Origin of the sequence: Leifsonia sp. 115AMFTsu3.1 (genome assembly GCF_004362795.1) — a bacterium.
In the GTDB taxonomy this organism is placed as follows: Bacteria; Actinomycetota; Actinomycetes; order Actinomycetales; family Microbacteriaceae; genus Leifsonia.
The window spans coordinates 69930-123337 of sequence record NZ_SNYB01000002.1; the positions used below are offsets into that span (position 1 = coordinate 69930).

At 71.0% G+C, this 53408-nt stretch carries 66 protein-coding genes (2 of these 66 cut by a window edge); 42 read left to right on the top strand and 24 right to left on the bottom strand.

What is annotated here, in order from left to right:
* Window positions 1–117 carry the beginning of a sugar ABC transporter permease gene (locus AXZ95_RS11245; protein WP_018192718.1) on the bottom strand. It extends 852 nt beyond the left edge of the window, so 117 of the gene's 969 nt are visible here — the first part of the coding sequence; its start codon is at window positions 115–117; its stop codon lies beyond the left edge, outside the window.
* Window positions 118–593: 476 nt separating this feature from the next.
* Here AXZ95_RS11245 and AXZ95_RS11250 point away from each other — a divergent pair, with 476 nt between their 5' ends.
* The 9 genes from AXZ95_RS11250 (at window position 594) to AXZ95_RS11290 (ending at window position 9045) form a co-directional block, all read left to right on the top strand.
* A complete protein-coding gene (locus AXZ95_RS11250; protein ID WP_018192717.1) occupies window positions 594–1628 on the top strand; it encodes a LacI family DNA-binding transcriptional regulator in 1035 nt (344 codons plus the stop codon).
* Between the two features lie 469 nt (window positions 1629–2097).
* Window positions 2098–3273, top strand: coding sequence for a BadF/BadG/BcrA/BcrD ATPase family protein (locus AXZ95_RS11255; protein WP_133638888.1), 1176 nt, complete (start codon window positions 2098–2100; stop codon window positions 3271–3273).
* Window positions 3270–4529 carry a 6-phospho-beta-glucosidase gene (locus AXZ95_RS11260; protein WP_018192715.1) on the top strand — a complete coding sequence of 420 codons (1260 nt, stop codon included), beginning with the start codon at window positions 3270–3272 and terminating at the stop codon, window positions 4527–4529. The genes AXZ95_RS11255 and AXZ95_RS11260 overlap by 4 nt, the downstream gene beginning before the upstream one ends.
* Window positions 4526–6076 carry an FAD-dependent oxidoreductase gene (locus AXZ95_RS11265; protein WP_018192714.1) on the top strand — a complete coding sequence of 517 codons (1551 nt, stop codon included), beginning with the start codon at window positions 4526–4528 and terminating at the stop codon, window positions 6074–6076. Before AXZ95_RS11260 ends, AXZ95_RS11265 begins: the two co-directional genes overlap by 4 nt.
* 74 nt (window positions 6077–6150) lie before the next feature.
* Window positions 6151–6468 carry a hypothetical protein gene (locus AXZ95_RS11270; protein ID WP_018192713.1) on the top strand — a complete coding sequence of 106 codons (318 nt, stop codon included), beginning with the start codon at window positions 6151–6153 and terminating at the stop codon, window positions 6466–6468.
* Window positions 6469–6533: 65 nt separating this feature from the next.
* Entirely contained in the window at window positions 6534–7025 is a 492-nt protein-coding gene (locus AXZ95_RS11275; RefSeq protein ID WP_231374521.1) for a hypothetical protein, read from the top strand.
* On the top strand, window positions 7006–7455 hold the full coding sequence (locus AXZ95_RS11280; protein WP_018192711.1) for a DUF6098 family protein: 450 nt from the start codon (window positions 7006–7008) through the stop codon (window positions 7453–7455). The genes AXZ95_RS11275 and AXZ95_RS11280 overlap by 20 nt, the downstream gene beginning before the upstream one ends.
* Window positions 7448–8083 (top strand): hypothetical protein, encoded by a 636-nt coding sequence (locus tag AXZ95_RS11285; RefSeq protein WP_018192710.1) that lies wholly within the window; start codon window positions 7448–7450, stop codon window positions 8081–8083. Before AXZ95_RS11280 ends, AXZ95_RS11285 begins: the two co-directional genes overlap by 8 nt.
* Window positions 8080–9045 carry a glycosyltransferase gene (locus AXZ95_RS11290; RefSeq protein WP_018192709.1) on the top strand — a complete coding sequence of 322 codons (966 nt, stop codon included), beginning with the start codon at window positions 8080–8082 and terminating at the stop codon, window positions 9043–9045. Before AXZ95_RS11285 ends, AXZ95_RS11290 begins: the two co-directional genes overlap by 4 nt.
* Before the next feature lie 5 nt (window positions 9046–9050).
* Here AXZ95_RS11290 and AXZ95_RS11295 read toward each other — a convergent pair whose 3' ends face one another.
* From AXZ95_RS11295 to AXZ95_RS11325, 6 genes are all read right to left on the bottom strand, one after another.
* Window positions 9051–9926 (bottom strand): hypothetical protein, encoded by an 876-nt coding sequence (locus AXZ95_RS11295; protein WP_018192708.1) that lies wholly within the window; start codon window positions 9924–9926, stop codon window positions 9051–9053.
* Window positions 9927–9948: 22 nt separating this feature from the next.
* On the bottom strand, window positions 9949–10212 hold the full coding sequence (locus tag AXZ95_RS11300; protein ID WP_018192707.1) for a Rho termination factor N-terminal domain-containing protein: 264 nt from the start codon (window positions 10210–10212) through the stop codon (window positions 9949–9951).
* A 61-nt stretch (window positions 10213–10273) separates the two neighbouring features.
* Window positions 10274–10927: a hypothetical protein gene (locus AXZ95_RS19795; protein ID WP_231371182.1), complete on the bottom strand. Its 654-nt coding sequence runs from the start codon at window positions 10925–10927 to the stop codon at window positions 10274–10276.
* A gap of 97 nt (window positions 10928–11024) precedes the next feature.
* Window positions 11025–12548, bottom strand: coding sequence for an FAD-dependent oxidoreductase (locus AXZ95_RS11315; RefSeq protein WP_018192704.1), 1524 nt, complete (start codon window positions 12546–12548; stop codon window positions 11025–11027).
* Window positions 12549–12593: 45 nt separating this feature from the next.
* Window positions 12594–12875, bottom strand: coding sequence for a hypothetical protein (locus AXZ95_RS11320; protein WP_018192703.1), 282 nt, complete (start codon window positions 12873–12875; stop codon window positions 12594–12596).
* Between the two features lie 81 nt (window positions 12876–12956).
* A complete protein-coding gene (locus AXZ95_RS11325) occupies window positions 12957–13295 on the bottom strand; it encodes a hypothetical protein (protein ID WP_018192702.1) in 339 nt (112 codons plus the stop codon).
* Window positions 13296–13382: 87 nt separating this feature from the next.
* Between AXZ95_RS11325 and AXZ95_RS11330 the strand changes: the two genes are divergently transcribed.
* The 4 genes from AXZ95_RS11330 to AXZ95_RS11345 all read left to right on the top strand — a co-directional run bounded on the left by AXZ95_RS11330 (window position 13383) and on the right by AXZ95_RS11345 (window position 16692).
* Window positions 13383–13994, top strand: a complete 612-nt coding sequence (locus AXZ95_RS11330; RefSeq protein WP_018192701.1) for an NAD(P)H-dependent oxidoreductase — start codon at window positions 13383–13385, stop codon at window positions 13992–13994.
* 22 nt (window positions 13995–14016) lie between these two features.
* On the top strand, window positions 14017–14808 hold the full coding sequence (locus AXZ95_RS11335; protein WP_018192700.1) for a putative protein N(5)-glutamine methyltransferase: 792 nt from the start codon (window positions 14017–14019) through the stop codon (window positions 14806–14808).
* A gap of 54 nt (window positions 14809–14862) precedes the next feature.
* Window positions 14863–15678: a tryptophan-rich sensory protein gene (locus AXZ95_RS11340; protein WP_018192699.1), complete on the top strand. Its 816-nt coding sequence runs from the start codon at window positions 14863–14865 to the stop codon at window positions 15676–15678.
* A 90-nt stretch (window positions 15679–15768) separates the two neighbouring features.
* Window positions 15769–16692 (top strand): AEC family transporter, encoded by a 924-nt coding sequence (locus AXZ95_RS11345; protein ID WP_018192698.1) that lies wholly within the window; start codon window positions 15769–15771, stop codon window positions 16690–16692.
* Between the two features lie 31 nt (window positions 16693–16723).
* On the opposite strand, the gene AXZ95_RS11350 is transcribed toward AXZ95_RS11345, so the two are convergent.
* Window positions 16724–17239 carry a tetratricopeptide repeat protein gene (locus tag AXZ95_RS11350; protein ID WP_018192697.1) on the bottom strand — a complete coding sequence of 172 codons (516 nt, stop codon included), beginning with the start codon at window positions 17237–17239 and terminating at the stop codon, window positions 16724–16726.
* Between the two features lie 9 nt (window positions 17240–17248).
* A complete protein-coding gene (locus tag AXZ95_RS11355; RefSeq protein WP_231374520.1) occupies window positions 17249–17782 on the bottom strand; it encodes a TOPRIM nucleotidyl transferase/hydrolase domain-containing protein in 534 nt (177 codons plus the stop codon).
* Window positions 17783–17847: 65 nt separating this feature from the next.
* Here AXZ95_RS11355 and AXZ95_RS11360 point away from each other — a divergent pair, with 65 nt between their 5' ends.
* Entirely contained in the window at window positions 17848–18138 is a 291-nt protein-coding gene (locus tag AXZ95_RS11360) for a hypothetical protein (RefSeq protein WP_018192695.1), read from the top strand.
* 1 nt (window position 18139) lies between these two features.
* Here AXZ95_RS11360 and AXZ95_RS11365 read toward each other — a convergent pair whose 3' ends face one another.
* On the bottom strand, window positions 18140–18673 hold the full coding sequence (locus AXZ95_RS11365; RefSeq protein ID WP_018192694.1) for a hypothetical protein: 534 nt from the start codon (window positions 18671–18673) through the stop codon (window positions 18140–18142).
* A 35-nt stretch (window positions 18674–18708) separates the two neighbouring features.
* Window positions 18709–18978: a hypothetical protein gene (locus tag AXZ95_RS11370; RefSeq protein ID WP_018192693.1), complete on the bottom strand. Its 270-nt coding sequence runs from the start codon at window positions 18976–18978 to the stop codon at window positions 18709–18711.
* 84 nt (window positions 18979–19062) lie between these two features.
* On the opposite strand from AXZ95_RS11370, the gene AXZ95_RS11375 reads away from it, so the two are divergent.
* Window positions 19063–19992 carry an aldo/keto reductase gene (locus tag AXZ95_RS11375; protein WP_018192692.1) on the top strand — a complete coding sequence of 310 codons (930 nt, stop codon included), beginning with the start codon at window positions 19063–19065 and terminating at the stop codon, window positions 19990–19992.
* 174 nt (window positions 19993–20166) lie between these two features.
* The gene (locus AXZ95_RS11380) at window positions 20167–21375 is read left to right on the top strand and encodes a GAF domain-containing protein (protein WP_018192691.1); all 1209 of its coding nucleotides are present in this window, start codon (window positions 20167–20169) and stop codon (window positions 21373–21375) included.
* A gap of 9 nt (window positions 21376–21384) precedes the next feature.
* Here AXZ95_RS11380 and AXZ95_RS11385 read toward each other — a convergent pair whose 3' ends face one another.
* The gene (locus tag AXZ95_RS11385; protein WP_018192690.1) at window positions 21385–22293 is read right to left on the bottom strand and encodes a 5'-3' exonuclease; all 909 of its coding nucleotides are present in this window, start codon (window positions 22291–22293) and stop codon (window positions 21385–21387) included.
* Between the two features lie 88 nt (window positions 22294–22381).
* Here AXZ95_RS11385 and AXZ95_RS11390 point away from each other — a divergent pair, with 88 nt between their 5' ends.
* Window positions 22382–22831 (top strand): SRPBCC family protein, encoded by a 450-nt coding sequence (locus AXZ95_RS11390; protein WP_018192689.1) that lies wholly within the window; start codon window positions 22382–22384, stop codon window positions 22829–22831.
* Here AXZ95_RS11390 and AXZ95_RS11395 read toward each other — a convergent pair.
* Entirely contained in the window at window positions 22828–23187 is a 360-nt protein-coding gene (locus AXZ95_RS11395; protein WP_018192688.1) for a nuclear transport factor 2 family protein, read from the bottom strand. The genes AXZ95_RS11390 and AXZ95_RS11395 overlap by 4 nt on opposite strands.
* 46 nt (window positions 23188–23233) lie before the next feature.
* Between AXZ95_RS11395 and AXZ95_RS11400 the strand changes: the two genes are divergently transcribed.
* The 5 genes from AXZ95_RS11400 to AXZ95_RS11420 all read left to right on the top strand — a co-directional run bounded on the left by AXZ95_RS11400 (window position 23234) and on the right by AXZ95_RS11420 (window position 26553).
* Window positions 23234–23638, top strand: a complete 405-nt coding sequence (locus AXZ95_RS11400) for an NUDIX domain-containing protein (protein ID WP_018192687.1) — start codon at window positions 23234–23236, stop codon at window positions 23636–23638.
* Between the two features lie 73 nt (window positions 23639–23711).
* Window positions 23712–24926, top strand: coding sequence for a prolyl oligopeptidase family serine peptidase (locus AXZ95_RS11405; RefSeq protein WP_018192686.1), 1215 nt, complete (start codon window positions 23712–23714; stop codon window positions 24924–24926).
* 53 nt (window positions 24927–24979) lie between these two features.
* A complete protein-coding gene (locus tag AXZ95_RS11410) occupies window positions 24980–25345 on the top strand; it encodes a VOC family protein (protein ID WP_018192685.1) in 366 nt (121 codons plus the stop codon).
* A 1-nt stretch (window position 25346) separates the two neighbouring features.
* Window positions 25347–26201 (top strand): SDR family oxidoreductase, encoded by an 855-nt coding sequence (locus AXZ95_RS11415; protein ID WP_018192684.1) that lies wholly within the window; start codon window positions 25347–25349, stop codon window positions 26199–26201.
* Between the two features lie 79 nt (window positions 26202–26280).
* The gene (locus AXZ95_RS11420; RefSeq protein WP_018192683.1) at window positions 26281–26553 is read left to right on the top strand and encodes a DUF4190 domain-containing protein; all 273 of its coding nucleotides are present in this window, start codon (window positions 26281–26283) and stop codon (window positions 26551–26553) included.
* 60 nt (window positions 26554–26613) lie between these two features.
* Here the strand turns inward: AXZ95_RS11420 and AXZ95_RS11425 are convergent, their stop codons facing one another.
* Genes AXZ95_RS11425 through AXZ95_RS11435 form a run of 3 tightly spaced genes read right to left on the bottom strand, consistent with a single transcriptional unit; the run spans window position 26614 to window position 30793 of the window.
* Entirely contained in the window at window positions 26614–28302 is a 1689-nt protein-coding gene (locus AXZ95_RS11425) for an alkaline phosphatase family protein (protein WP_018192682.1), read from the bottom strand.
* A gap of 59 nt (window positions 28303–28361) precedes the next feature.
* On the bottom strand, window positions 28362–29591 hold the full coding sequence (gene efeB / locus AXZ95_RS11430) for an iron uptake transporter deferrochelatase/peroxidase subunit (RefSeq protein ID WP_018192681.1): 1230 nt from the start codon (window positions 29589–29591) through the stop codon (window positions 28362–28364).
* Complete coding sequence (locus tag AXZ95_RS11435; protein WP_018192680.1) at window positions 29588–30793, bottom strand: EfeM/EfeO family lipoprotein; 1206 nt, start codon at window positions 30791–30793, stop codon at window positions 29588–29590. Before AXZ95_RS11435 ends, efeB begins: the two co-directional genes overlap by 4 nt.
* Before the next feature lie 227 nt (window positions 30794–31020).
* On the opposite strand from AXZ95_RS11435, the gene AXZ95_RS11440 reads away from it, so the two are divergent.
* A complete protein-coding gene (locus AXZ95_RS11440; RefSeq protein WP_018192679.1) occupies window positions 31021–31239 on the top strand; it encodes a hypothetical protein in 219 nt (72 codons plus the stop codon).
* Here the strand turns inward: AXZ95_RS11440 and AXZ95_RS11445 are convergent.
* From AXZ95_RS11445 to AXZ95_RS11455, 3 genes are all read right to left on the bottom strand, one after another.
* Window positions 31236–31832, bottom strand: a complete 597-nt coding sequence (locus AXZ95_RS11445; RefSeq protein WP_018192678.1) for a PIN domain-containing protein — start codon at window positions 31830–31832, stop codon at window positions 31236–31238. The two genes, AXZ95_RS11440 and AXZ95_RS11445, sit on opposite strands and share 4 nt — an antisense overlap.
* Window position 31833: 1 nt before the next feature.
* On the bottom strand, window positions 31834–32298 hold the full coding sequence (locus AXZ95_RS11450) for a helix-turn-helix domain-containing protein (protein WP_133638890.1): 465 nt from the start codon (window positions 32296–32298) through the stop codon (window positions 31834–31836).
* Between the two features lie 67 nt (window positions 32299–32365).
* On the bottom strand, window positions 32366–33013 hold the full coding sequence (locus AXZ95_RS11455; protein ID WP_018192676.1) for a response regulator: 648 nt from the start codon (window positions 33011–33013) through the stop codon (window positions 32366–32368).
* Between the two features lie 258 nt (window positions 33014–33271).
* Here AXZ95_RS11455 and AXZ95_RS11460 point away from each other — a divergent pair, with 258 nt between their 5' ends.
* From AXZ95_RS11460 to AXZ95_RS11515, 12 genes are all read left to right on the top strand, one after another.
* Window positions 33272–36229: a PAS domain S-box protein gene (locus AXZ95_RS11460; protein ID WP_018192675.1), complete on the top strand. Its 2958-nt coding sequence runs from the start codon at window positions 33272–33274 to the stop codon at window positions 36227–36229.
* Window positions 36230–36389: 160 nt separating this feature from the next.
* Window positions 36390–36695 carry a hypothetical protein gene (locus tag AXZ95_RS11465; protein WP_018192674.1) on the top strand — a complete coding sequence of 102 codons (306 nt, stop codon included), beginning with the start codon at window positions 36390–36392 and terminating at the stop codon, window positions 36693–36695.
* 58 nt (window positions 36696–36753) lie between these two features.
* Entirely contained in the window at window positions 36754–37203 is a 450-nt protein-coding gene (locus tag AXZ95_RS11470; protein ID WP_231374518.1) for a hypothetical protein, read from the top strand.
* Window positions 37200–38432 (top strand): divalent metal cation transporter, encoded by a 1233-nt coding sequence (locus tag AXZ95_RS11475; protein ID WP_018192672.1) that lies wholly within the window; start codon window positions 37200–37202, stop codon window positions 38430–38432. Before AXZ95_RS11470 ends, AXZ95_RS11475 begins: the two co-directional genes overlap by 4 nt.
* Window positions 38429–38833: a hypothetical protein gene (locus AXZ95_RS11480; protein ID WP_018192671.1), complete on the top strand. Its 405-nt coding sequence runs from the start codon at window positions 38429–38431 to the stop codon at window positions 38831–38833. The genes AXZ95_RS11475 and AXZ95_RS11480 overlap by 4 nt, the downstream gene beginning before the upstream one ends.
* Window positions 38820–39164: a PRC-barrel domain-containing protein gene (locus tag AXZ95_RS11485; protein WP_018192670.1), complete on the top strand. Its 345-nt coding sequence runs from the start codon at window positions 38820–38822 to the stop codon at window positions 39162–39164. The genes AXZ95_RS11480 and AXZ95_RS11485 overlap by 14 nt, the downstream gene beginning before the upstream one ends.
* 10 nt (window positions 39165–39174) lie before the next feature.
* The gene (locus tag AXZ95_RS11490; protein ID WP_018192669.1) at window positions 39175–40152 is read left to right on the top strand and encodes a glycosyltransferase family 2 protein; all 978 of its coding nucleotides are present in this window, start codon (window positions 39175–39177) and stop codon (window positions 40150–40152) included.
* Between the two features lie 146 nt (window positions 40153–40298).
* Window positions 40299–41306 (top strand): iron-containing redox enzyme family protein, encoded by a 1008-nt coding sequence (locus AXZ95_RS11495; RefSeq protein WP_018192668.1) that lies wholly within the window; start codon window positions 40299–40301, stop codon window positions 41304–41306.
* A complete protein-coding gene (locus tag AXZ95_RS11500) occupies window positions 41303–41509 on the top strand; it encodes a CDGSH iron-sulfur domain-containing protein (RefSeq protein ID WP_018192667.1) in 207 nt (68 codons plus the stop codon). The genes AXZ95_RS11495 and AXZ95_RS11500 overlap by 4 nt, the downstream gene beginning before the upstream one ends.
* A gap of 161 nt (window positions 41510–41670) precedes the next feature.
* Window positions 41671–42150, top strand: coding sequence for a CinA family protein (locus AXZ95_RS11505; RefSeq protein WP_018192665.1), 480 nt, complete (start codon window positions 41671–41673; stop codon window positions 42148–42150).
* Window positions 42147–42683, top strand: coding sequence for a DUF6328 family protein (locus AXZ95_RS11510; RefSeq protein ID WP_018192664.1), 537 nt, complete (start codon window positions 42147–42149; stop codon window positions 42681–42683). The genes AXZ95_RS11505 and AXZ95_RS11510 overlap by 4 nt, the downstream gene beginning before the upstream one ends.
* 75 nt (window positions 42684–42758) lie before the next feature.
* The gene (locus AXZ95_RS11515; RefSeq protein WP_018192663.1) at window positions 42759–43094 is read left to right on the top strand and encodes an Lsr2 family protein; all 336 of its coding nucleotides are present in this window, start codon (window positions 42759–42761) and stop codon (window positions 43092–43094) included.
* 55 nt (window positions 43095–43149) lie between these two features.
* Here the strand turns inward: AXZ95_RS11515 and AXZ95_RS11520 are convergent, their stop codons facing one another.
* The 4 genes from AXZ95_RS11520 to AXZ95_RS11530 all read right to left on the bottom strand — a co-directional run bounded on the left by AXZ95_RS11520 (window position 43150) and on the right by AXZ95_RS11530 (window position 45824).
* On the bottom strand, window positions 43150–44046 hold the full coding sequence (locus AXZ95_RS11520; RefSeq protein WP_018192662.1) for a glucose 1-dehydrogenase: 897 nt from the start codon (window positions 44044–44046) through the stop codon (window positions 43150–43152).
* A 196-nt stretch (window positions 44047–44242) separates the two neighbouring features.
* On the bottom strand, window positions 44243–45181 hold the full coding sequence (locus AXZ95_RS11525) for a helix-turn-helix domain-containing protein (protein ID WP_018192661.1): 939 nt from the start codon (window positions 45179–45181) through the stop codon (window positions 44243–44245).
* A gap of 65 nt (window positions 45182–45246) precedes the next feature.
* A complete protein-coding gene (locus tag AXZ95_RS19620; RefSeq protein WP_018192660.1) occupies window positions 45247–45420 on the bottom strand; it encodes a hypothetical protein in 174 nt (57 codons plus the stop codon).
* A 2-nt stretch (window positions 45421–45422) separates the two neighbouring features.
* Window positions 45423–45824, bottom strand: a complete 402-nt coding sequence (locus tag AXZ95_RS11530) for a ChaB family protein (protein ID WP_018192659.1) — start codon at window positions 45822–45824, stop codon at window positions 45423–45425.
* A gap of 127 nt (window positions 45825–45951) precedes the next feature.
* On the opposite strand from AXZ95_RS11530, the gene AXZ95_RS11535 reads away from it, so the two are divergent.
* The 5 genes from AXZ95_RS11535 to AXZ95_RS11555 all read left to right on the top strand — a co-directional run bounded on the left by AXZ95_RS11535 (window position 45952) and on the right by AXZ95_RS11555 (window position 51184).
* On the top strand, window positions 45952–46725 hold the full coding sequence (locus tag AXZ95_RS11535; RefSeq protein WP_018192658.1) for an alpha/beta hydrolase: 774 nt from the start codon (window positions 45952–45954) through the stop codon (window positions 46723–46725).
* Window positions 46722–47432: an acetyltransferase and hydrolase with the alpha/beta hydrolase fold protein gene (locus tag AXZ95_RS11540; RefSeq protein WP_043742536.1), complete on the top strand. Its 711-nt coding sequence runs from the start codon at window positions 46722–46724 to the stop codon at window positions 47430–47432. The genes AXZ95_RS11535 and AXZ95_RS11540 overlap by 4 nt, the downstream gene beginning before the upstream one ends.
* A 109-nt stretch (window positions 47433–47541) precedes the next feature.
* Window positions 47542–47898 (top strand): META domain-containing protein, encoded by a 357-nt coding sequence (locus AXZ95_RS11545; protein ID WP_018192656.1) that lies wholly within the window; start codon window positions 47542–47544, stop codon window positions 47896–47898.
* 180 nt (window positions 47899–48078) lie between these two features.
* On the top strand, window positions 48079–49512 hold the full coding sequence (locus tag AXZ95_RS11550; protein WP_018192655.1) for a glutamate decarboxylase: 1434 nt from the start codon (window positions 48079–48081) through the stop codon (window positions 49510–49512).
* A gap of 58 nt (window positions 49513–49570) precedes the next feature.
* Window positions 49571–51184, top strand: a complete 1614-nt coding sequence (locus AXZ95_RS11555; RefSeq protein WP_018192654.1) for an amino acid permease — start codon at window positions 49571–49573, stop codon at window positions 51182–51184.
* 4 nt (window positions 51185–51188) lie between these two features.
* On the opposite strand, the gene AXZ95_RS11560 is transcribed toward AXZ95_RS11555, so the two are convergent.
* Window positions 51189–52094 carry an SDR family oxidoreductase gene (locus AXZ95_RS11560; protein WP_018192653.1) on the bottom strand — a complete coding sequence of 302 codons (906 nt, stop codon included), beginning with the start codon at window positions 52092–52094 and terminating at the stop codon, window positions 51189–51191.
* Between the two features lie 106 nt (window positions 52095–52200).
* Here AXZ95_RS11560 and AXZ95_RS11565 point away from each other — a divergent pair, with 106 nt between their 5' ends.
* The gene (locus tag AXZ95_RS11565; protein WP_018192652.1) at window positions 52201–52764 is read left to right on the top strand and encodes a helix-turn-helix domain-containing protein; all 564 of its coding nucleotides are present in this window, start codon (window positions 52201–52203) and stop codon (window positions 52762–52764) included.
* Between the two features lie 98 nt (window positions 52765–52862).
* Window positions 52863–53408: the 5' portion of a PrsW family glutamic-type intramembrane protease gene (locus AXZ95_RS11570; RefSeq protein ID WP_018192651.1), read on the top strand. It continues 426 nt past the right edge of the window; the window shows 546 of its 972 coding nt (coding positions 1–546); the start codon lies at window positions 52863–52865; its stop codon lies beyond the right edge, outside the window.

Consider the following 53408-nt stretch of genomic DNA (forward strand, 5'->3'; position numbering starts at 1 on the left):
GATGAAGAGGTAACCCGCGATCGCCTCGCGCCTGTTGTACTTGGTGCCCTTCTTCTTGGCGGGCTTGTCGTCGCCCGTCCGGGTCTTGCCGCGTGACGTATCGGAGAGGACGGCCATCACCGGCTCCTCTTCCCTGCGCCATCGAGCTCGGTGATCTTCATCGCCACCCTTTCGATCCGTCCTCCGCCTTCGTCGGCGTGGTGTGGCATCGTTACCACATAGCAGCGACTATAAGTCCTCCCGAGCGTGCCTGCAACCGGAGCCCAGCCCATTCCCGGGCAGGGGCGGACTCATCTCGGGATGCGGACCCGTCTCGGCTATGTGGGCGGTGCCGGCGGGGGAACTGCCTGTGTGCCGGGCACGGTACACCCGGTTGGACCGGTCGTCACCGGTCCGGGATGCGCTCAGCGGCGGCTCTGTCGCCGCGCGATCGCCCCTCCTCCGCGCCGCGGTTCCGTACGGGTGGGGCGCGCATCCCGCAGCCGCGGAGGCAGCGTGACGCATCCGTGACGGCACGGCAGCGGGCCGCCGCGTCGGCCATTAGGGTGGATTCGCCGGGCGTCCGGCGCTCCGGCGCCCGTGGAAAGGGTTCGATGATCGAGAACGACGCCGACGGCACGCAGCGGCGCGCGACGCTGAAAGATGTCGCGCTGGCCGCCGGGGTGTCGCAGTCGACCACATCCCGTGCCCTGAGCGGCGAAGGCTACGTCGCCGCCGGGGTCCGCGAGCGGGTGCTCGCCGCCGCCGAATCGCTCGGGTACGTGCCGCACGCCATGGCCCGCAGCCTGCGCAAGCAGGACAGCCGCACGATCGGCGTGCTCGTCTCCGACCTGCGCAACGCCTTCTATGCGGATCTCGCCGCCGGCATCGCCGCCCGGGCCCGCCGCGAGGGCTACACGATGATGCTCGTCGACGACCAGGGCTCCACCGAGGCCGAGATGGATGCGGCGCGCGCGTTCGTCGCGACCCGCGTCGCCGGAGTGATCGTCACGCCGCTCTCGGGTGACGTCTCCAATTACCTGATGCGCCAGCACATCCCCGTCATCGAAGCCGACCGTCAGTTCTCGGCCGGCCGCTGCGACGCGGTCATCATCGACAACGCGGGCGTGGCGAAGCGGATGACGGACCACCTGATCGACCTCGGTCACCGCCGCATCGCCCTCTTCATCGACGAGACGACGTGGACGACCGGTGGCGAGCGCGCCGCCGGCTACCGCAGCTCGCTGGAGGGGTCGGGCATCCCCGCCGATCCGTCCCTCGTGATCTCGACCGGATGGGATGCGGACGGCGCCCGCAAGTCGGCGATCGACATCCTGGCCCGCCGGGACCACCCGACCGCGATCTTCGCCGCCAACAACCTGCTCGCGGAGGGCGTGTGGCGGGCGACCAACGATCTCGGCCTCCGCATCCCCGAGGACGTCAGTGTCGTCTCCTTCGACGACTCCGAGTGGATGAGCATGGTCAGCCCGGGCATCACGGCGGTGGCTCAGGATGCGGTGTCGCTGGGCGAGACCGCCCTCGACCGCCTGCTGGGGCGGCTGCAGGACCCCGCCGCCGAACCGCAGACCATCGTGCTCGAGGCGCAGGTGCTGCCCCGCGGCTCCACCGCGGCTCCGCGCGCGCTGTAGCGGCGCCCCGCGTCGCGTCGCCAACGCACATTTGGCGCACATGTGCTCTTTGGCGGCTCGATAACGCACATTTGGCGCAAATCTCGTGTCCGTTCGCCGAGTCGACAACCAATGTTGGGCCTCGGGAGCCAGGCGGGCGGGCACATTCGGCGCACATCTCGTGTCGGTTCGCCGGGTCGACGGCGCACATTCGGCACGAATGTGCGTTTTGCGCGCCGCATTCCGCACATTCGGCACGAATGTCGAGCTTGGCGGGACCGGCGGGCGGGCACATTTGGCGCACATCTCGTGTCGGTTCGCCGGGTCGACGGCGCACATTCGGCACGAATGTCGAGCTTGGCGGGACGGGCAGGCCGGCACATTTGGCGCAAATCTCGGTTCTGGCGGGGTGATAACGGAGATTTGGCGCAAATGTCGTGGCGGGACGGGCGGACGGGCAGGGTGGAAACGATCCCATATTTGCGGCAGGATGGGCGCGGCGAAAGGATCGACGCTGACGAACACGCACCACGCACCCGAGGTCGGGCTGTCCGTCGCCATCGACGGCGGCAACTCGAAGACGGAGGTCGTCGTGCTCCAGGGCGGTCCGGAAGGCCTCATCGAACGCTCCCGCGGCATCGGCCCGGGAAGCGGAGCCGGACCGCAGGCGGTCGTCGCCGCCGTCACAGTCGTCCTCCGCGATCTCGGCATCGCACCCGCCGACGTCACGCGCGTCTCGGCCGCCGTGGCGGGACTCGACTTCCCGGGCGACGAAGACGGCCACCGCGCCGCGCTGGCCGAGCTGTTCCGACGCGCGGCGGTCGACGTCGTCGGCGACGCGGTCGCGGTGCTGGATGCGGGCGCCGGGCTCGGCCACGCTGTCGCCGTCGTCTGCGGTGCGGGCCTGAACGCCGTCGCGCGCGGACCGCACGGACTCGCGACCGTCCCCGCCCTCGGCTGGCCGAGCGGCGACTGGGGCGGGGGCGACGAACTGGGCCGTGAGGCGGTCCGCGCAGCCGCGCGCGCCGAGGACGGCCGCGGGCCAACCACGTCGCTGCTGCCGCTGGTCCTCGCCGAGACGCGAGCCGCCGACACGGTCGCCCTCGCCCGAGCGATCCGCGACGGGTCCGTGTCGATGCGGCAGGTCGGATCCCTCGCCTCGGTCGTCGCCCGAGCCGCAGCCGAGGGGGACGCGGTCGCATCCGACCTCATCGCGCGGGCGGCCGCCGAAGCGGTGGCGCTGGCCTCCGTCGTGGCGCGCCGTGCGTGGGCAGCCGATCCGGCCTCCGCCGAGGATGCGGACGCGCCGGATGCCGTCGTCCCGCCCGGCACCTCCGTCGTCCCGCCCCGTACCGCCGCCGTCCTCGCCTGCACCCCCGTCGTCCCGCCCCGTACCGCCGCCGTCCTCGCCGGCACCCCCGTCGTCCCGCCCGGCACCCCCGTCGTCCCGCCCGGCACCCCCGCCGTCCTTGCCGGCGGAACGTTCTCCGACCCCGGCTTCCGGGACGCCGTCTCCGCGGGCCTCCGCCGCCTCGGCTTCGACCCGCGCCCGCTGGAGTTCCGCCCGGTCGACGGCCTCGTCCGCGCCCTCCGCGAGGCACCGACGCCGGCCTCACCGGACGCCCACAACCACCCCCACCCGAACCAGGAAAGGACCCCGCGATGAAGGTCACGGTCATCGGCGCAGGCTCCACCTACACTCCCGAGCTGGTCTCGGGGCTGTGGAACGAGCGCGAGCGTCTCACGGTCGACGAACTCTGGCTGATGGATGTGGACAGCCCGCGCCTGGAGATCGTCGGCGGCATGGTCCGCCGCATGCTCGCCCGCCAGGGCGCCGACGTCCCGGTCACCCTGACGACCGACCGCGCAGCCGCCATCGAGGGGTCGGATGCCGTGCTCATCCAGTTGCGCGTCGGCGGTCAGAGCGCGCGGCTGCAGGACGAGCTGTTCCCCCTCGCCTGCGGCTGCGTCGGCCAGGAGACGACGGGCGCGGGCGGTCTCGCGAAGGCGCTGCGCACCGTCCCCGTCGTTCTGGACATCGCCCGCGAGGCTCGGGAGCGCGCCAACCCGGGCGCCTGGATCGTCGACTTCACGAATCCCGTCGGCATCAACACCCGCGCGCTGCTCGACGACGGCCACCGCGCGATCGGGCTGTGCAACTTCGCGATCGGCGTCCAGCGGTGGATCGCACGCGAGCACGGCGTGGAGCCGCACCGCGTCGAGGTGGACCCGGTCGGCCTCAACCACCTGTCGTGGGTGCGGCACATTCGGGTGGACGGCGTGGATGTTCTGCCCGGCATGATCGCGGAGCGATCGGACGAGCTGGGCCGCCGCGGAGGCGTTCCGGGCGAGCTCATCCGCGACCTCGGCGTGCTGCCCTCGTACTACCTGAAGTACTACTACGCACATGACGCCACCGTCGGCGAGATGGTCGCGGGCACGCCCCGGGCGACCGTTGTCGCGGACGTGGAGCGCGAGCTCCTCGCCCTGTACGCGGACCCGACGGTCGACACCAAGCCCCCGCAGCTGGAGGCCCGCGGCGGCGCCTTCTACAGCGAGGCGGCGACGGCGCTGCTCGCGTCGCTGGTGGCCGGCACCGGCGACAACCACGTAGTGAACGTCCGCAACAACGGGCTGATCCCCGGTCTCGCGGACGACGACGTGGTCGAGACCCTGTGCCGAGTGGATGCGTCGGGCGCGACCCCGCTGCCGCAAGAGCCGGTCGCGCCGGAGCTGCTCGGGCTCATCCAGCACGTCAGCGCGTACGAGCGGCTGGCGGCACGCGCCGCGGTGACCGGCGACCGCCAGCTGGTGCGGAAGGCGCTGCTGGCGCATCCCCTCGTCGGCCAGTGGGATCTGGTGACGGCACTCGAGAAGGGCATCTTCGAGACGGGCGGCCGGCTCCTCCCGCAGTTCGCATGAGCGCGTTCGAGGTCGCGGTCTACGGGGGCACCTCCGCTGGCGTCACGGCAGCGGTCGCGGCGGCCGAGGGTGGCGCCCGGACGGTCCTCGTCGAGCCCGGCCGGCACCTCGGCGGCATGACCTCCGGCGGCCTCGGCTACACCGACGTCGGAGACGTCCGCGCTCTCGGCGGCGCGGCCGCGCGCCTCCGAGCCGACATCGCGGAGCACTACGGCACCACCCCCGGGCACTACGCCGGACCGGAACCTCACGTGGCCGAGGCGATCTTCCGGCGCTGGCTGGAGGAGGCCGGCGTCGACGTGGTCTTCGGCACCCGCCTGACCGACGTCGAGACCGCGCAGGGGCGGGACGGCCGCGAGTTGCGGTCCTTCACCGTGACCGGCGGCGACCGCATCCAGGCCGGCGTGTTCGTGGATGCGAGCTACGAGGGCGACCTGCTCGCGACCGCGGGGGTGCCGTACCGCGTCGGCCGCGAGGACCGCGGCCTGCACGGCGAGCGGTTCGCCGGCAGGCAGGAGCTCCTCCCCGGCATGCACAACATGCCGCCGTCGGTGTCGCCCTTCGCCGACGATCCGACCGGACTCACCGCGGGACGCCTCCTGCCGCAGCTTCACGACCGCCCGCTTGCGCAGCTGGGGGAGGGCGACGGCGGCGTGATGTCGTACGGCTTCCGCGTCTGCCTCACCACGGCTGCCGACCGCATCCCGTTCGACCGTCCCGACGGCTACGACGACGAGTACTGGGAGCTGGGGCGTCGCCTCTTCGCGCGCGACCGACGGGAGGGCGTCGAACGTCCGGCCGGCCGGATGCTGGGGCTCGAGCCGAACCTGCCCGGGGGGATGGCGGACGGCAACTCGCTCGGGCCGGTGTCGCTGAGCGTGCTGGACGGATCTGCATGGGAGTACCCGGACGCCTCCCCGGAGCGGCGCGAGGAGATCCGTCGGCACCATGTCGACCACACGCGCGGTTTCCTGTACTTCCTGTCGCACGACCCCGCGGTGCCGTCTGCGATCCGGCGCGAGCTGTCGCGCTGGGGACTGCCGCGCGGCGAGTTCGCCGACACCGGCCACCTGCCCCACCAGCTCTACGTGCGCGAGGCGAGAAGGATGGTCGGCGAGCGCATCCTGACCGAGCACGACCTGCTCGCCGGCGGGATGCCGGAGGACACCGTCGCCCTCGGCTCGTACCACATCGACATCCGCGAGGTGCAGCGTGTCTGGCGCTGGGTGTACGAGCATCCGGACCCGATCGGCACCGTCTTCACGGAGGGGTACCTCTCGCTCCCCGTGCCGGTCTACGGCATCCCGTACTCCGCACTGCTGCCCAAGCGGGAGGACGCGACGAACCTCCTGGTACCGGTCTGCCTGTCCGCCTCGGCCGTCGCTTTCGCGTCGGTCAGGATGGAGCCGCAGTACATGATGCTCGGTCAGGCCGCAGGTGCGGCGGCAGCGCTCGCCGTAACGGCTGATACGCCGGCGCAGGATGTGCGGATCGGGCTGCTTCAGGACCGGTTGGCGGCCTCCGGACAGGTCTTCACAGTCCCTTAACCACGCTCTGGTACCGGTGTCAATCCCCCTGACGCGACAGGATTTGCGTGCCTCGTTAGGGCACTATGAGGACCATGGGAAAACTCGTCTACGGCGCGGGCCAGGAGTATGACCTCGACGATCGGGTGCTCAGCCACGTCAAGCTCGCCATCGTTGCGAAGCTTCGCCGCCACGAGAGCTTTCTGCTGAATTGGGACGTCCCGGTCGAGCAGGGATCCGGCCGGGTCTCGCTCTGGATCAGCCGTGAGGTGCCGCTGGCGTTCCAGTTCAGCGGCAGCCGCCCGCCCGCCATCAACCCCCAGTGGCTCGAAGCGCTGATGCACACGTCCCAGCGCACCGGCGGCATGGTGATCATGCCCGAGGACGAGGTCGGCCGCCACCTCCCGAGCTGACCGCACGGCTCGAGCGCTTCGTCAATCCCCTGCTTTCGGAACCGACTCGACCTAGCTTTGCTTGCATGGGCGATATGACGGCGACGGCAGTGCTGATGATGCTGCCGCGCCGCGCAAGGACGCCGGTGGCGATCCTGGCGGATGGGGCGGTCCCGTCGTCGCTTCGGCTCGACGTCTTCGGCGGCCGCGACGTGTTCGTCCGGATGCGGCGCGGACCCGGAGTCCACGGTCTCAGCGAGCCGTACCGCGAAGTGTCGCGGGACGACTACCCCGCGGAGTCGGAGCCGGCACTCGTCGTGATCTCAGACCGGTATGTCCAGGCGCGCTTCGCGTGCTCCGCCTCGGTGTTCGGCGCGACGGACGTCGTCGTGTTCGTGCCGCTGGACGACGACGGCGAGGCGCCCGCTCGTGTCGCCATCCCCATCCCGTCGCTCGACCGCCCGTCGTGGCACGAATTCGAGCTGGTGTCGCGCACCCGCATGGAGTGCCGCTACCGCGTGGTCCGCGAACGCGACGGCGTCCCGACCGGAGGTTCCCGTGCTCTATCAGCTCTCTGAGATCGAGCGCCTTCTCGATGAGGCGCCCGGGCTCTATGTCCGCTACTCGGCCGGCTATGCGGCCGACCTAGAGGCCGGTCCCATCGATGCCGCGAGCGGACTCGCGCTGCCCGGGCTGCCCGCCCGTCCCCTCGACCCGGAGGCGTGGTGGACGCTGCCCCGCCGGGAGTGGATCGCGCGACAGCTGACGCAGCTTCCGGCTGCCCGGCACGCCACGTTCGAGGGCGTGCACCCGGAGCGCTTCGCGTGGCTGCTGCGCGGCCGCCCCGCCGGTCACGGCCTGGACGGCGAGGCACTCGTCACCGACATCGAGGTGGTCGGTCGCCTGGCCGAGTGCCTCATCGCGGAGGCCGACCGGGTATGCGACGAGCGGTTCGACGCGGAGCCCGGGCTTGGCGAAGCGGAGCTGGTGTCGGTGGCGCATGCCTGAGGGTCTGCTCGTCGAGGCCACGGCCATCCTTCAGCTCATCTCCGACAGTCCGTCGGGCGGCACGGCCATTGTGCTGCGCACGCCCGAGGCGCCGCCGTTCGTGGTGATGGGCGACGACACGGAGGAGGGCTTCTCGCGGTTGCGACGCGGCGCGATCGCCTATGGAGTCCCCGAGCTGTATCAGGTGCTGCCGCGCGACATGCTGAGCGCCGGCCACATCCTCCACATCCGTGACGACCACCGGCCGGCCCGCGTCGACAAGGCCGGCTCGATCTTCGGCCCCGCCCCGGACAAGCTGTGGGTGCCGCTCGACGACTCGCGACGCCCGTTCGCCCGGATGCGGGTGCCCATCCCGTCGCTGGAGCGGCCGGCGTACGTGGAGTTCGCGCTGGAGGGCGACGGCGACGTGCTGGAGTACCGGTTGAACGGCGAAGCGCGGATCGGCGACGGCTACATCTGCTCGTACTGCGGCAAGCTCTGCCCGACCAAGGAGCCGCACACGGCCGCGCACGGCGTGGCCGGGCACACGCACGCGGGCGTCGCCGCCGGCCAGGACCAGGACGGGCCGGCGCCCGAGACGGGGCCTCTGGAAGTGAGGGGCCACCCCGGCCCCGGGTCGCAGCTGTGAGCCGCGCTCTGCGGCTTCTCGTCTGGCAGGTCCATGGCGGCTGGATGGATGCGTTCGTGCGCGGGCGGCACACCTACCTGCTCCCGGTGGATGCGGCGGGCGAGGGTGGTGTCGGCGGCCGGGACTGGCCGTCGAACGTGGTCGACGTCCCGGAGGCCGAGCTGGCGTCCACGCCGTTCGACGCCGTCGTGCTCCAGCGGCTGGAGGAGTTCGACCTGGTCGAGCGGCTCACCGGGCGCCGTCCCGGTGTGGATGTGCCGGTCGTGTTCGTCGAGCACAACACGCCCCAGGAGAGCATTCCGAACTCGCGGCATCCTCTCGCCGACCGGGACGACCTGCTGATCGCCCACGTCACGCACTTCAACGCGCTGTTCTGGGACACCGGCTCCACCCGCACCCGGGTGATCGAGCATGGTGTCGTCGACTACGGCAACCATTTCACCGGCGAGCTTCCGCGCGCCGCCGCGGTGATCAACGAGCCGGTGCGCCGCTGGCGTGTGACGGGTTCGGATCTTCTCGGCGGCTTCGCCGCTGTGGCGCCGGTCGACGTCTTCGGGATGCAGGTGGACGGCCTGGCGCAGGCGCTCGGCGTCGGCAGCGACCGGGTGGTCGCCGCGGGCGACATCGAGGCGCCTCGCCTGTTCTCCGAGGTCGGGCGTCGGCGTGTGTACGTGCATCCCAACCGCTGGACGTCGCTGGGGCTCTCGCTGCTCGAGTCGATGACGGCAGGGATCCCGGTCGTGGCGCTGGATGCGACGGACGCGCGCCGCGCCGTGGTGCCGGGTGTGGGGGCCATCTCGACCGACCTGGCGGAGCTGCATGACGCGGTCCGCGCGTTCGTGGACGACCCGGGTCGCGGAGCGGAGGCGGGCGGACGCGCGCGCGAGTGGGCGCTGGAGCGGTTCGGTCTCGGCCGCTACCAGGCGGACTGGGACGACCTGCTGGCGCACTGGGTGGGCTGAGCGCGTCAGTCGTCGCGTGCGTCGCGCAGCGCCTTCTCCGCTTCGCGGACGGCGCGCTGCGCGTCGGAAATCCGCGAGCGCAGCTCGCGCTCGGCGGCACGCGTCTCGCTCAGGTCGTCCGTGATCCGTTGCAGCCGTCGTTGCAGCGAGTCCCGCTCCGCCTCCAGGTCGCCGCGGTGGTCGACCGTCTCGTCGAGCTCGTCGTCGAGGGCCTCGGCGTCTTCGCGGGCGCGCGCGACGGCCTTCTCGGCGGCCCGGATGCGGCGCTGCCGTTCCCGGCGCTCGCTCGGCGACTCGGTGTGCTCCTCTGAGGCCGGCTCGTCGTCCGCTTCGGCCGCGCCGGCATCCTCGTTCCCGCCGCCTCCGCTCCGCGCCTTCCGGCGGCCGGGCCGCGGCGCCGGGAAGTCCTCGATGTCGATCGGCAGCGCGACGGCGTCGGAGACGTCGACCTGCTCGAGACCGGTCGACTCGAGGGCGCGCACCAGCATCCCGCTCCGAACCGCGGCGGCCGCTGCCGGGTCGATGACGGCCGCCTGCAAGGTCTCCTCGACTTCACGTTGCACCGCCGGGCTGAGGTCCAGTCCGTCGGTCGCGCGCTGCAGCAGCCGCTGGCGCTCCTGGGTGAGCGCGCGGATCTCGGCGCGGTCGCGGGAGGCGAACGCATCCCGCATCCGCGAGCCGATCTCCAGCACGTCGCCGACGAGGTCCGGGTGCTCGCGGGTGAGCGCGTTGATCGCGGCCGCCGACGCCGACGGCTTGCGCAGGGTCTTGATCTGCGTGGCCGTCGAGCGGTCGGCCTGGGCCGCGGCGGCGTTGCGCCGGGCGATGAAGTCGCCGGGTGCGACCGAGTACAACTCGCCGGCCACATTCCGCAGGTCCATGCGGCGAGTGTACGCGCGGGACTCAGTGGTTGCGGAGCTCCTTCACGAGCTCGCCCTTGTTCTTCTTGGAGTAGCCGCTGAGGCCGAGCTCCTTCGCGCGCTTCTTCAGCTCGGGCACGGTCCAGTCCTCGTACGAACCGGAGTCGCCGCCCTTGCGGCCGACCGAGGATCGGCCGCGGGATGCTGCGGCGTTGGAGATGCGAGCAGCCTTCTGCTTGGAGTCCCCCTCCTTGCGCAGCTTCTCGTAGAGCTCCTGGTCTTTCAGCTGGGGCTTGTTGCCGGGCATATCCGCTCCTTCCGTTTCGGCAGGAACAGTACGCCCGGCACAGCCGGCTGTCAGGGTGCGGTCAGACGCGCGGTCCCTTCGCGGCCTTCACCGCGCCGAAGTACTCGTTCGAGGGGCGCAGCCACATCAGCACGACCGCGACGATCGTCGCCAGCACCTGCAGCAGCCCGGTTCCGAAGCCGGTCAGCAGGTTGAGCAGCGAGAGCACGGTGAGCACCGTCAGGACGATGCGCGCCCAGTTCGCGCCGCGGCGCATGAAGTAGGCGAAGAGGACGAACACGACGGCCCAGAAGATCAGGGTGACGATCGACCAGGTCACGAGGAACGTGACGGACGCGTCCGCGACCTGCTGCGCTGTGAGGCCTCGGAGGTCGGCGCCCTGCTGCTCGATGACGCGCACCTGGTCGGCGCGCGATCCCGAGACGACCGCGATCGTGATGATGCCGCTGATCACGCTCAGCACCGCACCGGCGACGTACAGCCAGAACGCGATGTTGACCGTGTTCGGCGGAGACGTCGGCGCGACGGTGGTGGACGGACCGGTGGCCGCGGCGGGGTAGGAGCTGGGCGGCGGCGGTGGTGCAGCCGGGATGCCCTGACTGGGCGGAGGAGGAGGCGGAGGCGTGGGATCGGATGCGGGCGGCGGGCTGACCGGCTCGCCCGCCCCGGTGGGTCCGGCGGGGCGCGGTGTGCTCTCGTCGTCTGGATTCGTCATGCGGCGACCATACTCCCGGGCCGATTGGCCTGACTAGGCCTCACCGGGCGGGCCGCCGCGGGTCGGCGGGCCCCTGGCTGCCCGGGGGACGCGCTTGTCAGCCCGCCGTCTCCGCCGCGCGGGCCGCGGGGGCCGGCGCGAGCGGCTGGGTGGCCGGACCTTCGAGAACCGTGCCGTCGGGTGCGAAGCGCGAGCCGTGCAGCGGGCAGTCCCACGACAGCTCGGCGTCGTTCCAGCGGACCACACCGCCGAGGTGGCTGCACACTGCGGTGAGCGCGCACGTCGTCCCGTCGACCGTCGACACGGCGACCGGGGTGCGACCGCGTCGGCCGACCGTTCCGGTGCCCTCCGCGACCGGCTCGTCGCCGACCTCCGGGCCTGTCTGAGCGGACGCCCACTCGGTCACTGCGGCCTTGCCGACGCCGGCGTTCATGGCGACGCCTGAGGCGATGTCCGCGGGGCGGGTGACCCGGTGGTGCATCACGCGCGCCCACTCGAGCGTCTCCCCGGTCAGGTCGGCGGTGAGACTGAGTGCCGAGGCGACGGCGTTCGTCATCCCCCACTTGTCGTAGCCGGTGGCCAGGTAGATGCGTCCGCGGCCGCGGGGCAGCCAGCCGACGAACGGGATGCGGTTCGCCGACCGGTAGTCCTGCGCCGCCCACCAGTGGGTCCGCTCCGCCCCGGGGAAGGTGCGCTCGGCCCAGGTGGTGAGGTCGGCGAGCTTCTCGGCCGGGGAGTCCGCGCGACCGGCCGGGTGCCCGTTGCCGCCGACGAGGAGCAGGCGGCTGCCGTCCGCCGCGGTCGCGGTGCGGAGGGAGCGGGTGGGCGAGTCGGCGGAGATGTACATGGCCTCCGGGATGTCGCCCGGCACCCGGAAGGCTGTCACATATGAGCGCGTCGGTTCGACCTTGGCGAAGTACAGACCGCGGTCCAGGATGGGCGTCCCGGTCGCGAGGACGACCTGGTCGGCGCGGGAAGTGCCGGAGGTGCTGGTCACCACGGCCGGTTTCGCGGCGGACACGTCGGTGACGCGTTCGCGCTCCACGATCCGGCCGCCGAGCCGCCGGAACTCGGCGGCGAGCGCGGCCAGCACCTTCAGCGGATGCACCTGCGCCTGGCCGCCGAGGGTGAGGGCGCCCTCCACCGCGAACGGAAGCTCGGTCGTGCGCTCCTCCACGGCGTCGAGCCCGGCGACGCGGGCGGCGGCGAGTTCCGCATCCAGCTTGTCCAGGCCGTCGAGCGTCGTCGCGTAGGTGACGGCGTCGCGCGTTTCGTACGGGACGGCCTGTTCTTCGAGGAAGTCGAGCAGCCAGCCCTGGCCCGCCGTGTTGCCGTCGACGTAGGCGCAGAGCACGGCCTCGGAGGCGTGGCGGCGGATCGACGAGAGCGTCGTGCCCTGCAACAGGCTGACCTTGCCGGTCGTGTTGCCAGTCGTGACCGCGCCGACGGTGCGGGCTTCCAGCACCAGGACGCGCATCCCCGAGCGGGCGAGCATGAGGGCGGTGGCGAGGCCGGTCAGGCCGGCGCCGACGACGATCGTGTCGTAGTGCCCATCCCACTCGAACGTGTCGGTCGGGATGTGCGGGGAGGTCTCGAGCCAGAGGGACGTCGTCGGCGGCATGAGACGAGCATCCCCCGTCGAGGACGCCGTGGGAAGCGGTTGACTTCAGGCCAGCGAGTCGAAGTCGAACCAGAACGCGTCGTCGTCGTCCTCCCCGGCGGTGGCTCCGGAGGCGACGGGGTCGCGCGGGATCGTGGCGGTCTCGATCCGTACGCGCGTCTGCGCGGTGACGAAGATCTCACTCGGAGGTCTGCTGGACTGCGAGATGGAGACGAAGTCGCCGTCGTTCCTGCTCGCCTGAACGACCCGGGCCTTCAGCTCCTCGACCGGTGCGCGGTCGACGAAGGTGAATCTCAGGTCGTCGATGTAGACGTGGAACACCTGCATTTACCTCTCCCGGTCGTCGTTTCCTGCCCGATAGTACGCGGCCCCCCGCGTTGTGCCAGTCCGACTCTGTATCGGGCGCGGTCAGAGCAGGTCGAGATCGACGTCGGGGATGTCGTCCGTACCGTGCTCGACGTAGGTCGCCCGTTGTGGCGCAAGGGCCGCGATCCGGTGCTCGAACTCGTCGACGAACGGCTGATCGCGCAGCTCGGATCCCGAGTATTCGGCGTCCTCCGCCAGCATCTGGCTGGCCGGGCCGAGCAGCAGCAGGACCTCCCCGGTGCTGCCCCCGTCCACGACCACGGGGGCGCGGACTTCGGCGGCGGCGTTGTTCTGGGCCAGCGCGGCGGCGAAGCGCACGATGACGTCGGCGATGTCGTCTCCGGTGAGGAGAGAACCGCTCGCATAATGGATGCGCTTCATCACCAATCCATACGATCACCTGGGGGAAAGGTCAAGGCTTTGCGGTGTGGCCTTGCGGTGATGGAGCGGTGCGCGTTCACTCGCGGAATGACCGATCAGACCAGACCGTTGACCGCGCTCGCCCTCGTCTGCACGCTCAAGCCGTCGCCCGGTGAGTCGAGCAGTCAGCTGCTCGCGCGCCAGCTCCTGGATGAGCTGGCGACCCACGATGTGACCGGCACCGCGGTGCGCCTCGTCGACTACGACATCAAGCCCGGTGTCGAGCTCGACGAGGGCGATGGCGACCAGTGGCCGCACATCCGCGAGCAGATCATCGCGTCCGACATCCTGCTCATCGTCACGCCCACGTGGATGGGACACCTCTCGTCGGTGGCGCAGCGCGCGCTGGAGCGTCTCGACGCCGAGCTGTCGGAGACGGACGACGCCGGCCGACCGCTCGTCGAGGGCAAGGTGGGCATCGTCGGCGTCGTGGGCAACGAGGACGGCGCGCACGGAATCATCGCCGACCTCTTCCAGGGGCTCAACGATGTCGGCTTCAGCATTCCGTCGCAGGGCGCGACGTACTGGAACGGCGAGGCGATGCAGACCGTCGATTACAAGGACCTCGACGAGACCCCGGAGGCTGTGGCGAGCGCGAACGCCGTCGTGGCGAAGAACGCCGCCCACCTGGCGCGGCTGCTCTCCGAGCGCCCGTACTGACGGGCGCAGCTAGCATGGCCGCGTGACCGAACCCGACCCCCGGATCGTCGCGCGCCTGCGGGCTGCGGGATGCGTCTTCGCCGAAGACGAGGCGCGCCTGCTGATCGAGGCGGCCGGTTCGCCCGCCGAACTCGACGCCCTGGTGTCGCGTCGTGTCGCCGGAGAGCCGCTCGAGCCGCTGCTCGGCTGGGTCGAGTTCGGTGGGCTCCGCCTCCACGTCGCCCCGGGGGCCTTCGTGCCGCGGCGGCGCACCGAACTGCTCGCCGGGCGCGCGGCCGATCTCGCCGCGGCCACGGTCGCCGTGTCCGGCGCCGCCGTCGTGGTCGACCTGTGCTGCGGTGTCGGTGCGATCGGCGCGGTCGTCGCCGACCGCGTGCCCGCCGCCGAGGTGTATGCCGCCGATCTGGATCCGGTCGCCGTCGCATGCGCGCGGCGCAACGTCGCTCCCGACCATGTCTTCGAGGGCGACCTGTTCGCGGCGCTCCCTTCCGAGCTGCGCGGCCGCGTCGATGTGCTGGCCGTCAACGCGCCCTACGTCCCGACCGAAGCGATCGCCCTCATGCCGCCGGAGGCGCGCGACCACGAGCCGGGGATGGCGCTCCACGGCGGCGCGGACGGCCTCGACATCCACCGCCGCATCGCCGCGGAGGCGGCGGACTGGCTCGCACCGGGCGGGACCCTGCTGATCGAGGCCGGGGAGGAGCAGGCCCCCGTCTCGGCCGCCCTCTTCGCAGCCGTCGGGCTTACGTCGCGCATCGAGTCGGACGACGACCTGGGCGCGACGGTGGTCGTCGCGTCCGCGCCGTCCGCGTAGCGCCGGCGGGCGCATCCCTTCACCGCCGCGGGCGACAGGACTACCGTGCGTGGCATGAGCACGCTCGCCGCCGCGCGGCCCATGCCGGCCGACCGCGTCCGTCAATCCCTCGTCATCGCCGGCACGGTCGTGGCGCTGATCGGTGCGGTGGTCGGCTCCGGATTCGCCGGGGGAACGCCCATCCCCGAAGTCGCGGGCGGCGCCCTGAGCGCGGACGCCACCCTGCTGGCCCCGGCCGGACCCGCGTTCGCGATCTGGTCGGTGATCTACGGCGGGCTGGTCGCCTACGCCATCTGGCAGGCGCTGCCGTCGCAGGCCGCGCGCGACCGCCAGCGCCGTGCCGGATTCTGGGTGCTGGCCTCCCTGCTCCTGAACGCCGCGTGGATCCTCTCCGTTCAGGCCGGCCAGCTGGCGCTCTCGGTGGTCGCGATCGTGGCGCTGCTCGTCGTCCTCATCGCCGCGTTCGTCGTGCTCCGCCGCCACCCCGGCGACTCCACCGCCGACGCCGTGCTCCTCGACGGCGTGATGGGCCTGTACCTGGGGTGGGTCATGGTGGCGACCGTCGCGAACATCACCTCGCTGCTGCAGGTGGCCGGGTTCGACGGCTTCGGCGGCAGTCCGCACGCCTGGGCGATGGCCCTGCTCGCGGTCTTCGCGGTCATCGGCTGCGCCCTTGCGGTGTGGGACGGCGGCCGCTTCGCCCCGGCTGTCGCGTCGGCGTGGGGCCTCGCCTGGATCGGCGTCTCGCGTCTGACCGGCTCGCTCGTCTCGGCGCCGGTCGCGATCACGGCCTTCGCGGCGGCGCTGCTGCTGCTCCTGGTCGCCCTGGCCGTGCGGGTGGCGCGGCCGTCGCGCCGGGCCCGCGGCTGACGGATTGACGAGACACGCCGTCGCGCGGCAGTCGGCGACGGCGCGTCGCGTCAACCCGATGGGTGCTGATCCCTCCCGTACGCTGGACCGGTGGGCGGCGTACTGACCGGGTTCGGGATCATCGCCTTCGTGATCCTCGTCGGCTACGTCGCCGGGCGGCTGCGGATCGGCGGTCCGACCGCCCCGTACGTGCTGAACCGGATCGCGTTCTTCGTCACGAATCCTGCTCTGCTGTTCGTCACCCTCGCCCACGCGGACCTCCGGGTGGTGTTCTCGACCCAGCTGCTCGTCGCCGCGATCGCCGCCGTCGCCTCGGCCGGCGTGTTCGTCGCGCTGTCCCGCGCGTTCTTCCGCTCGCCCGCCCCCGAGACCACGATCGGAGCGCTGGGCGCGGGATACGTGAACGCCAACAACATCGGCATCCCTGTCGCCGTGTACGTGCTCGGCAGTGCGTCCTATGTCGCGCCCGTGCTGCTGCTCCAGCTCATCGTCTTCGCGCCGATCGCCCTCACGATCCTCGACACCACCAGCCGCGGGACGATGTCGGTGCGCTCCATCCTGACCCAGCCCATCCGCAACCCGATGATCATCGCGTCGGTGCTCGGCATCCTCGTCGACGTGAGCGGGATCCGGCTGCCGGACGCCGTGTACCAGCCGTTCGAGCTGCTCGGCGGTGCCGCGGTGCCGCTGGTGCTGATGGCGTTCGGGATGTCGCTGGTCGGATCGAAGCCGCTGCAGCCGGGGACGGGCCGTACACCGATCGTCGTGGCCGTCGCGCTCAAGTCGGCGGTGATGCCGCTGCTCGCGTTCCTGGTCGCCCGGTTCGTCTTCGGGCTGGAGGGACAGCCACTGTTCGCCGCGGTCGCGCTCGCCGCACTGCCGACGGCGCAGAACGTCTACAACTTCGCGGCGCGTTACGAACGCGGGATGCCCGTCGCGCGCGACATCGTGCTGTTCACGACGATCTTCGCCGTGCCCTCCCTGCTGGTCGTCGCGGCGCTGCTCGCGCCCTGACCCCGCCTGACCGCGCCCTGAGCCGACCCGGTCAGCGCTCGCCGTCGAGCGACAGCAGGTACTCGGCGTTGCCGCGGATGGCCGCCTCATAGCGCAGCAGGTCCGGCGTGCGGATGCGGTCGGCGGCCAGCTCCATCAGCTCGGCGACCGCGCCGTCGCTGCGGCCGGCCGCGTGCAACGACAGCGCATGCCAGACGAGCACGGACTCCGATTCGGGGAAGAGCTCCCTCGCCCGGTCGAGCACCGCGAGCGACTCGTCGAACCGGCCGAGGTTCCGCAGCGTGCTGCCGTACTGCAGGAGGCAGCGCCGCAGGGTGTCGCCGGCGAGCCCGGCGTCGAGGGCGCGCTCGTAGTATCCCGCCGCCGTCTCCTCCTCGCCCGCGGTGTCGTAGGCGCCGCCGACCTCGTAGAGCACGTGCGGATCGGTGGGATGCTCGGCCAGCACGGCGCGCAGCGCAGCGATCGTCGGCTCCATGTCGTCGCGGTCCCTGGCGTCGAACAGGTCCTTCAGCCGCTGCAGCAGGGCGGGGTCGGTCGTCTCGGGCATCCGCCCACCCTACTGGCCGGCCCCGATCACGCCGCGGAGCGGCGCGGGCAGTTCGTGCGCGGCGAGGGCGGAGGTCAGAACGGCTCCGTAATGCTCCTTCCGGCCCGAGGTGGTGCCGAAGAACCGGTGCAGCTGCTGGTCGAGCGACCGCACCCGCTGGGCGGGCTGCTGCTGGAACATCCGGAACAGCCGGAGGTCGCCCTCCCGCTCGAGCATGTCCTCCGTCCGTCGATGCCCCAGCGCACGCACGAGCTCGGCCTCGAGGTCCGGACGGCACACGAACACGGCCTCCTCGTCGAGGCCGGCTCGTTGGAAGAAGCGCAGTTCGGCGGCATCGCAGAGTCCGCGCAGCCGGAGTCCGGCATCCCCTCCGAGCTCAGCGGCGAACCGGCGGACGCTCATCGCACCGCCCATGGGCACGACCGCGACCCCGTCCGCTGCCAGGTCGACGCCGAGGATGCGCGCGGCGGCGAGCACGGCCGCCCGATCACTGGCGCCCTCGACGAGGATCGCCGTGCTGGCATCCACCCACTGTCCGGTCACGGTCACATTGTGCACTCGCCGTCGACCCCTGTCGCGCTCGCGAAGCCGCGCGTACGGTGCGAGCCATGAAGATCATCACCTTTGCCGCAGGAGTCGCCGTCGGTTTCATCATCGGGTCGCGCGCCGGGCGCGGTGCATACGAGGACATGCGCCGCAAGTGGCGCGGGTTCGCCGAATCGGACACCGTGCAGCACGTGAAGGGCGACGTCAAGGACTTCGCCGGACGTGCCGCCTCCGACGTCGGCGACAAGGTCAGCGAGACCGTCAGCAAGGTCACCGAGAAGGCGACCTCCAAGATCGACGAGGTCACGGGCAAGAGCGGGAACGGCTCCAGCTCCACCTCGCCGGCCGTCTGAGTCAGGCTCCCTCGGGCGGGTGGGCCAGCAGGTCCACCCGCTCGCTCAGGTACGCTCCGAAGTCGCGCGCGTCCGCGTCCCCCGCCGCCGGGCTCCAGCGCACCAGCGGCTGAGCATCCCGCACGAACAGTGGGCCCGTCGAGGCGCGGAGGATGGATGCGTCGAGCGGGATGACCGGCGCGTCGAAATTCACCGTCTCGCCGTTGCGGAAGCGTCCGCGAGCCGCGGCAGCCCGCAAGGCCCTGCGCTCCTCCGCCGACCGGGATTGGTACTGCGGCCGCCCCGGAGGCGTCGCCCGGACCAGCGTCCCGGTGGCGCGCAGAACGCCCTCCGCATCCAGGAGGAAGACGCCGAGACGCCACACGCTTCCGATTTCGCGCAGCACGGGCTCCCGCTGGATCAGGAACCGACGGCGGGCGGGAATGTACTCCGCCAGCGCCTCCTGGCGCGCACCGGCCTCGGCGAGCGTCGCGACCGCGGAGGCGATGGCCGCACGGATGCGCTCGAGCGCCTCCCCGTCCGTCTCCGAGCCCACGCCGAGAAGCCTACGGGCGCACCGTCGACGCCCGGCTACACCGTCCGGATGGAGAACGAGTTGTCGTCGGTGACGAGCAGGAGCTCGACCCCGGCTTCATGCCGGAGCACCACCAGAGCGGACGCGTCGGTCGCCGCCACCCGCTCCACCTGGTTCAGGAAGATGCGGGCCATCTCGTCGGTGACGCGGAAGTCGCGGCCCAGAGCGTGGACGATGTACCGCGACCGCGTGGTGGGGCGGCGGCCCAGCGCCGTCTCCTGCGCGAAGTCGTCGACGGCGACATGGAATTCAGGCGTCATGGTCATCGGGGGCTCCTTCTCTGGCCTCGCCGACGGTAGTCGCGGAAAACCGGTGCAGACAGGGGCTTGACGCGGAGTTAGATGGAAGGCATGAAGATGTTCACCTTCCCCCGAACCGACATCACCGCCTCCAACATGATCCTCGGCCTGATGCGCATCTCGTCCCTCGACGACGAGCAGATCCGCACCCTGGTCCGCACCGCCCGCGACGAGGGCATCACCATGTTCGACCACGCCGACATCTACGGCACCGAGCGTCACGGCTGCGAGCGCCGCTTCGGCGACGCGGGCGCCATCCCGGCCTCGGAGCGCGACCAGGTCGTCATCCAGTCCAAGGTCGGCATTCGCGAGGGCTTCTTCGACTTCTCTCGCGAGCACATCTTGCGCTCGGTGGACGAGTCGCTGGAGGCGCTGAAGACGGATTACCTCGACATCCTGCTGCTGCACCGCCCGGACACCCTGGTGGAGCCGGACGAGGTCGCGCTCGCCTTCGACGAGCTGCAGAGCGCGGGCAAGGTGCGCGCTTTCGGCGTCTCGAACCAGACGCCGGGTCAGATCGAGCTGCTGCAGCGGTCGCTCTCGCAGCCGCTCGTCGCCAACCAGGTGCAGCTCAGCATCACCCACGCCCCGCTGATCGCGCAGGGCGTCGCCGCCAACATGGCGGGACTCGACCAGTCGATCTCGCGCGACAACGGCATCCTCGACTACGCCCGCCTTCACGACATCGTGCTGCAGGCGTGGTCGCCGTTCCAGAAGGGCTTCTTCGACGGCGTCTTCCTCGGCGACCGCGAGAACTACGCCGAGCTGAACGACGTGATCGACGAGCTGGCGCAGAAGTACGACGTGACCCCGACCGCGATCGCGGTGGCGTGGATCACCCGCCACCCGGCGGGGATGCAGGTCGTCCTCGGCACCACCAACGACCAGCGGGTGCGCGACTCGGCGGCCGGCTCCGAGATCCCGCTGACCCGCGAGGAGTGGTACCGGCTCTTCACGTCGGCAGGCCACATCCTGCCGTAGCGGGCTCAACAGGAGGAGGATGCGCGGCGCGGTCCGCACATCCTCCTCCTTTTTCGGCCGCCGCCGGTGTGTCGGCGGCGGATCTCCTCCCTTCCCGCCCGCCCGCGTCGCGCAGCGAACAGGGCGCGCCGAGCCGATTGCGGTCACCGGTGGCGCGCGGGATACGGTCGAGAGGTGGACGACGAACGGGTGTCTCTGCCGCGCCGGCTCGCGAGGCGTGCGCAGCTGGCGCGCGTCGCCGCCGTCCGTGCTCGCCTGGTGCGCCCGCTCGACGGGCGGCAGGGTTCCGTCGCCGGGCGTCGCCCGCTGCGCGTCCTGCTGATCGGCTCCGGCCCGGTCGTGGGCTGGGGCGTCGGCAGCCACGACCTCGCGCTTCCCGGGGCGGTGGCCCGGTCGCTCGCTGCGGCGACCGACCGCGGTGCGGTGGTGGATGTGGTGCCGCACCCGTCGGCGGGGGTCCGCCGGTTGAAGCGGATGGTGGATGCGGCGGGCGTCGACCGCTACGACGCCGTCGTGCTCAGCGCCGCCGTCGCCGACGCGCTCCGGTTCGCCGAGCCGCGCCGCTGGGGTGCGCGCCTGCGGCGACTGCTCGTCGACGTGCACGAGCGCGGCCCGCGCTCCGTGCTGTGGCTGGGGGCCCAGCCCATCCGCTCGATCCGCCCGTACGACACCCCGTCCGGCCTCCTGGCCGACGCGCACGCGGAGCGCCTGAATGCCATCGCCCGGGACGCGTGCCACGACACCGGCAGCCTGTTCGTCGCCCTGTCGGCACCCCCACGCGTCGGCGGTCGTCGCCACCGCACTCCCGGGGACTACCTGTTCTGGGCCCGGCAGATCGTGGATGCGCTCGCCCCCTCCCTGCAGGAGTGCGCTTCGCAGCGGACGGCCCCGACCACGGAGGGTGCGGACCGCGTCGAGGCCATCGAACGCCTCAAGCTGAGCCGTCGTGGCGGAGACGCCCGCCTCGAGGGCATCGTCGGCACCGCCAAACGCACCCTGGGGACGGAGATCGCGATGTTTACCGTGCTCGACGACACACGCGAGTGGCCGCTGGCGTCGACAGGGTCCGTGCTCGACTCGATCCCGATCGAGCAGTCGGCATGCATTCACACCATCCAGACGCCCGACGGGATGATCGTGCCGAACGCCGTCGAAGACGAGCGGTTCGCGGGCAACGCCCTCGTCACCGGGCCGGCGGGTCTGCGGTACTACGCCGGCTACCCGGTCGAGGCGCCCGACGGCACCCGCATCGGAGCGCTCTGCGTTTTCGGTCGCGCGCCGCGGGAGCAGGCCGACGGCGAGGCCGACCTCGACGTGCTGCGCGAGCTGGCGCTGCTCGCCCAGCGGGAGCTATGGCGCTGGGAGCCGACCTCGGAGGGGTGAGCCGCGGGGTCACCGCTCCAGCGCCGTGAGCAGCCGGTCCAGCGAACCGCCCAGTCCCCACCGCTCGGAGAGCGCGCTCAGCGCCTCGCGCTGCTGGACGCTCGGCGCCGTGAGTCGCGCATCCACCTCGGGTAGCGGCAGGTCGCGGACGACCTCGACCACTCGCGGCGCGACCGCCAGGTAGTCGACTGCCGCAGCGAAGCGTGCCCGGGCCGCCGGCTTCATGCCGCTGGAGGAATCCTCCGCGGCCGCGATGATCCCGGCGAGGTCGCCGTAATGCGCCAAGAGCGCGGCGGCCGTCTTCTCGCCGATGCCCGCGACGCCGGGGAGGCCGTCCGAGGTGTCGCCGCGCATCGCCGCGAAGTCGGCGTACTGGTCGGCGCGCACGCCGTATTTGCTCTGCACGACGTCGCTCGTGACGAGTTCGAGGTTGCTCATGCCGCGAGCGGTATAGATCACGCGGACCTCCCGCTCGTCGTCGACGAGCTGGAACAGGTCGCGGTCGCCGGTCACCACATCCACTGGGCCCGTGGTCGTCGTCGCGAGGGTGCCGATGACGTCGTCGGCCTCGTGCTCCGCCGCACCGACGATCGGGATGCCGACGGCGTCCAGCACCTCGCGGATGACCGGCACCTGCGTAACGAGGGCCTCTGGCGTCTCCTCGACGTCGACGCCGCCCGGGACGAGCTGCGCGACCCGGTGCCCCTTGTAACTGGGGATGAGGTCGACACGCCAGCGCGGCCGCCAGTCGTCGTCCCAGCAGGCGATGAGCGCATCCGGCTGGTAGTCGGTCACCAGCTTCGCGATGATGTCGAGGAACCCGCGCACCGCGTTCACCGGCGTCCCGTCAGGCGCCTTCACGGTGTCGGGCACGCCGTAGAACGCACGGAAGTAGAGGGAAGCGCTGTCGAGCAGCATTGTTCGGCCGGTCACGCCCCGATCCTGGCACGTCCGGCCGTTCGCCGGAACGCTTCCTCCTAGGGCACCCGAGCGCTATGGTCGGCGCATGGCCGGAACCGTCGTCGTCGAGCGCACCGAACGCATCCAGGCGGGCAGGGAGCGACTGCTGCCGCTGATCTCCCGGCTGCCCGAGTGGACGCAGTGGTCGCCGTGGGAGGACATGGACCCGGAGCTGAAGCGCGAGTACGCGGGCGAGCCGGGCGCGATCGGCTCGACGTACACCTGGTCGGGCAACCGCAAGGCGGGCGCCGGAGCCATGAGGGTGACCGCCGTGGACGACGCGGGTGTCGGCATCCACCTCGACTTCACACGGCCCTTCCGCTCCTCGAACGAGCTGCGATTCGTGTTGGAGCCGGAGGGCGACGCCACGCGGGTGACCTGGCGGATGGAGACGCCGCAGAAGCTCTACACACGCTTCGTCAACCTCGACAAGCTGGTCGGCGGCGACTTCGAGAAGGGCCTCCGCAACCTGAAGCAGGTGGCCGAGGCCGGCTAAGGGCGCTGGTAGGTTCCGTGGCCGCGCGCGACCAGCCCGTCGCGGAACTCGAGCACCTCGCAGACCACTCCGCCGTTCTGGTTGCGGTAACGGATGACGAGGGTCTCAACGCCCACGAAGTGGTCGAGCACCTCGAAGCGGAGGTCCGGGAGCGCCGCCAGACCGGCCGTCCAGTAGGCGCGGAGCGCATCCTTCCCCCGGGCGACTCCGTCACTGCCGGGCAGCAGCCGCACGGCCAGCGGCGAGCTGAAGGTCACGTCGTCCGTGTAGTGGGACAGCAGGGCTTCGAGGTCGTGGGCATTCCAGTCGCGCAGCCAGCCTGCGACGAAGGTGTCGGCGAAGTCTTCCGTGAGCATGGTCCATCGTGACACGCGCTCACCCCGCCTTCGCTAGCGTGGAGTGGTGACCTCCGCTCCACTCATCGTGTCCGCCGTCGCGGTGGTGCGCGACCGAACCGTGCTCATGGTGACCGCCCGTCGGCGCGATGTCTATTACATGCCGGGCGGCAAAGTGGATGCGGGCGAGACCGCGGCGGAGGCGGCGGCCAGGGAGGCGTTCGAGGAGGTGGCGCTCCGTCTGGCGCCCGACGACCTGGAGGAGCTCTTCGAGGTGCGGACGCAGGCGCACGGCGAGCCGGACGGACGTCAAGTGCACATGCGCGTGTTCCGCGCGGTGACCGACGAGGAGCCGGCTCCGTCTGCGGAGGTCGACGCCATCCACTGGACCACCAGCGCCGACGCGGACCGCTGCCCGCCCGCCGGAAGAGAGGTGCTGCGGCGACTGGTCGAGCTCGACCTCATCGATTGACGCAGCATCCACCGGGCGGATGTGCCCCACGCGAGGGCTGGCGACCGCGGCGACCTGCGGCCAGGCTGGTGCCATGGCGCGAACGCACGAGTTCCGGTTCTCCGGCAATGCCGACTTCGACTTCGAGATCCGCACCACGATCGGTCAGGCCTTCAGTGGCGCTGCCGACATCGGAGAGGTGCTCGCCGCGGTCGAGGGGGTCGGCGAGAAGGACCACGACGGCTGGTTCCGCGCCTGGCTCGGCCTCGGCGACCGGATCGCCGCCCAGGCGGACGCGTCCGCTACTGCAGGTCACGCGGTCAGTGCCGCGAGCGCGTACCTGCGGGCGGCCTCGTACTACGCGACGGCCCTGAACGCGGTGGCCTCGTTGCCGACGGAGGATGAGCTGCTGCCGACGTTCCGCAAACACCGGGCCGCGTGGGATCGCTGGGTGGACCTCGTCGACCGGGATATCGCCCGGGTCGAGATCCCCTACGAAGACACCGCGATGCCCGGTTACCTGTTCCGCGCGCCCGGTGCGGCCGGCGACGACCGCCCGCTGCTGGTCGTCGCCAACGGCAGCGACGGGGCGCTCACCAGCCTGTGGTCGTCGGCGGTGTCGGGGGCGCTCGCGCGCGGCTATCACGCCCTCGTCTTCGACGGGCCGGGGCAGCAGTCGATGCTGTTCGAGCGGAACGTGCCGTTCCGGCCGGACTGGGAGGCCGTGCTCACCCCCGTCCTCGACTTCGTACGCGCCCAGGACGGCGTCGACGCCGACCGCATCGCCCTCTACGGCATCAGCCAGGCCGGGTACTGGGTCCCGCGGGCGCTCGCCTTCGAGCACCGGTTCGCGGCCGCGATCGCCGACCCGGGAGTGGTGGACGTCTCGACCTCCTGGACCGAGCACCTGCCCGCGAACATGCGCAAACTGCTCGACGAGGGGCAGGACGAGAAGTTCGACCGCGACATGCAGATGGGGATGAAGTTCTCGCACGAGCTCGCGTATACCTGGAAGTTCCGCGCCCGTCCGTACGGCACCACGGGCTACGCCGAGACGATGCGCACCGTGCTTCAGTACAACGTCACGGAGGTCGCCGCTCGAATCACCACTCCTCTGCTCATCACCGATCCGGAGCACGAGCAGTTCTGGCCGGGGCAGTCGGAGCAGCTCGCATCGCTGACGCCGGGCGTCTCGACGCTCGTGAAGTTCACCGAGGCGGAGGGCGCGGACTTCCACGTCCAGCCGCTCGCCCGCGCGCTCACCGAGCAGCGGATGTTCGACTGGCTGGACGACCGGCTGGGCCGCTGACCGGCGCGCGGCCGGCTCTTGCCCGTGTCGGTGGCGTGGAGTTGGATGCTGTCATGCAGATCAGCCGCCAGATCGTGGTGTTCGACACCCCCGACATCGATCGCGAGTCGGCCTTCTGGGCCGACCTGATGGGCGGGGAGGTGCGCGGCGACGAGGACGACTGGCGCTCGGTCTACGTGAACGGCGAGCCGCGACTCGGATTCCAGCTCGCGCCGAACCACGAGCGGCCCGACTGGCCGAACGGCGCGCAGCAGCAGCTCCACCTCGACCTCTACGTCGACGACATCCGCGAGGCGCACGAGCACGCGCTCGCCGTGGGCGCGACGCTGCTGAGGCAGGCGGACGACCTCGACGCGGAGGGCGGGTTCCAGGTGTACGAGGATCCGTCCGGTCACCCGTTCTGCCTGTGCTGGGGTTGAGATGAGCGGCGACCTTCCCGCGCTCGCCGTCACCGGCGTCACCGGGGCGATCGGTCGGATGACGGCCGACCTCCTCGCCGACGCCGGTGTGCCGTTCCGGATGCTGGCGCGGTCGCCCGAGCGTGCGCCCCGCTACCCGGGGACCACCGTGGCCGCGGCGACGTACAGCGACCGTGACGCGGTGCTCTCCGCACTCGACGGCGTGGAGACCCTGCTCATGGTGTCCGCGGCCGAGAACGCCGAACGGCTGGGCGAGCACCTGGCGTTCGTGGATGCGGCCGAGGAGTCGGGCGTCCGCCACATCGTCTACACGTCGTTCTTCGGGGCCGCGCCGGACGCGACCTTCACGCTCGCCCGCGACCACTACGCGACCGAGCAGCGCATCCGTTCGTCGGCGATGCGCCACACCTTCCTGCGCGACAACCTGTACCTCGACTTCGCCGAGTTCCTCGTCGGCGACGACGGCGTGATCCGCGGTCCCGCCGGCGACGGTCGAGCGGCCATGGTCGCCCGTGCCGACGTCGCCCGGGTGGCGGCCGTCGCTCTGCAGGACCCGGCGGCGCACGCCGACGTCACCTACGACCTCACCGGTCCGGAGGAGCTCACGTTGGCGGAGGTCGCCGAGAAGCTCAGCGCCCACTCGGGTCGGGCGGTCTCGTTCCATGACGAGACCATCCCGGAGGCGTACGCCTCGCGTGCGAAGTGGAACGCCCCCGACTGGCAGGTCGACGCCTGGGTCTCGACGTACACGGCGATCGCGGCGGGCGAGCTCGCGGGCGTCACCGACGATGTGGAGCGCGTGACCGGCCGACGCCCGCTGTCGCTCGACGAGCTGTTGCGCGGCGCCATCGCCTGACGGCACCGCGGGGAGCCGCTCGGTGTGTCAACCGGACGGGGGATGCGCGCGCGGGCGCCGCATCCGGTAAACAGGACCGGTGACCGCCGCCCAGCCTCCGCAGCCCCAGATTCCGCAGGCGCAGAAGATCAACACGATGGCCCTGATCGGGTTCATCGGCGCCTTCGTCATCCCCGTCGTCGGCATCGTCCTCGGCGTGATCGGCCTCAATCAGACGCGGGTGACCGGCGAGGGCGGCCGAGGGTTGGCGCGTGCCGCAGTGATCCTCGGTTCCGTGTTCACCCTGCTGCAGGTCGGGTTCTTCATCGTGTGGCTGAGCCTCTTCCTCAACGCCATGTCGCACGTCCGCTGACCGTATCCCGAACACGACGAAGGGCGGCCCGCACGCTGCGGACCGCCCTCCGAGGTGGCGTTACGGCTGCGCCGACCAGCCGCCGCGCGGAGGCGCCGGCCAGTGCGGGCGGGTGGGGACGATCGAGTTGACCGCACCCGTCGCCGGGTCGAGGAGCACCTCCCGCTGCTGCGGGTGGAACCAGTCGAACATCCCGCCGAGCGATCCGGCGCGCGTGTCGAACGAGGCGTCGCCGATGCGTCCGGTCAGCCAGTTGTTCTCGATGAAGCGCAGCACGCTGGCCTGCTCGACCGGCGTGTGGTCGACGCGGTTCTGGGCGGCCCAGGGCGAGATGACCAGCAACGGGAGGCGCTGGCTCGGCCCGCAGCGGTCGGCGTAGCCGCCTTGCGTGCGCTTGACGCTCGTGCACACCGTCGAGTCGACGGCCGGGTCGGCGGACCCGTTCGCGACCTTCGGGGCGACGTGGTCGTACCAGCCGTCGGAGTCGTCGTAGGCGACGACCACGGCGGTGCTCGACCAGCTGTCCGACTTCTGGAGGGCGTTGATCTCGTTCACCAGGAATTTCTGCTCGTCCAGCGGGTCGGAGTATCCCGCGTGGCCGTCCTGCGCCTCCGGGGCCTTCAGGAAGGACACGGCCGGCAGGTTGTCCGCCTTCAGGGCCGCGTCGAACGACGTCAGGTCGTACTGGTGGTTCGCCTGGTCGGTGTGCCCGATCGCCTTCACCGAGGTCGGCGGCAGGTGGTGCGGGTTCGAGGTGGACTTGTAGTACTGGAACGGGGAGTGGTGCGGCGAGTAGTCCTTCGGCGTCGCGCCGGCGATGTTGGCCGTCACGGCGTCGCACTTGGCGTACGAACCGGCCTGGCCGTTCCAGGCCGTGGTCGGCGTGAATCCGCCCTGGAACCAGCCCCAGCTGACACCGCGCGCGTTGAGCAGGTCGCCGACGTTGCGGCCGGACATGCCGACCACGGCGGACGACGACGTGTGGTCGTTGTCCGAGCAGTCGTCGTAGGCGGGGTCGGGATCGCCGATCACGGTTCCGACGCCCTTGGCGTCGGGCGACTGGACGGCCGTGGATGCGGTGAGGACGGCTCCGGTCTTGGGGTCGTAGGCGGTGCCGCCGTGCGTCTGACCGGAGATGAGGTTGAGCGCGCCCGGCGTGGACGGGCCGAACGTGGTGTCCCAGCTGTTGTCGCTCATGGCGTAGTTCTGGGCGTAGTTCCACAGACCCGTGACGGTGTTGCCGTCGTAGTAGTCCATGACCAGCCCCGGTGCCCCGTACGCGCCGGTGCAGGTGTCGGTCTCGGTCTTCTGGACGAACATGTCCATCTTCCCGCCGTCGACGGCGGCCTGCTCGGCGGCGTAGCTGTGGTTCTGGTCGCACGTGACCGCCTGCGCGGGCGTGAGCCGCTTCGGCGCGTACAGGTTGGGGTTGTTCGTCAGCGTGCCGGAGGACGTGAGGGTGTCGGTGCGCGGGGTGCGCGGCGACGCCTGGAACGGCGTCCCGTCGGTGTTCGCGGCGTTCGGGTAGGTCCCGAAGTAGTGGTCGAACGAGACGTTCTCGTCGAAGATCACGACGAGGTGCTTGATCGGGGTGAGGGTCTGGGCGGAGTGGTCGGCGTGCGAGCCGCCGGCCGTGGCGACCGCGGGCGCACCCGCGAGGATTCCGGCGCCGGCGAGGGCGGCCGCGCCGGCGAGCGCGACACCTGCGAGGGCGACCGGGGAGCGGCGCAGACGGGAGGGTCTGAACACGATTCCTTCTTCCTTGTTTCACTGATCCCGGCACGGTCGTGACGGGCGGCCTCCACTGGTCAGGCGAGCATGGTGCGCCCGAGCCAGTCGGAGGAGTCGCGGGCTCCGGGGAGCGCGAAGTAGTAGCCGCCGCCGAAGGGCTGGATGTAGTCGGTGAGCGGTTCGCCGGCGAGGCGCTTCTGGACGGTGACGAACTGCCGGTCGAGGTCCTGGTTGAAGGCGACGAAGACGAGGCCCATGTCGAGGTTGCCGTTGGCGTCGAGACCGCCGTCGTAGTTGTAGGCGCGGCGCAGCATCCGCTGGTCGTCGGTGTCCTTCGTGCGCGGGTTGGCGAGCCGGATGTGCGCGTCGAGCTGGATGACGTCGCCGGTCGGGTCGTTCTCGAAGTGCGGATCATCGAACTCGGCGGAGGCGGTGAGTGGGGCGCCGCTGTCGCGTCGGCGGCCGATCATGTTCTCCTGCTCGTGCAGGTTCACGCGGTCCCAGAACTCGACGAGCATGCGGATGACGCGGACGACGTGGTAGCTGCCTCCCGCCGCCCAGGCGGGTTCGTCGCCGGCTTTCGCCCAGACCAGCCGCGCCATCTCGGCGGCGTTCCCGGTGTCGGGTTTGCTCGTGCCGTCTTTGAACCCCATCAGGTTGCGCGGCGTGCCGGTGGGGCGGGGCGGCGAGACGAAGCCGTCCTGCCGCCAGCGCACCTGCATGGCACCGCGGGTCGCCCGGGCGATCTCGCGGACGGCGTGCGTGACCGCGTCCCGGTCGGCCGCGCACACCTGCAGCAGCAGGTCGCCGTCGCAGACCTCGCGGCGGAGGGCGTCGTCGGGGAACTCGTCCATCGTCCGCAGCCGAGCGGGCTTCCGCGCGGCCAGCCCGAAGCGCTCGTCGAACAGCGAAGCGCCGGCCGAGAGCGTGACGGTCAGCGAATCGGGGACGACGGTCGGCCCGAGCACGCCCGAGTCGCGCGGCGGTGCGACGAGCCCTGGGTCGGGCGGTGTGCCTCCCGTGGTGAGGAAGCGCGCGCGCTCGGTGATCGTCTTCAGCAGGTCGGCGAGCTCGGCACGGGATGCGGCGGTGACGTCGAGCGCGACGAACGACGCCTCGCGCTGCGGCGGGGTGAGGATGCCCTGCTGGTGCTGCCCGTGGAACGGGAAGGAGGCGGGATGGGCGGCTGACGGCCGAGCGGCGGCCACGGCTCGGGCGTCGGTCGTGATGCCCACTCCGGCGACGGCGACACCCGCCGCTCCGATGGCACCCGCCTGGAGGAAGCCGCGGCGGTCGATGGGCGTCATGAGTCCCTCCTCGGGTCGCAGATGGCGGCGACCGGGGCGAGCAGTTCCGCGGCGCGGTCGAGAGCCGCATCCACCCGCTCCCGGTCCGTTCGGCTGAGCCGGTCGAGTGGCGTCCAGGTGCCGTCGGGCGCGCGATGGGCCTCGACGACCGCATGGGCGGCGGCGAGGGCGGCCCGCGTGTCACCGAGCTGCTCGTATCGCCCGGTCAGCACCGGTTCCAGCGGTGCGAGCGCCTGCTCCGCGCCCGTCAGCTCGGCGTCGACGCTCGCCAGCGACGTGCCGGAGCCGGCATCGGTCGCACCGGTCAGGGTGTCCTGGATGGCGTCCTCGACGATCTCGTGCGCCCGGAGCGCCACATCGCCGGGGTCGAGCTGGACGCCGGCGAACTCGGTCTGCAGCCGGTCGACCAGGCCGAGGAGGTCGTGGGCGGATGCGGCGACCGTCGCCGCCGCATCCCCGTGCCAGAGCTGCGATTCGACGAGGTGGAAACCGGTCGGATCTGTGCGCGGGAGTCCGTCGACCTGGTCGCCGAGCTCGCCGAAGGCGTCATACGCCGCGCCGAGCGTCTCGTAGGTGGTGTGTGCCGTCAGCCAGTCGCGTCGTGCGGCCGGTAAGTCGCCCTCCTCGGCGTCGGCCGCGACGGCGGCGACCTGCTGGCGGAGCGCGGGCAGCCGTGAGGCGACCCAGGTCGTGTAGGCCTTGGCGACCGGGATGAGGTCGTTGCGGGTGACGGGCACGATACCGGGCGTGAGCGGCGAGCCCGGTGGCGCTTTGCCGACCGTGACGACGGGCCCGTGGACGGGGTCGGCGTCGGCGGGCAGGCAGACGAACCGGTAGCGGCCGGCGCCGAGCGTGACACGTGCGGTGGCGTGGGCGCCGGCCCCGATGCTTTCGAGGTCGAGGTAGACGCGCTTGCTGTCGACGGCCTGCACATAGACCTCGATGCCGCCGACGGTTGTGTTGGTGACCGTGAAGGTCTGGTCGCCGCCGTGCACGGTCGGACCGGAGGCGGCCGCGCCGCTCGGGGCGCCGCTCTCGCCCCATCCACGGCCGCAGTCGTCCATCCCCGCGGTGATGTCGAACGCATCGGGTGCGTTCGGCGCGACGGCCACCGGCCGCAACGCGATCGTCAGGATCGTCGCGACGACGACGAGCGCTCCGAGGGCCGCGAAGAAGGCGGCGAGCCGGGCGCGGGTCGACATCGGGGGAGGGCTCCTGTGGGGTCGGACGCCGGCGACGGTCCGGCGTCAGCGATCCTAGAAGTGGCTCCCGGCGTGCCGTGCCCCGCTTCACCCGCTGTTCATCGGACCGTCACCGGTATGCCCCCGGACGGGGGGTGAGGATGCGTCGAATACGTTCGGGTGCCGAACAAACGGGCAGGATTCAGCGGGCCAGCGGGCGGATGATGGGACGGACGAGAGGAGGGGCGATGCGCGAGGCGAGCTGTCCGCAGTGCCGTGGCGTGGCCCGACTCGTCAGCAACCCCTACTACGGCGCCGGCCTGGCCGTGCACCGCGACCTCCTGGTCTGCCAGGACTGCGGCTACTCCGGCTTCGCCGAGAACGACGACGCGGTGACCGACGACGTGGCGGCACCGCCGCGCGAGGGCGCGCTGAGGCGCCTCCTCCGCTTCGTGACCGGGCGCTAGCGACCAGCGGTCCCTTGCGTGGTCGTGCGCGAGTCACGAGCAGAGAGAAGGATTTCCGACGGCCAGCCGTGCCTCTCGAAATACGTGATGAGGCGCTCATGAACAGTTGCGTCGGTTGCCTCCGGGTCGCGAAGCCAGCGTCGGCGAGCCATGTCGATCAGAGCGTCGACGGCATCCACAAGGGAGGAGTCGATCGCGTACGCCAGGAATGCCGGCATCCGTTGAGCGTCGAGCAGGCCGCTGGCGATGACCTCGTCATGCAGGCCCGCGTCGTCGGTAAGAAGGATGTCCGCATGGCCCCACAGTGCCGCAGCGACAACATGGCGATCCTTCTCGTTGATCGCGAGACTGACGTCGACATCTACGGCGCCGGGCCAGGCGACCAGCGCATCGGGGAAGGCGCCGGTCATGGCTTCGAACAGCGCGTCTCTGTCTTCTGTGCTCATGTCCTCCGGGAGATGCCGTGCGGTTTCGTCGAGGACGAGAGGACTCCACAGGACGTCGCAGACTCCGACGTCGGCGAGGGTGAGGACGATATCGCGCCAACGCCCCGGGACCAGGATGTTGGCGTCGACGAACACGCGGAACGGCACGTCAGAACGGGTCGCCGTCGTACCCGCCGGTGCGGGCGGCCACGTCGGCCACGATATCGAGCTTGGTGCGGCGTTCTCTCTTGGACTCTTCGAGGTACCGGACGACCTCGGTCAACGACACGCGACGATGCGTGCCCCGATACTCGTAATCGAGCTTTCCGCCGTCGATCAGATTCACGACGAAGGAACGCGAGACGCCGAGGAAGTCGGCGACCTGGGACGTCGTCAACAGCGTGCGGGCTGACCCGATGACGACACTCTCGCCATTCGCGAACCGCTCGAGAAGGTCCCGAACCGCGTCCGCCACTTCGTCAGGAAGGGCGATGGCGTCATCGCCCACCAGCAGTCTCGGCGGCGCGGCAGACGCGTGGAGTCGCTCGGCGGCCGACCTGAGCGTGCTCAACGTCGACGTGTCCACCACTGCGTCGGTTGCGTGCGGACTCAACAGGGTCATGCCGGCCTCCAAGTTCCATCGCGAAGGACCAGCCTATCGCCGAAACGCGATAAACGCCATAAACACCATAAGTCACACGCTAGCGGATCCGCACGCGCCCCTGCTGCCACATGCGCGCGGCCGTCACCCGCGGGTTGGCCTGCTCGTCCGCATCCACTCCGAGCGCGGTGTAGAGACGGCCGAGCATGGTCTCGACGGCGCGGACGCTCGTCCCGCGTTCGGCGGCGATGCGCCGGGTGGATGCGCCCGAGGCGACAAGGCGCAGCACCTCCGCCTGGGCCCGCGTGACCGTGCGGACGTCGTCGTCGGGTTCGGCGAGCTGGTGCTCGCCGCCCACGATCGCCGCGTCGACCGCGGCGACCAGCACATCCACATCCTTCACCTGCGACTTGACCAGGTACACGACCGAGGGCGGGAGGGTGCCGTCGCCGACCGCCAGCTGCGGGGAGAGGTGCGAGGTGAGCACGACGAGCCCGACCCACGGCTGCTCGCGGTGAACGCGCCACAGCAGTTCTGCCCCGGAGTCGCCTCCGCCGAAGTCGAGGTCGGTGACCACGGCGTTCGGCTCGACCTCGGCGATGATGTCCCAGGCGTCGGCCGCGCTCGTGGCCTGGGCGGTCTCGATGCCGGTGGAGCGGAGTGCGGACGCGACCATCGAGGCCGTGAAGACGTCGTCGTCGGCCACCACGGCGCGCAGGGTCCGTGCTCGCGCGGGTATGTCGGTCATGGTTCTGGCTCCTGCCCCTTCGTCACCGTCCCAGAGGTGGACGCCACGCGGCGAGCTCAGCAGGTCGGGTCAGGCAGCCGCTGCTGACCAGTATCGGCTGAGCGTGGCCGCGTCCCCGGCGGCCGAGGAGGCGGGGGCGTTCGCGCAGCGAACATCCGCAGGGGAGCGGGTCGTCAGCGACCGCGAGGACCTCCCGGCCCGGGGTTTCCGTGCCCATGGCCGTCAGTGTAGGCCCGAAAGTCCGCCTACAATCCCCCCATGCCCCAGCCGAAGCCTCCGCGCGCGTCGCAGACGACCCCGTCCGACGCGTTGCGGCTGAACGGGCTGGACGCGCTCTTCCACGGTCACCCGGACGGCGTGTGCGTCGTCGACGTGGACGGCACCTTCGTCGAGTGCAACCGTGCGCTCGCCGACCTGACCGGCTATTCCGCCGAGGAGCTGACGGGGATGTCGTTCGCGCGGCTCCTGCATCCCGACTCCCTCGGCTACACGCTCGCCCGGTTCGAGGAGGCGCTCGCCGGCCAGAATCGGCGGTACGTCACGCGCGTCCTCACTCCGGAGGGCCGCATCCGCTCGCTGGATGTGACGATCATCCCCCTGCGCGGCACCGACGGCGCGGTGGCGGCCGTGCTGGCGATCGCCCGTGACATCGGCGACGTGGAGCGCTCGGCCGCGGCGGCCGCGGGCAACGAGGCGCTCGTGCGCATGGCGGCCCGCATCGCCGGCTTCGCCGGGTGGGTCGTCGACGTGACGACCGGCGGGGTCGAATGGAGCGAGGAACTGTTCCGCCTGCTCGGGATGGAGCCCGGCCGCGTGCCGCTGGACGCGGAGGCGCTCGCGCTGTTCGAGCCGGAGGACCGTCGCGCAGTACGGACCGCCTTTCAGCGCACGGCTATTCACGGTGACCCTCTGGATGTGCGGGCCACGATCGTCGACGCGTCCGGCCGGCTGGTGCACGCGCACCTGGTGGGCGAGCCGGAGCGCAACGAGAACGGCGAGGTGGTCCGCATCCACGGTGCGTTCCACGACGTCACCGCGCTGGTGCGCCACCGGGAGGAGCAGCGGGCGATGGCGCGTCTGCTGCGGAACTCGCTCGACCAGGTGCACGACGCCATCGGTTTCGTCGACCGCTCCTGGCGGTTCACGTTCGCGAACTCGTGGGCGCTGCAGCTCGGCGGGATCGACGAGACGCGGCTGCGCGACCGGACGGTGTGGGAGATGTTCCCGACCGCGCTCGGCAGCGCGTTCGAGGGCATCTACCGCGACGCGATGGACCGCGGCGTCGCCGGGAGCGCCCGCGCCTACTCGCCGGAGTGGGGCTGCTGGTTCGAGGTGGACGCGCATCCCACCGAAGGCGGCATCGCGATCATCGTCCGGGATGTGACCGAGGACCAGGAGGCCCGGCGCACGCTCGAGCAGTACACGCGGCGGGTGGCGTCGCAGGCCGCCCTGCTGGATGCCGCGCGCGACGCGATCCTGGTGCGCGACCTCGACGGTGTCATCCGCTACTGGAACCGCGGCGCGGAGGCGATCTACGGCATCCCGGCGTCCGAGGCGGTGGGGCATTCCGTGCGCGAGCTGCTCTACGACGACCCGGCCGAGTTCGACGCGGCGACCGAGGCGCTGATGCGCGACGGGTTCTGGGTGGGCGAGCTGCGCCAGCGACGGGTCGACGGTTCGCTGCTCATCGCCGACTGCCGTTGGCAGCTGTCGCGCGGAGAGGACGGCGAGGTGACCGTCTTCGCCGTCAACTCGGACATCACCGAGCATCGCAGGCAGGAGGAGCAGCGCATCCGGACCCAGCGGCTGGAGAGCCTGGGAACCCTCGCCGGCGGCATCGCCCACGACCTCAACAACGTGCTCACGCCCATCCTCATGTCGGTGCAGCTGCTCCGGCAGGACGAACAGGATGCGCGCAGACGCGACCTGCTCGACACCCTCGATGCGGCGGCGCAGCGCGGGGCAGGGATGATCCGTCAGGTGCTGTCGTTCGCACGCGGCTCAGAGGGGAGGCGGGAGCCGGTCGACCTGGGCGCCCTGCTGCGGGAGGTCGAGCGGTTCTGCCGCGAGACGCTTCCGCGCTCCATCGAGCTGGTGGTGGATGCGCCCGCCGAGCTGCCGCCGGTGACGGGGGACGACACCGAGCTGTTCCAGGTGCTGGTGAACCTGATCACGAACGCCCGCGACGCGATGCCCGAGGGAGGCGTGCTGACCGTGCGCGCGGCCGCCGGCGACGACGGAGTGCGACTCGAGGTGCGCGACTCGGGGGTCGGGATGGACGGGCGGACGGCCGGCCGCATCCTGGAGCCGTTCTTCACGACGAAGGAGAGCGGAACCGGCCTCGGCCTGCCGACCTCCGCCGCCATCGTGAAGGCGCACGGCGGCGAGCTGCAGGTCGAGACCGCTCCCGGAGCCGGCACGTCGATTGCGTTCGTCCTTCCGGCGGCGAAGGGAGAGGCGGACGGCCGCTCCCCGGTGGGTGCGCCGGCCGTGCCGCGCGGAGCCGGCCGTCGGGTGCTCGTCGTCGACGACGAGGCCGCGATCGGCGAGCTGGTGCGGCAGACCCTCGACCAGAACGGATTCCTGACCGAGGTCGCTGGCGGCCCGGAGGCGCTCGAGCTGCTGGCCGGCGGCCGTCGCTTCGATGCGGTCGTGACCGACATCATGATGCCCGGCGTCCCCGGCGAACGCATCGCCCGGATGGTGGCGGAGCAGCAGCCCGGGGCGGCGATCGTGCTGATGAGCGGGATGCTGCCCGGTTCCTCTGCGCGAGCGTCGGTCGAGCGCGATGGCGCGTACTTCCTGGCCAAGCCGTTCACCCCTGCCGCCCTGCTCGCGACCCTGGACTCCGCGCTGAAGCAGCAGAGGGGCCTCGCCCCGGAGGCGGTCCTCCGCTCTCTGGTCGAGCCGGCGCTGCGGGAGGCGGTCGCCGCCCTGCAGGCGGGGCTCCCCTCCGAGACGGAGCGGGAGCGCCTGCGGGCCTCGCTGACGGCGGCAGCCGAGTCGTCCCAGCTGGCCCTCGGCGACCGGGCGTCGGAGCCGCGCATCCACCGGATCGTCGGGGCGGCGGCATCCGCGGCGATGGCGCTCTCGTTCGGCGCCGACATCGTCCCGGTGGCGGAGATCCGGGAGCGGCTGGAGGAGGGCCTGAGGCTTATGGCGGCGGGATCCTGGCCACCCGAAGACCAGGATCCCGCCGCGGAGGTGTCGCGCTGACGCCGTCGTGGACCGGGGGGAACGGGACGGCGCCTGCGCGCGACGCACACGATCTTCGCCGGTGACGACCGGCGAGTGCAACGAGGCCACCGGATGGCTGTGCGTCGTGCGAACAAATCGAGTAGCCAAGGAGAGCGCTCTCTTGTGTAAGGCTTCGGACATGAAGGAATCTCACAGCGCCGAGATGACGGAACCGGCGTCCGTTCACGGGCCGGGCCGCGCCCCGGCTGGGATGCCCCTCACGATCCGCCTCGGCGAGCAGGAGTACGCCGCCCTCGTGCGGATCGCACGCTCACGCGAGACCACAGCAGCAGCCCTGGTGGAGAAGCTGGTGCTGCACGCGTTGAGCCGGGCCGAAGTGCCTCCACCGGCGGACTCGCACCCCGCGCGGAGGCACACCACCTACGAGGAGGCGACGGCGGGTTTCCGCCCGGACGTCCCCGCACGAACGGCGCCCGACGTGTAGGAGTCCGCCGCAGCAGCACCACTTTCACCATTCTCACAGCGCGCGTACAGTCCACGGCGTGAAGCATCGACACATCGCCCCGGGGGCGGTGGCGCTGCTGGTGGCGGGCGTGCTCGTGGGCTGCTCCGCCGACGACAGCGCACGCGGCTCCCTGTCGCAGTCCGCCGGGACGGCGGCATCGGCCGCCCGCGCCGCCGGTCTCGTTCTCGGCCTGCACGAGCAGGACGAGATCCTGTCCACCGTGCAGGACACCGGTCTGACCGATGTCGCCGACCGCCTGGCGCAGGAGGCGCAGACGGTTTCGACGATGACCGCCATCGGCGGGATCGGCGCCAGGCGCGACAGCGTGCTGGCCGACATCCGGGCGGCCCAGGATGTGGTGACCGCCGCCCAGCGGGCCCAGGCGTCCGGCACGGACTCGACGGTCACGGTCGACCGGCAGCGCCGCGAGCTCGATCGGCTCGCTCAGGAGCTGCAGGCGGCATCCCGGCGGCTGGAGCACGAATGAAGGGGATCTTCGCCGTCGCGCTCGGCGTGCTGACCGCCATCGGCGGATTCGTCGACATCGGTGACCTCGTCACGAACAGCGTCGTCGGGTCGCGGTTCGGGATGACGCTGACCTGGGTCGTCCTCGTCGGCGTGGTCGGCATCTGCCTGTTCGCCCAGATGTCCGGACGGGTCGCAGCGGTGAGTGGCCGGGCGACGTTCGAGATCATCCGCGAGCGGCTCGGAGCCCGGATGGCCCTCGCGAACCTGTCGGCCTCGTTCCTGATCAACCTGCTGACCCTGACCGCGGAGATCGGCGGTATCGCGCTCGCCCTGCAGCTCGCCTCCAGCATCGAGCCCGTGCTCTGGTTCCCCGTCGCGGCCATCGCGGTCTGGATCGTCATCTGGCGGGTCAAGTTCTCGATCATGGAGAACGTGACGGGGCTGCTGGGCCTCGCCCTGGTCGTGTTCGCCGTCGCCCTGTTCTTCCTCCACCCGGACTGGTCCGCCCTCGGCTCGCAGGTGCTGCTCCAGCCGTCGCCGCACACCGACGAGACGCCTGCGACGTACTGGTACTACGCGATCGCCCTGTTCGGCGCCGCGATGACGCCCTACGAGGTGTTCTTCTTCTCGTCCGGCGCGATCGAGGAGAAGTGGAAGAAGAAGGACCTGGCTCAGTCGCGTCTCAACGTGCTCGTCGGCTTCCCGCTCGGCGGGCTGCTGTCGCTCGCCATCGCCGCGTGCGCCACGGTCGTGCTCCTCCCGAAGGGCATCCAGGTGGAGTCGTTGTTCGAGACGGCGCTTCCCGTGGCGCAGGCGCTCGGCAAGATCGGGCTCATCATCGTCATCCTCGGCTTCGTGGCCGCGACCTTCGGCGCCGCCCTCGAGGTGACGCTGTCGAGCGGGTACACGCTGGGGCAGTTCTTCGGATGGCCGTGGGGCAAGTTCCGGCGCCCGGCCTCGGCGTCGCGGTTCCACGCCGTGATGATCCTGTCGCTGGTCGTCGCCCTCGGCATCCTCTTCACCGGCGTCGACCCGGTGCAGGTCACCGAGTTCTCGGTGGTGTTCTCGGCGATCGCCCTGCCGTTGACGTATCTTCCGATCCTGATCGTCGCGAACGACCCCAAATACATGGGGGACGAGGTCAACGGCAGAGCGACGAACTTCTTCGGCCTGATCTACCTCGGACTCATCTTGGTGGCGTCGATCGCCGCCATCCCCCTCATGATCGTGACGGGAGCAGGAGCATGACGCAGAAACGCCACCTTCCGCCGGCGCCGGCCGTCGCCGGTCGTGTGCTGGACGCCGGGCTCGATCTCCTCGACCGGCAGATCCTCGACCCCGACGCCGTCCCGGTCAGCACCGTCGACGATCTGGAGCTGACCACGCCGGACGACCTGGAGCACCTCGACCCGGACTCCCCGCCGATCATCGAGTCGCTGCTCACCGGTCCCATCCTGCTGACCCGGATCTTCGGCGGGCGGCTTCCCGATTCCCGGTTCATCCGCATCCCGTGGAAGGTGGTCGCCGACCCGGGAACGGTCGTGAGGGTGGGCGTCGCGGCCGACTCGCTCGATGCGAGCTGGACCGAACGATGGATGCGCGACCACGTGATCGCGCGCATCCCCGGGGGTCGTCATGATCCTGAGTGACCTGCTCGGCAGCCCGGTTGTCACCGCGGAAGGCGAGCGGCTCGGCGTCGTGGTCGACGCCCGGTTCGCCCTCGACGGCCCGCCCGACGGGCTGCTCGCCGCCGCGCGACTGCACGGCCTGGTGGTGAGCCCGCACGCCCACGAATCGTTCGCCGGCTACGAGCGGAGAGATGTGGATGCGCCGGCGCTGATCGCCCGCTTCCTGCGCTGGCGTGCGCGCGGCTCGGTGCTGGTGCTGTGGCCGGACCTCGCGTCGTTCAGTGACGACGTCATCCGGCTGCGTCCGGGCGCGACGCTGTACTCGCCGCGCTTCGACTCCTCGGAGTCCTGAGGGGCGCCGGATGAGTCTCGATGCCGAATACGTGCTGCCGCTCCGCTGGTCGGACGACGCCGGCCTCGCGGAGCTGGTCGCGTACCTGACGAGGTTGCGTGAGTTCATCGACGTCACGGTGGTCGACGGGTCGGAGCCGGAACGCTTCAGCGCGCACGCACAGGCATTCCCGCCGGGAGTCCGCCACCTCCCCGCCGAACCGTGGCCCGGCCACAACGGCAAGGTCGCCGGGGTCATGACCGGGCTCCGGACCGCCCGCCACGACCGTGTCGTGCTGGCCGACGACGACGTCCGGTACGACGAGGGGGCGTTGCGCGCGGTCGTCGGGATGCTCGACGCCGGCGACCTCGTGCGGCCGCAGAACGTGTTCGACCCCGCGCCGTGGCATGCGCGCTGGGACACCGGGCGCAGCCTCCTGAACCGCGCACTCGGTCACGACTATCCCGGCACACTCGCGGTCCGCCGTTCGCTGGTGCTCGCGGCCGGCGGGTACGACGGCGACGTGCTCTTCGAGAACCTGGAGCTCATCCGCACCGTCCAGGCGGCCGGGGGACGGGTGATCGCGGCCGATTGGATCGGCGTCGTCCGGCGGCCGCCGGAGGTCGGCCACTTCCTGCGGCAGCGGGTGCGGCAGGCCTACGACGACTTCGCGCAGCCGGCGCGGCTGGCGGCCGAGCTGGCCGTGCTGCCCCTCGCGCTCTCCTCGCTGCGGCGTCCTGGACGCCTGCTCGCGGGGGTGCTCGCCGTGGCGGCGCTCGCCGAGGTGGGCCGTCGCCGGGCGGGAGGACGTCGGTTGTTCCCGGCGACGGCTGCACTGTGGGCGCCGGCGTGGCTCGCCGAGCGCGCCGTCTGCGTCTGGCTCGCCGTCGGCGCTCGCCTCCGCGGCGGCGTCCGGTACTCGGACGGCCGCCTCCGACGCGCGGCGACCCCCCTCCGTACTCTGCGCCGCGCCTCATCACGCCGACGATTCGTGCCGAATGTGCGCTAACGACGCGCCTAACCGCACATTCGGCACGAATCGAGCGCCAACTCTGACGCGCACGCACCGAAGCGGCGCCCAGGCAACCGGTTGACCCGGCGCGCTTCCCCCGGTTGCTTGGGGGTATGACACCACGCATCACCCCGCGGGGGCCGGTGAGCGAGGCGCTGCTGGACGCGCTCACAACCGATCCCTCCGCCGCATCGGACGGCGTCGTCCGCTTCACCGAGAACGCCACCGCCGCCCTCGCAGCGGGGCCGGACCTCCTCGCCGACGAGGACCTCCAGCTGACCCTCCTCCTGCTCTACGGCCTCCACTACGGAGACACCGTCGAAGCCGACGACGAGTGGGAGTGGAACCCGGACCTGCTGCGCACCCGCCGAGCCATCGAGCGCGTGTTCGAGCGCCAGCTGCGGGAGCGCGTCCCCGTCGGCGACCTGCCCGAGCCGAACGCGGATGCGGTCGCGGCCTACCTGTTCGACCTCACCTCGGAGGACGGCGGCCCCAGCCTCTCCCGCTTCCTCGCCAAGAAGGCGACCGAGGAGCAGGCGGTGGAGTTCGTCATCCACCGCTCCATCTACACGCGCAAGGAGGCGGACCCGCACTCCTGGGCAATCCCGCGTCTCACCGGCCGGGCGAAGGCGGCGCTCGTGGAGGTGCAGTCCGACGAGTACGGCGCCGGGCGCCCGGAGCGCATCCACGCGGAGATCTTCGGTCGCACGATGCGCAACCTCGGGCTCGACGACAGCTACGGCGCCTACATCGACAACGTGCCCGCGATCACCCTCGCGTCGTTCACGATGATGTCGATGTTCGGCCTCAACCGCAGCCTCCGCGGCGCGATCACCGGTCACCTCGCGGCATTCGAGATGACCTCGTCCATCCCGAACCGCTTCTACGGCAACGGTTTCCGGCGGCTCGGTCACGACGACGAGGTCACCTGGTACTACGACGAGCACGTCGAGGCGGATGCGGTGCACGAGCAGATCGCGGGCCGCGACCTCGCCGGCGGTCTCGCCGAGCAGCATCCCGGGCTCCTGCCCGACATCGTCTTCGGCGCCGCCGCCTGCCTCTACGTGGACGACCTCGCGGGTCAGCACATGCTGGAGAGCTTCGAAGCGGGCCGCAGCTCGCTCCGCCAGCCCGTGGCGGTGGCGGCATGACGGCCCACGAGGAGGAGCCGGTGATCGTGGCCTGCCCCGACGGCCCCCTGCTCGTGCGCGGTCACATCGACCTGACGACACCCGACGGCACACCGATCGAGCAGCACCGGCGCACGGTGGCGCTCTGCCGCTGCGGCGTCTCGACGATCAAGCCGTTCTGCGACGGCAGCCACAAAGCGGTGCACTTCCGCACCGACCACTGAAGACCACCCACCACACGAGAGAAGGAGCGGACATGTCCGACCCCCAGAACACCGAAGGCGACCGCCACGACGAGAACACCGAGGCGGAGCAGCAGATCGTCGACAAGCCCTCGCAGGCGGAAGGCGACGAGGGCGACAGCGACAACGGCTAAGGTTCCTGCATGACGACGGAGAACGACACCGACCTCGGCGAGACGATCGCCGACCTCGCCTCCTCCGCCGGCCTCACCATCGCGGTCGCCGAATCGCTGACCAGCGGCGCGATCGCCTCGGCCCTCGGCGCCTCCCCGCAGGCGGGCGACTGGTTCGCCGGCGGGGTGGTCGCCTACTCCGAGCACGTCAAGTTCGACGTGCTCGGAGTGACGCCCGGCCCCGTGATCACGGCCGCGTGCGCCGAGCAGATGGCGTCGGGGGTCGGGAGGCTGCTCAGCGCCGACCTCGTCGCCGCGGTCACCGGCGCGGGCGGCCCCGGGTCCGAGGAGGGCAAGGAGGCCGGCACGGTCTTCCTCGCCCACGGCCGGCCGGACGCGCCGCAGGTCGAGGAGCTCCACTTCGACGGCGACCCCGAGGAGGTCGTCCGAGCCACGGTCGACGCGGCCTTGGCGGCCATGGCGCGCGATCTGGAGGCACAGCGACGATGACGAACGACGACGTGTGGGATGCGCCCGAGAGCGAAGGCGCGGATGCCGACCCGGGAGACGGCCGCGACGAGACGACCGCCCAGCGCGCTGACCGCAACTGGAACGAGCTGCTGCAGGAGTTCCGCGTCTTCCAGACGGGGACGCAGATCCTCGCCGCGTTCCTGCTCACGCTGCCGTTCCAGCAGCGCTTCGCCCAGCTGGCGCCGTTCGACGTGGTGGTCTACCTCGTCCTCGTCTTCCTCGCGGTGATCGTGACGCTGCTGGCCCTCGCGCCGGTCGCGCTGCACCGCCTGCTGTTCCGGCAGAAGGCGAAGACGGAGCTGGTCGGGCTCGGCAGCAAGATCCTGATCGTGTGCCTGGCGGCCGCATCCCTGCTGTTCACGGGCATCGTCCTGTTCATCGTCGACTTCCTGCTCGCGCCGCCCGCCGGCATCATCGCCGCGAGCTGCGTCTTCATCGTGCTGATCGTCATCTGGGTGGTGCTGCCACTGGTGGTCCGGGCTCAGCGGAGGGCGCACGTCGCCGGTCGCTGACGCGCGCGTCACCGGTAGGCTTCGCGACAAGCGCACCCGCGGGGTGCATCCAATCGACGAAGTGGCGGGATGGATATGGCCAAGCGAGTCACCTACCAGTTGATCGACGATCTCGACCAGTCCGTGATCCCGGAAGGCGAGGGCGAGACCATCGAGTTCTCGCTCGCGGGCGCGCAGTACGTCATCGACCTGTCCTCCGAGCACGCCGACCAGCTGCGGGCGGACTTCGCCAAGTGGATCGAGGCGGCCGGTCGCAACGACGCTCCCGCATCGGACGCCCCGCCGTCGCCGGACGAGCGCCGGGCGATCCGCGAGTGGGCGCGGAAGAACGGCGTCGAGGTCGGCAGCAGGGGCCAGATCCCGCGGGATGTCGTCGACGCGTTCCGGACGGGGCGGCCCCTCGCCCGCTGACCTGACGCTGTTTCGGGGTGCGCCGGGCGAGCCGACGGCCCGCCCGGCGCATCGGTCACGGGGTGGGCATGCCGCCCGTCACCGACAGCGTCTCGCCGATGACGTAGCTCGACTCGGGCGACGCGAGGAACACGTACGCGGGCGCGAGTTCGGCGGGCTGCCCCGGGCGTCCGAGCGGCGTCTGCTGCCCGAACTCGGGGATCGCCTCGACGGGCTGTCCCTTGCTGACCTGCAGTGGCGTCCAGATCGGTCCAGGTGCCACCGCATTGACGCGGATGCCCTTCGGTGCGAGCTGCTGGGCGAGAGCCTTCGTGAAGGCGTTGATCGCGGCCTTCGTCGTCGCATAGTCGACGAGCTGCTCGCCCGGCTGGTACGCCTGGATGGACGTGGTGTTGATGATCGTCGCGCCCGCCGGGAGGTGCGGCAGCGCCGCGCGCGTCAGCCAGAACATCGCGTAGACGTTGGTCTTCATCGTGTGGTCGAACTGGTCGTCGGGGATGTCCGTGAGGCTCTCCGTGGCGATCTGCTTTCCGGCGTTGTTGACCAGGATGTCGATGCCGCCGAGCTCGTCCAAGGCGCGCTTCACGATCTCGTCACTGAAGGCGCGCTCCTTGAGGTCGCCCGGGATGGTGACGGCCGTGCGGCCGGCGTCGCGGATGAGGCCGGCGATGCGCTGCGCATCCTCTTCCTCCTCCGGGAGGTAGACCAGCGCAACGTCGGCGCCCTCGCGCGCGAACGCGATCGCCGCAGCGGCGCCGATCCCGGAGTCGCCTCCCGTCACGATCGCCTTCCGGCCGGTCAGACGGCCGGTGCCGACGTAGCTGTCCTCGCCCAGGTCGGCGCGCGGGCTCAGGTCGCTTTCGAGACCCGGCTCGGGCACCTGCTCCTCGTCAGGCGAGATGCTGGGGTAGCGGTCCACAGGGTTGTCGAAGGTGTACTGGTTCTCTGGCATACCCCCACGCAATCACCGCACGCGCGTGCGTCCAGGGGGCTGCGCGCTCCCGCATCCCGGGGTACGCCCCTCCCCCTCCCCCTTTCCTCTTTCGCCGAAGTGCACGTTGTTGCGCATCTCCACGGCGTGTCGACCGCAACTACGTGCACCTCGGCGAAAGTCGGAGGAGGGGCGGGGAGAGGGAGGGGCGGCGGGCTCAGTCCTGCAGCGCCACCGCGGGATGCATTCCGTACGCCTCGCGGTAGCGGCGGGCGAAGCGGTCGAGGTCGGCGAAACCCCAGCGACCGGCGAGGTCGGCGAGGTCGGTGGTCGCCGGGTCGGAGACCTGGAGCTCGGTGTGCGCCGCCGACAGCCGCACCTGCTGCAGATATCCCTGAGCCGTCGTCCCCGCATGGGTGCGGAACGCGGCATGGAGCTGGGCGATGGTCGCCCCGGCCGCGCCCGCGATGTCCGTCACCGTGATGGGCAGGGACGCGTAGTCCTCGATGAACCCGACCGCCCGGCGGTACGACTCCAGCTGCGCGGTGGGCGTCTGTGCTTGCTCCCGGGGATCGGTGCTCAGCGAGAAGCAGTTGAGGGCGGCGAGCGAGAGCGTGTGGAACAGGCTCGCGCGCACCAGCGGATGCCGGAAGGTGCCCGACTCCATGTACTCGGCGGCGACCGTCGCGGCCGTCATCATGTACTCCGCGTGCTTCGGGCTCCGCGTCTCGGCCGATCCGAACACGACTGGGCCCTCATGCCCCAAGGCGGTGGCCGCCACGTCGCTCAGAATCTGCGGCGACAGGAAGATGTTGACGACGTCGCTGTCCTCGGCGAAGCAGGTGAAGTCGTGACCCGGCCGGATCAGGAAGGGGGACCGGGCGCCGAAGCCCCGCTCGCCGTCGATGTCCCAGCGGTACACGTCGGTCTTGACGTTCACGATGACGACGTCGTCGAAGTCCCCGGACGTCTCCCACTGACCGCCGATCGCGTAGCGCGCGACCGCGAACGACGGATCGATCGCCTGATCGACGTCGAACGAGAAGTCGTTCTGCGGCAGCTGCGCGAAGGCGAATCGGCCTCCGGCTGCGGCCATCGCCGCATCCGCCTCCTCCGGATCGGAGGTGTGGCTGTGCAGGCGCGTGAAGTCAGCCATCCACCAACGCTACCTCGCCCCCCTGAGGAAAGGGAGGGCGAGGGAGGCGGTTGACGCGGTGGGCGTTACTCGGTATGGCCGAGGACACCCACCGGGATGCCGAAGGAGAGCGCGATGCAGACGATGCCGGCGAAGAACACGAGGCCCTGCCACGCCAGCAGGGTGTCGGCGAGCCCGAGGAGGAAGATCCCCACCAGGAACAGGATGAAGCATCCGATGAACGCGAGCACGTCGCCCATTGCTAGCCCTTCTTTCGCTTGGCCGCCGTCTCGCGACGATTGGCGCGCTTGATCTCGTCGATCAGCTCGTCCTTCGTCATGCGCGTGCGGCCCGAGATGTCGAGGCGCTTGGCGATCTCGAGCAGGTGCGCCTTCGACGCGTTCGCGTCCACGCCCTCCTCGGTCGGTGCGTCCGTGTCGCGGCCGCCGGCCGCCTTCCGGTCGGACGGCCCGTTCTCGGCCTTGCGCTCCCAGTGGTCGCCGACCTTCTCGTACTCGTGCTTGAGTGCGGCGAAGGCGGTTCGGTGCGCCCGTTCGCCCTCGCCGTACTCCTCAACCGCCGAGTCGTGCGCCTTCGACCAGAGGGCCTGGGCGTGCTTCTCCGAACGCTCGAGGGTGGAGGGCAGCTCCTGCGATGCGGGCATGGTCCTGTGGTACTCCTTCCGCTGCCGTCGGGGCTAGTACTTCTCCACAGCTACCCCACTCCTCCGGGTTTTCAACCGGGTCCCGTGCCGCTCATGGTCCGCAAAGGGCCCCGGGTACCGTGGAGGAGTGACCGACGACCTGACGCCTCCGCTCCCGCCCCGCGCCGTCGTCACGGTCGACACCGGTCCGCAGCGCCCGGCCCCGCAGCACGCGGAGCCGACGGCTCCCGTCTTCGTGCTCGTGCACGGCATCGGGGTCAGTTCGCGCTACTTCGAGCGGCTGGTGCCGGCGCTCGCCGAGGAGGGGCGTGTCGTCGCCCTCGACCTGCCCGGGTTCGGCAAGGCGAAGCCGTTCCGTCCGGGACGCGGGCTCTCCATCGCGGAGTTCGCGGACTCCGTCGCCGCCCTCCTCGACGACGCCGGCATCGCCGACGCCGTCGTGGTCGGCCACTCGATGGGTACCCAGATCGCGGTGTGCCTGGCAGCCCGACGGCCGGACCTCGTGCGCGGCCTCGCGCTGCTCGGCCCGGTGATGGCACCTCAGGATCGCAACGCCCTGAAGGCCGGCGTGCTGCTCGGGATCGACACCCTGCGGGAGGACACCCGCGGCAACCGCATCGTCATCGGTGATTACCTGCACTGCGGACCGGCCTGGTATCTCGCTACGCTGCCCGCCATGCTGGAATTCCGCACCGAGGAGGAGCTGGAGCACACGACCGTGCCCGTCGTCGTGGTGCGCGGCGCCCGCGACCCGATCGCTCGCGACGAGTGGGTCGCCGAGCTGGCGAAGCGGGCCGGTGGCACGGCCGCGCGCGTCCCCTCCGTCGCCCACCTCGTCATGCACGGCGCGCCCTGGCGCACCGCCGCCCTGATCTCGCAGCTGGTGCGGGTGCCGGGATGAGGCGCACCGTGCTGCGCCGTGCCGGCGTGCTCGCGCTCGACTGGCTCTACGCCGGCCGTCACCAGCTGCGCGCCGCGTTCGACCGCAGCAACCCGGACGCGCTCGTGGCCGGCGAGGGCTCGCGCACGCCCGTCGTGCTCATCCCCGGCATCTTCGAGACGTGGCGCTTCCTCCGCCCGCTCGCCCAGCACATCCACGCGTCCGGCCACCCCGTGCACGTCGTCACCGCGCTCGAGGACAACCGGATGTCCGTGCCGGAGGCCGCCGCGCTCGTGCAGCGCCACCTCGACGAGCAGGACCTCACGGATGTCGTCATCGTCGCGCACAGCAAGGGCGGCCTGATCGCCAAGTACCTGATGGGGATGCCGGACTCGGGCCCGCGTATCCGCACCACCGTCGCCGTGGCCACGCCGTTCGGCGGGTCGTCGCTCGCCCGGTTCATCCCGATCTCGAGCGTCCGCGCACTGATGCCGTCGTCTCCCGGACTCGTCCGGCTCGCGCTCAACCGCGCGGTGAACGCCCAGATCATCTCCGTCTGGGGATGGTTCGACCCGCACGTCCCCGCCGGAAGCCGGCTCGAGGGCGCCCGCAACATCGAGCTGGACGTCGGCGGACACTTCCGCATCCTCGCCCGGCCCGAGCTACTCGCCATCGTCGACGATGTGCTGTCCCCGACCGCCGTCGCCGACGACCGAGCCGCCGACTGACCCCGGATCGAGCACCGCGCCGCGTCCGATTCCCCCTGTCGCGCGCGGCGGCACCGGCGCTACCCTGGCGCCCAGGAAGCGGGGAGGGATCATGCTGAGCCACCGACGGATGCAACGTCTGACCGCGGTGGCCGCCGCGGTCCTGCTGCTCGCCGGGTGCGCCGGCACGCCCAGCGGGCAAGCGGTCGTGGGTCGGTGGGGCTCCACCTCGGCAGGCCAGCCCAACCTCGACATCGAGAACGACGGCACCTTCTCCGGCTCCGACGGCTGCAACACGCTGTCGGGCAAGGGCCAGATCGACGGCGACGAGATCACCTTTGGCCCGATCGCATCCACCCTCATGGCCTGCGAGGACGTGGACACCTGGCTCGGCAAGGCCGCGACGGGCAACGTCTCCGGCGACACGATGACCGTCCTCGACGACGGCGGCTCCACGATCGGCACGCTGAAGCGATCCGGCTCCTGAGCCCGTCCGGCGGAGCCGCCGGCTGATCCGGGAAAAGCCGCGAGAACTGTCTATCGCGGCGAATCACGCCCTCGTTACGGTGACGCTGTTCGGCGCGGTCACGGATCGGCCGGCCGGACGACGTACAAGCGAACGTCCACTGCGCGAGCCGGTGCCCGCGCCGTCCGAGGAGTGAAGCGAATGACCATCTCAGAGTCGAAGGAGCGGGCGAAGGCGTCGCAGTCGCCCTCCACCGCCTACACCGGCACCAGCGACCGGACCCAGCTCAACCCCATCTTCGCCCGGCCGGGCGAGAGTACCGATCTGCCGGTGGACCGTATCCCCGACAACGAGTCGCTGCCCGAGACCGCCTACCAGATCGTCCACGACGAGTCGATGCTCGACGGCAACGCCCGCCTCAACCTGGCCACCTTCGTGGGCACCTGGATGGACGATCACGCCGCGCGGCTGTACGCCGAGTCCGCCGACAAGAACATGATCGACAAGGACGAGTACCCGCAGACCGCGGCGATCGAGACCCGCTGCTGGAAGATGATCGCGGGACTCTGGAACGCGCCGGACCCGGAGAAGGCGATCGGCACCTCCACCATCGGGTCGTCGGAGGCGTGCATGCTGGGCGGCCTCGCGCTGAAGCGCCGCTGGCAGCAGGCGAGGAGGGCCGAGGGCAAGTCGACCGATAAGCCGAACCTGGTGCTCTCGAGCGCCGTCCAGGTCTGCTGGGAGAAGTTCTGCAACTACTGGGACGTCGAAGCCCGGTACGTGCCGATCAGCCTCGACCACAAGGTCCTCGACGGCTATGAGCTCGAGAAGTACGTCGACGAGAACACCATCGGCGTCGTCGCCATCATGGGCGTCACCTACACAGGGATGTACGAGCCGGTCGCACAGATCTCTGAGGCCCTCGACCGCATCCAGGCGGACACGGGACTCGACATCAAGATCCACGTCGACGGAGCGTCGGGCGGGATGATCGCGCCCTTCCTGCAGCCTCAGCTGGAGTGGGACTTCCGCGTCGACCGCGTCGTCTCCATCAGCACGTCCGCCCACAAGTACGGCCTCGTCTACCCGGGGCTCGGGTGGGTGGTCTGGCGCACGGTGGAGGACCTCCCCTCCGACCTGGTGTTCGACGTCACCTACCTCGGCGGCCACATGCCGACGTTCGCGCTGAACTTCTCACGCCCGGGCGCGCAGGTGCTGCTGCAGTACTACCTCTTCCTGCGGCTCGGATTCGACGGCTACTACCGCGTGCAGAAGGCGTCGCAGGATGTCGCGCTCTACCTCTCGGGGGAGATCGCAAAGATGCCTGCGTTCGAACTGTGGAACGACGGCTCCGACATCCCCGTCTTCGCCTGGCAGCTGAAGAAGGGGCACACCGAGAACTGGAACCTGTACCACCTGTCGGAGCGCCTGCGGCTGAAGGGATGGCTCATCCCCGCCTACCCGATGCCCGACGACATCAGCGACCTCACCGTGCAGCGCATCGTCGTGCGCAACGGGCTGAGCCGCAACCTGGCGGAGTCGCTGATCGGCGACATCCAAGAGGCCGTCGCGTACCTCGACCAGCTCGAGGGGCCGATGCCGCTGGAAGGCCAGACGGCCTCCTTCACCCACTGATCGCCGGAACGCGATCGAGACCCCGGCGCAGCGCGCCTCACACGAGCGGGAGAAGACCATGACCGCAACGAGCGAGCCGAACAAGTCCGCGACGGACTACACGCGGGCGGACGGCACACCGGCGCCCGGACCCGACCACGTCAAACCGCATCCCTTCGACTCCGTGCCGCACAAGCCGGCGATCGGGTCGCCGGGCACGACGGCGCGCACGTTCATGAGCATCACCCAGCTGGCGATGCTCACCGTCGTCGCCGTCGCGTCCCTGCGCAGCCTCCCCGCCATGGCCGGGTACGGGCTGGGCTCGGTGACGCTGTTCATCATCCCGGCGATCTTCTTCCTGATCCCGGTGGCGCTCGTCGCCGCCGAGCTCGCCACGGGCTGGAAGGGCGGCGTCTTCACCTGGGTGCGCCTGGCGTTCGGCGAACGCTGGGGCTTCCAGGCGATCTGGCTCCAGTGGGTGCAGAACGTCGTCTGGTATCCGACGCAGATCGCGTTCATCGCGGCGTCGCTGGCGTTCGTGTTCCTCGACCCGAACCTGGCGAACTCCGGCCTCTACACGGCGATCGTGATCCTCGTCATCTACTGGTTCTCGACGTTCATCACCCTGCGCGGCGGCAACCTGTTCGCGAAGGTCGGGTCGTGGTCGGGACTCGCCGGCACGATCTTCCCGGGCGTCCTGCTGATCGTGTTCGGCGCGATCTGGCTCGGGACGGGACAGCCCAGCGAGACGCCGCTGGAGGCGTCGGCGATCATCCCGCCGTTCACCGGCATCGCCTCCATCGTGCTGATCGTCTCGAACGTGCTGGCGTACGCCGGCATGGAGGTCAACGCCGTCCACGCGAACGACCTCAAGAGCCCGGGCAAGGGCTACCCGAAGACGGTGCTCATCGCGTCGATCCTCATCCTCGGGATCTTCATCTTCCCGACGATCGCGATCGCGGTGGCTGTCCCGTCGTCCGAGCTCGGGCTCACCACCGGCATCAACCTCGCGTTCAAGACCTACTTCGACACCTGGGGGATGTCCTGGGCGACCCCGCTCATCTCCCTGCTGATCGCGCTCGGCGCGTTCGCCTCCGTCGTCACCTGGATCGCCGGACCGTCGCGCGGTCTGCTCGCGGCGGCGCGCTCCGGCTACCTGCCCACGTTCCTGCAGCGGCGGAACAAGGCGGGCGTGCAGGTCGGCATCCTGAACGTGCAGGGCATCGTGGTCACGCTGCTCGCGGCGTTGTTCATCTTCGTGCCGAACATCAACACCGCGTTCATCCTGCTGGTGGACATGGCCGCGGCGCTCTACCTGATCATGTACATGATGATGTTCGCGGCCGCGATGCGGCTCCGCCGCACCCATCCGCACGTCACGCGCAGCTACCGCACGCCGGCGATGGGACTGATCGCGACGATCGGCTTCCTCGCCTGCCTGGCCGCGTTCGCGCTCGGGTTCGTGCCGCCAGAGGGCTTCGCGGCGGGCGCGCCGGGATGGGCGTACCCGGCGCTCGTCGCGGTGATCGTCATCCTGCTGGGCGTCCCTCCGCTGATCTTCTACGCGGCGCGGCGTCCCGGCTGGGACCAGCGCACCGCGGCGGAGAAGGCGACCTTCGACGACGTCCTCGTGAACCCACCCGCCGACTCCTCGTCCGCCTCGTCCCCGCCCTCTCCGCCTCGAGCCCCGTGAGGGGTCAGGCCGCGGCGCGGGCGAAGTAGGAGCCGGCGGCCAGGTCCTCCAGCAGGGTCGGGCCGGTCGGCGCCCAGTCGAAACGGCGCTGCGTGAGTGCGCTGGAGGCCTGGAGGTCGAGGGCGAAGATCCGCCCGATCCACCCAAAATGCGCCTCCACGTCGGCAGGGTCGATCGATACGGTGGGGAGGCCGAGCCCGCCGCCGATCGCCTCGGCGATATCACGGGTGCGCACACCCTGCTCGCCGATCGCGTGCACGACGGTCGCGGCTCCGGCGTTCTCCAGGGCGCGGGCGACCAGGCGGGCGGCATCCCCCCGGTGCACGGCGGGCCAGTGGTTCGACCCGTCGCCCACGTAGGCGGCGACGCCCTTCTCTCGTGCGACGCGCACCAGCTCGGCGGTGAAGCCGTGGTCGCCGGCGCCGTGGACAGTCGGGGCGAAGCGCAGGGCGACCGGGTGGATGCCGCGGTCGACGAACCCGAACGCCAGCTCTTCCGCTCCTCCGCGCGGGGCGTCCGGCCCGGAGAACGGTGCGAGGTCGTCTTCGGTCGCGATCTGGCCGGGCGCGACGAACGCGACACCGGAGGCGAACAGCAGGGGCGCATCCCTGCCCTCCAGGGCGTCTCCGAAGGTCTCGAGGGCGGCGCGTTCCGCGCGACCCGCTCCCGCCTGGTCGCTGAAGTCGTGGTTGTAGCCGAGGTGGACGACGGCGTCGGCCGCGGCGGCGGAGTCGCTCAGGACGTCCAGGTCGGCCAGCCCGCCGGAGACCGGTTCGACGCCCGCGGCGCGGAGGCGTGCGGCGGACGCGTCCGACCGGGCCAGCCCGCGGACCTCGTGGCCGGCGGCGAGGAGTTCGGGGACGACGGCCGATCCGATCCAGCCCGATCCCCCGGTGATGAATACACGCATGATGTGCTCCTTTCGCTCGTCCCTTCCCGGTCGATCGACCGCTGATGTCAGAGACTGACGTCAGCGTAGCACTCATGTCAGCAACTGTCATCACTACACTGGACACATGGGACGCTGGGAGCCGGATGCGCAGGGACGTCTCGGGCGCGCCGCGCTCGAGCTCTACCTCGACCCGGGATACGAGCAGACGACGGTCGCCGACATCGCCGCCCGCGCAGGCGTGACCGAGCGAACGTTCTTCCGTCACTTCGCCGACAAGCGCGAGGTGCTCTTCGCCGGGTCCGCCGCGTTCCAGCAGACGGTGCTCTCGGCCATCGCGGACCACACGGAGGCCACGACCGCGCTGGCCGCCGCCGCCGCGGGGATGGATGCCGCGGCAGCGTTCCTCCAGAGCAGTCCCGACCCGACGTTCGCACGCCGACGCGCGGCCGTCATCGCGGCGAACGCGAGCCTTCAGGAGCGCGAGCTGCTGAAGCTCGCGACCGTCACCTCCGCGTCCGCCTCCGCTCTGGTCGAGCGCGGTTTCGATGCGGACGACGCGGCCATCGCCGCCGAGGCCGCGATGGCCGCCTTCCGTATCGCCTTCGAACGCTGGATCGCCTCCGACGAGCCGCTCGACCTCCGCGAGCTCGTCGCCGAGGGCGTCGCACGCTTCCGCTCCCTCGCCTGAGCCCTGTCGGCGAGCCGGTTCCCTGGCGGCGCGCCGGTGCAGTGGGAAGATGAACGCACTGTCAGCGGGCGGCGCGGCATCGAGCGAAGGGGAGTCGGATGGCAGCACAGACGTGGACGGACCGGCCCGAAGCAGCGCCGCACCCGCACCATCATCACGGCTGGTGGTGGAAGACGCTGCTCACGGGCCTGGCGCTGTGGATCCTGACGATCGTCGTGACGATCGTCACCGGCAATACCAACCTCATCCCGACGCTCATCCTCCTCGGGAGCTTCCTCGTCCCGTTCTGCGTCGTCCTCTTCGCCATCGAGCGCGTGAGCGGCAGCGTCAGCTCGCTGCAACTGGTGCTCGCCTTCTTCATCGGCGGGATCTTCGGCGTGCTCGGCGCCTCGCTGCTCGAGGTGAATCTGCACCAGAGCTATTGGCTGTATCTGCTGGTCGGCCTCATCGAGGAGCTGGTGAAGGGCATCCTGCTGGTCATCATCGGCTGGCGGGTCGTGCCGAAGACGGCCACCCAGGGCGCTCTGCTCGGTGCGACCGTCGGAGCGGGTTTCGCCGCGTTCGAGTCGGCCGGGTACGCCTTCAATGCGGCGATCACGGCGCGCGGCATCGACCTCGTTTCCCTGCTGCAGACCGAGGTGCTC

Coding starts and splice junctions, on each gene's coding strand:
- AXZ95_RS11250 (WP_018192717.1), top strand. CDS start 594: ATGATCGAGAACGACGCCGACGGCACGCAGCGGCGCGCGACGCTGAAA.
- AXZ95_RS11255 (WP_133638888.1), top strand. CDS start 2,098: ATGGGCGCGGCGAAAGGATCGACGCTGACGAACACGCACCACGCACCC.
- AXZ95_RS11260 (WP_018192715.1), top strand. CDS start 3,270: ATGAAGGTCACGGTCATCGGCGCAGGCTCCACCTACACTCCCGAGCTG.
- AXZ95_RS11265 (WP_018192714.1), top strand. CDS start 4,526: ATGAGCGCGTTCGAGGTCGCGGTCTACGGGGGCACCTCCGCTGGCGTC.
- AXZ95_RS11270 (WP_018192713.1), top strand. CDS start 6,151: ATGGGAAAACTCGTCTACGGCGCGGGCCAGGAGTATGACCTCGACGAT.
- AXZ95_RS11275 (WP_231374521.1), top strand. CDS start 6,534: ATGGGCGATATGACGGCGACGGCAGTGCTGATGATGCTGCCGCGCCGC.
- AXZ95_RS11285 (WP_018192710.1), top strand. CDS start 7,448: ATGCCTGAGGGTCTGCTCGTCGAGGCCACGGCCATCCTTCAGCTCATC.
- AXZ95_RS11295 (WP_018192708.1), bottom strand. CDS start 9,926: ATGGACCTGCGGAATGTGGCCGGCGAGTTGTACTCGGTCGCACCCGGC.
- AXZ95_RS11300 (WP_018192707.1), bottom strand. CDS start 10,212: ATGCCCGGCAACAAGCCCCAGCTGAAAGACCAGGAGCTCTACGAGAAG.
- AXZ95_RS19795 (WP_231371182.1), bottom strand. CDS start 10,927: ATGACGAATCCAGACGACGAGAGCACACCGCGCCCCGCCGGACCCACC.
- AXZ95_RS11315 (WP_018192704.1), bottom strand. CDS start 12,548: ATGCCGCCGACGACGTCCCTCTGGCTCGAGACCTCCCCGCACATCCCG.
- AXZ95_RS11320 (WP_018192703.1), bottom strand. CDS start 12,875: ATGCAGGTGTTCCACGTCTACATCGACGACCTGAGATTCACCTTCGTC.
- AXZ95_RS11325 (WP_018192702.1), bottom strand. CDS start 13,295: ATGAAGCGCATCCATTATGCGAGCGGTTCTCTCCTCACCGGAGACGAC.
- AXZ95_RS11330 (WP_018192701.1), top strand. CDS start 13,383: ATGACCGATCAGACCAGACCGTTGACCGCGCTCGCCCTCGTCTGCACG.
- AXZ95_RS11340 (WP_018192699.1), top strand. CDS start 14,863: ATGAGCACGCTCGCCGCCGCGCGGCCCATGCCGGCCGACCGCGTCCGT.
- AXZ95_RS11350 (WP_018192697.1), bottom strand. CDS start 17,239: ATGCCCGAGACGACCGACCCCGCCCTGCTGCAGCGGCTGAAGGACCTG.
- AXZ95_RS11360 (WP_018192695.1), top strand. CDS start 17,848: ATGAAGATCATCACCTTTGCCGCAGGAGTCGCCGTCGGTTTCATCATC.
- AXZ95_RS11370 (WP_018192693.1), bottom strand. CDS start 18,978: ATGACCATGACGCCTGAATTCCATGTCGCCGTCGACGACTTCGCGCAG.
- AXZ95_RS11375 (WP_018192692.1), top strand. CDS start 19,063: ATGAAGATGTTCACCTTCCCCCGAACCGACATCACCGCCTCCAACATG.
- AXZ95_RS11385 (WP_018192690.1), bottom strand. CDS start 22,293: ATGCTGCTCGACAGCGCTTCCCTCTACTTCCGTGCGTTCTACGGCGTG.
- AXZ95_RS11390 (WP_018192689.1), top strand. CDS start 22,382: ATGGCCGGAACCGTCGTCGTCGAGCGCACCGAACGCATCCAGGCGGGC.
- AXZ95_RS11395 (WP_018192688.1), bottom strand. CDS start 23,187: ATGCTCACGGAAGACTTCGCCGACACCTTCGTCGCAGGCTGGCTGCGC.
- AXZ95_RS11405 (WP_018192686.1), top strand. CDS start 23,712: ATGGCGCGAACGCACGAGTTCCGGTTCTCCGGCAATGCCGACTTCGAC.
- AXZ95_RS11410 (WP_018192685.1), top strand. CDS start 24,980: ATGCAGATCAGCCGCCAGATCGTGGTGTTCGACACCCCCGACATCGAT.
- AXZ95_RS11415 (WP_018192684.1), top strand. CDS start 25,347: ATGAGCGGCGACCTTCCCGCGCTCGCCGTCACCGGCGTCACCGGGGCG.
- efeB (WP_018192681.1), bottom strand. CDS start 29,591: ATGACGCCCATCGACCGCCGCGGCTTCCTCCAGGCGGGTGCCATCGGA.
- AXZ95_RS11435 (WP_018192680.1), bottom strand. CDS start 30,793: ATGTCGACCCGCGCCCGGCTCGCCGCCTTCTTCGCGGCCCTCGGAGCG.
- AXZ95_RS11440 (WP_018192679.1), top strand. CDS start 31,021: ATGCGCGAGGCGAGCTGTCCGCAGTGCCGTGGCGTGGCCCGACTCGTC.
- AXZ95_RS11455 (WP_018192676.1), bottom strand. CDS start 33,013: ATGACCGACATACCCGCGCGAGCACGGACCCTGCGCGCCGTGGTGGCC.
- AXZ95_RS11460 (WP_018192675.1), top strand. CDS start 33,272: ATGCCCCAGCCGAAGCCTCCGCGCGCGTCGCAGACGACCCCGTCCGAC.
- AXZ95_RS11465 (WP_018192674.1), top strand. CDS start 36,390: ATGAAGGAATCTCACAGCGCCGAGATGACGGAACCGGCGTCCGTTCAC.
- AXZ95_RS11475 (WP_018192672.1), top strand. CDS start 37,200: ATGAAGGGGATCTTCGCCGTCGCGCTCGGCGTGCTGACCGCCATCGGC.
- AXZ95_RS11480 (WP_018192671.1), top strand. CDS start 38,429: ATGACGCAGAAACGCCACCTTCCGCCGGCGCCGGCCGTCGCCGGTCGT.
- AXZ95_RS11485 (WP_018192670.1), top strand. CDS start 38,820: ATGATCCTGAGTGACCTGCTCGGCAGCCCGGTTGTCACCGCGGAAGGC.
- AXZ95_RS11490 (WP_018192669.1), top strand. CDS start 39,175: ATGAGTCTCGATGCCGAATACGTGCTGCCGCTCCGCTGGTCGGACGAC.
- AXZ95_RS11500 (WP_018192667.1), top strand. CDS start 41,303: ATGACGGCCCACGAGGAGGAGCCGGTGATCGTGGCCTGCCCCGACGGC.
- AXZ95_RS11505 (WP_018192665.1), top strand. CDS start 41,671: ATGACGACGGAGAACGACACCGACCTCGGCGAGACGATCGCCGACCTC.
- AXZ95_RS11510 (WP_018192664.1), top strand. CDS start 42,147: ATGACGAACGACGACGTGTGGGATGCGCCCGAGAGCGAAGGCGCGGAT.
- AXZ95_RS11515 (WP_018192663.1), top strand. CDS start 42,759: ATGGCCAAGCGAGTCACCTACCAGTTGATCGACGATCTCGACCAGTCC.
- AXZ95_RS11520 (WP_018192662.1), bottom strand. CDS start 44,046: ATGCCAGAGAACCAGTACACCTTCGACAACCCTGTGGACCGCTACCCC.
- AXZ95_RS11525 (WP_018192661.1), bottom strand. CDS start 45,181: ATGGCTGACTTCACGCGCCTGCACAGCCACACCTCCGATCCGGAGGAG.
- AXZ95_RS19620 (WP_018192660.1), bottom strand. CDS start 45,420: ATGGGCGACGTGCTCGCGTTCATCGGATGCTTCATCCTGTTCCTGGTG.
- AXZ95_RS11530 (WP_018192659.1), bottom strand. CDS start 45,824: ATGCCCGCATCGCAGGAGCTGCCCTCCACCCTCGAGCGTTCGGAGAAG.
- AXZ95_RS11540 (WP_043742536.1), top strand. CDS start 46,722: ATGAGGCGCACCGTGCTGCGCCGTGCCGGCGTGCTCGCGCTCGACTGG.
- AXZ95_RS11545 (WP_018192656.1), top strand. CDS start 47,542: ATGCAACGTCTGACCGCGGTGGCCGCCGCGGTCCTGCTGCTCGCCGGG.
- AXZ95_RS11550 (WP_018192655.1), top strand. CDS start 48,079: ATGACCATCTCAGAGTCGAAGGAGCGGGCGAAGGCGTCGCAGTCGCCC.
- AXZ95_RS11555 (WP_018192654.1), top strand. CDS start 49,571: ATGACCGCAACGAGCGAGCCGAACAAGTCCGCGACGGACTACACGCGG.
- AXZ95_RS11560 (WP_018192653.1), bottom strand. CDS start 52,094: ATGCGTGTATTCATCACCGGGGGATCGGGCTGGATCGGATCGGCCGTC.
- AXZ95_RS11565 (WP_018192652.1), top strand. CDS start 52,201: ATGGGACGCTGGGAGCCGGATGCGCAGGGACGTCTCGGGCGCGCCGCG.